The sequence below is a fragment of the Bacillus sp. NEAU-Y102 genome (assembly GCF_054788175.1).
Window position 1 is genome coordinate 1 of record NZ_JBTWFK010000004.1, and the last position, 56,859, is coordinate 56,859.

Genomic DNA, 56,859 nt, shown 5'->3' on the forward strand with positions numbered 1-56,859 from the left:
GAAAATGTAGAGCACTTTAAAATAGAATTAGAAAAATATATAGATTATTATAATACGAAACGGATTAAGGCAAAATTAAAAATGAGCCCGGTACAATACCGGACTCACTTTTATCAAGCTGCCTAATCAAATAACCGTGTCTAACTTTTAGGGGTCACTTCAGATTCACTCTTTTTTATTTGGATTTTTAAGGAAATAAATTGATATAATGATGAATAACAAGGGGGAGAAATGATGGAAATACATATTAGAAGAGCTATAAAAGATGATATACGAGGTATAGCAAAGGTGCATGTTGATAGCTGGAAAACAACGTATAAAGGTATATTTGCTGACGAATTTTTAGAAAATATAACATATGAGCAACGAGAAAAACAATGGGAAAACATTTTTCAACAAGAAGATACATGCCAATATAGATTTGTAGCAGAGACGTTAAATGGAACGATAGTCGGATTTATTGATGGGGGAGTTGAAAGAAGCGGTGCATATAATTGTGATGGGGAATTATATGCAATCTCTTTTAGTTTGGGTCGTTACGAATAATCCTTCTAAAAAGTTTTATGAAAAATTCAACCCTGAAAAAATTGATACGAAATTTTTAGAGAGAGTAAAGGTAGAAGAAACAGCGTATTGTTGGAGAGATTTGAATTTGTTACAAAAACAAACAGCTATATAGATTGATGCATATAATAGTATTATGTAAACATATCATAGGGAAAGGTATACCTCATTTGGTGTACCTTTTTATTAATCCATCAAAAAATGGATTAATAAAAGTAGGTAATTAGTTTGAAAACAAGAATTTTTCTAGTGTACTTTTAACTAGATTAAAGAAAAGAAAGAAAAAAAGAAAAATTTTATTTGATAAAAAAATTCTGAAATATACTCTTGAATTGAATATCATTATCAATTAGAATCATAATTGATAACGACATTCAATTATCGTTTATTATATAAAATTTCGATAGCTTTAATATAAAGAGGAGGACCAACATGCAGCATGCGAAACAAATCGCAGAACATGCAACATTACAAAGCTTTTTAAACTGTTATTTAAGAGAAACAGGGAGTGGAGAATGGATTACAGAGGATGAAAGAATGAAGAGTATCTTCAGTAATACGTTGAATAGAGATACAGTCCCCACATATTTATGTTGTCGGCTATCGGCACAGAACGTTACTTTGTATGGAGAAGTTATATATAAATCATCAACAGATCGCCATTTGTTTGGAGAAAAATTTTATTATCAAATTGGAGATAGTAATTCTGTTATTAAAGCAGATTACGTTACAGTTATTACATTTTTAATAAAAGAGATGTCTATCAACTACGGAGAAGGAACGAATCCTGCGGAACTTATGCTTCGAGTCATTCGTAGTTGTCAAAATATTGAGGAATTTATAAAAGAGAGAATAGAAGATACATCCGCATTATACGGTTTCAATACAACTTTTATAGAAGCGGAGCAGTCTTTATTATTTGGGCATTTAACTCATCCTACACCAAAGAGTAGACAGGGGATATTGGATTGGAAAAGTGAAATGTATTCTCCAGAATTAAAAGGAGAATGTCAGCTTCATTATTTTCGGGCACATAAAAGTATAGTAAATGAAAAATCATTATTATCAGCTTCTACAACAACGATTATAAAAGAAGAATTAAGTAATGATGAGATGGTTAGTAAGGAATTTATAGCGAAGTACTGTAAGGAAGATCAATATGCATTAATTCCAATTCATCCGCTTCAGGCAGAATGGCTCTTGCATCAAGCTTACGTACAGGATTGGATAGTTCAAGAATTGCTTGAGTATATTGGACCTGTAGGTAAGTATTTTATGGCAACATCATCACTAAGGACGCTGTATCATCCCGATTCGAAGTATATGCTTAAGTTTTCATTTCCGGTGAAAGTAACGAATTCAATGCGTATTAATAAACTGAAAGAACTTGAGAGTGGTCTTGAAGGGAAGGAAATGTTAAATACGGCTATTGGTGAAGTACGAGAAAGATTTCCAGGCTTTGATTTTATTTGTGATCCAGCTTATATTACATTAAATTATGGAACACAAGAATCTGGATTTGAAGTCATTATTCGCGAGAACCCTTTTTATAGTGAACATGCAAACGACGCAACATTAATTGCTGGGCTAGTTCAAGATGCTATACCTGGGGAGCGTACGCGGTTATCGAATATTATTCATCGCCTAGCAGATTTAGAAAGTAAAAGCTGTGAAGAAGTAAGCTTAGAGTGGTTTAGAAGATATATGAATATTTCTTTAAAGCCAATGGTATGGATGTATTTACAGTATGGTGTTGCATTAGAAGCTCATCAGCAAAATAGCGTTGTTCAGCTAAAAGATGGTTATCCGGTCAAATATTATTTCCGTGATAATCAAGGATTTTATTTCTGTAATTCAATGAAAGAGATGCTTAATAATGAATTAGCTGGTATTGGAGAACGTACTGGAAATTTATATGACGACTATATTGTGGATGAGAGATTTCGTTACTACTTAATTTTCAATCATATGTTTGGCCTCATTAATGGTTTTGGCACAGCAGGATTAATTAAGGAGGAAATTCTTCTCTCGGAATTAAGGTCTGTACTTGAATCATTCCTTCCGTATAACCGGGAACCTTCAACATTTTTAAGAGAATTATTGGACGAAGATAAGTTAGCGTGTAAAGCAAATTTACTAACGAGATTTTTCGATGTCGATGAGTTAAGTAATCCATTAGAGCAAGCAATTTATGTGCAAGTACATAATCCGCTCGTTAGAGAAGTGGCTGTTCGTTCATAAATAGCGTTAAAATTTCACGTAATACAAATAATGGTATTTTGTCATGAGGTGGAGGGTTTTATGAGAGTGGACATGTATCATACGAAAGTATTGAAGGCGCTCGAATCAGAAGATTACATTTCAGTACGAAGAAGAGTGCTACGTCAATTAGTAGAATCGTTAATTTATGAGGGGATTATTACACCGGTTCGCATAGAAAAAGAAGAACAAATTCTTTTTATAATACAAGGACTTGATGAAGAAGACAAAAGTGTCACGTACAAATGCTATGGCAGGGAACGGATGACATTTGGACGTATTTCTTTAGACACATTAATAGTAAGAGTCCAAGATGAACAGCAAGAAATACAATCTGTCTCGCAATTTCTAGAAGAAGTTTTTCGAGTTGCTAGTGTAGAACAAGCCAAATTAGATTCTTTTATGCACGAATTAGAACAAACAATATTTAAAGACACGATTGCACAATATGAAAGAAATAATAAGAAAGAATACAATCAAAAATCTTACGATGAGTTTGAAAGCCATTTAATAGACGGCCATCCATATCACCCTAGTTATAAAGCTCGTATTGGATTTCAATATCGTGACAATTTTCAATATGGATATGAATTTATGCAGCCAATAAAACTCATATGGATTGCAGCGCATAAAAAATACTCCAGTGTAGGGTATGAGAATGAAGTAATTTATGACGAAATTTTAATAGAGGAGATTGGTGAGCGTAAATTAGAAGAGTTTATGGAGCGAATTTGTAATCGGGGATGTAATCCAAAACAGTACGTGTTTATACCTGTTCATCCTTGGCAGTGGGAGAATTTCATCATTTCAAATTATGCGGATCATATACAGGGTAAATTTATTATTTATTTAGGAACATCAGAGGATGAGTATTGCGCACAACAGTCAATGAGAACGGTAAGAAATATTACGAATCCAAAGAAACCGTACGTTAAATTATCGATGAATTTACTCAACACTTCAACACTCCGTACGTTGAAACCGTATTCTGTTGTGAGTGCACCAGCAATATCAAATTGGTTAAGTGATGTTGTAAGTAATGACGCCTATTTAAGCGATGAAGCACGTTTAATCTTGTTAAAGGAGTTTTCCAGTGTAACGTATGACACGAATAAGAAAGCTATATATGGTTCATTAGGATGTATTTGGCGCGAAAGCGTTCACAAGTATTTAGATGCACAAGAGGACGCAATTCCTTTTAATGGTTTATACGCTAAAGAGAAAGATGGTACACCAATTATTGATGCATGGTTGAACAAATATGGAATGAAGGATTGGCTACAATTACTTATTCAAAAAGCGATAATACCAGTTATACATCTTGTTGTAGAGCATGGCATCGCACTGGAATCACATGGACAAAATATGATTCTAGTCCATAAAGAAGGGGTGCCTGTTCGTATTGCGTTAAAGGATTTTCATGAAGGGCTTGAGTTTTATCGTCCATATTTGAAAGAAGTTGATAAATGTCCCGACTTTACTAAAATGCATAGAACATATGCGAATGGAAAAATGAATGATTTCTTTGAAATGGATCGCATCGAATGTTTGCAAGAGATGGTATTAGATGCACTTTTCCTGTTTAATTTAGGAGAATTAGCGTTCGTACTTGCGGATGAATATGGATTGAAAGAAGAACGTTTTTGGATAATGGTTGTTGAAGAAATTGAAAATCATTTAAGAATATATCCACATTTGAAAGGTAGATTTGAAAATATTCAATTATATGCACCTACATTCTATGCTGAACAATTAACGAAACGTCGATTATATATGGATGTGGAATCGCTTGTTCATGAAGTTCCAAATCCATTGTATAGAGTAAGACAACTTATGAAACAAAAATCAGTTGTTACAGGGGGAAATTATGCTAATCGTTAATAAACAAGAGTATAGCAAAAGTGATTTTGAATTGAGATTACAAGTTTATGCGGAAATGGAACAATTTCAAAAAGCAGAAGGAAATAGATTTGCACTTTGTCTGAAAGATCCATTCGATATTATTACGCTTGTGTTTTTCTTAAAAGAAAAGAAATCATCAGTATTACTTATACATGAAGATACGCCAAAAGAAACAGCTATTGAAATGGCAAAGCGTGCAAATTGTGTAGGAATTTTATATGGAGAATATGGGGATTTTACAAAATTAGAAGTAGGGAACTTTTTACTAGAAGAGCCTTCTTTATTGCAATATAGTTCTGGAACTACAGGGGAACCGAAATTGATTCGTAGAGCATGGACAGAAGTTGATACGGAAATTACCGCTTATAATGAAGCTTTAAACTGTGGAGTAGATGAAGTGCCAATCGTTATGGCTCCTGTTTCACATTCATACGGACTAATATGTGGTACGTTATCAGCAATTAAGAGGGGGAGCAAGCCTGTAATCATTACGAACAAAAATCCTAAATTCGCATTAAATATAGTTCGTAATACAGAAAAACATATCATATATGCAGTGCCGCTTATGTTACACATTATGGGGAGTTTTCCATTAGGAACGTTTCGGTTTCATAAAATTATGACATCCGGATCGCCTTTGCCAGAAGCACTATTTTATAAACTAAAAGAAATGACAACATTTATGATGCAGCAATATGGTTGTTCTGAAGCAGGTTGTATTAGTATATGTCATGATATGACAAGCCATTTAGATTTAGGGAACCCTCTACCTCATGCGAGTATAAGCATAGGTTCAGATGAAAATGCACCGGAAGAAATCGTCGTGAAAATGAACGATAAGGAAATTTTCACGAAAGATTTAGGGTATAAATCTGAGCGTGGCATTCATTTTATGGGGCGTATGGATGATGTAATTAACGTTTCAGGATTAAAAGTCTTTCCTATAGAGGTAGAAGAAACAATGCTTCGATTGGAAGGTGTTCAAGAGGCAATTGTATATCGAGGGAAACATCCTGTGATGGGCGAAATAGTTAAAGCGAAAGTGATCTCTCATGTTGATCCAGTGCAAATAAGAGAATGGTGTATTCAGCACTTACCTTCTTATAAAGTTCCGCATGAAATTGAAAGTGTAAATGAAATTCCTAAAAATAAAACGGGAAAAGTAAGTAGAAAGTTACTAGAGATGGGAGAGGTTACAACATGAGACGGGAAGCGTTAAAGAATGCCGTGTTAAAAATTATGATAGAAAAAATGGAACTGAAAAATGTAACGCATTTAGAAGAAACGATGCGCTTAAATCAAGATTTATATATAGATTCGGTAATGATGTTACAGCTTATTGTATACATAGAAATGGATTTAAAGCTATGCGTTCCAGAGGATGAGGTAGATCCAAAAGCATTTCTTACTGTAGGATCTTTGCTTGATTTTATGGAGGAGTTACAGCCGTTACAGGAAGTAAATGTGAATAACTAACCTTTAGGAAAGTGGATGAGAGTATGACTTCAATTAAAGTGCACTGTTTAGTGAGTTGTTTTTGTGAAATTATAAAAAGGCGTAGCGACATTGATTTTCGTCCATTTTATTTTGGACTATGGGATGGAGATTTTGATATAACAGAAGGCGGAATTATTTCATATCACTCTGAAAACATTAACCATGATCATTATTTACTTTGGTTTGAAAAATTGTACGGTATTAAAGTAAACGAATGGTATGATCATGCAAAAGATAAAGATAGCAATGTAGAAATGTTTTTAGAATTAGTAGAAAACAAGCCGGAAAATCGTTATATCATTGTAATGGTTGATATGTCTTTATTGCCAGAGAGGGAAAATAAATTTCATCAAAAACCGTTTCCGCATTATTTAATGATATCAAAAACAGAGAAAGAAGAAGAGTGGTTCATGCTAGATCCTGATTTTCGTTGGGAAGGGAATATGGAAAGAGAAAAAGTACTTCACTCTGTTCAAGATAACCCATTTGGTGGAGGGTATTTCATTGATATAGAAAGAATTGGGGAGCCAACGCAAGAAACAGTAGCTAGTTATTTCACAGAAACATTCAAAAAGAACGACAATGAACTGACTATGGAACTAAAAAATGTAATTGTAAAAATGGCAAATGAGGAAGAAGGGTATACGCTTTCTGGACTTGTAGCAGCAGTAAAACAAATACCAGTACTTGCAATTCGTAAATATAGTTATGAGCATGCCTTTGCATACTTCCGTGAAACGTTGCAATATTCGGAGCAAGAATTTGATTATTGGTGTGATCGGGTAGAGGATATTGTACAAGGATTTACAAATGTACAGTATCGTGCAATTAAAATGGCAATGACGAATAATAAAGGTATGCTAGTATCGATTATTGAAAAACTGGATGAAATGAATGCAATTGAACTGCAAATTAAGAAGGAATTAGAGAGACAGTTTCTATCATGGAAAGGTATGAAAACAAATCAGTCTGTCGTAACTCTTTAATAAGCTAACTGAATTTAAGATAGGGGAGTTTAATGCTATGAAATATTCGCTATGTACCATTTCATTTCGTCATCAATTAATTTCATTTACTGACATTGTTCAATTTGCATATGAAAACGGTTTTGAAGGAATTGAATTATGGGGGACGCATGCACAAAATTTGTACATGCAAGAACGTGAAACGACAGAACGAGAATTGAATTTTCTAAAGGATAAAAACTTAGAAATTACGATGATAAGTGATTACTTAGATATATCATTATCAGCAGATTTTGAAAAAACGATAGAGAAAAGTGAACAACTTGTAGTACTAGCTAATTGGTTTAATACGAATAAAATTCGCACGTTTGCTGGGCAAAAAGGGAGCGAGGACTTCTCGGAACAAGAGAGAAAAGAGTATGTGAAGCGAATACATAAGATTTGTGATGTGTTTGCTCAGCACAATATGTATGTGCTGTTAGAAACACATCCCAATACACTAACGGACACATTGCCTGCTACTATAGAACTATTAGAAGAAGTAAATCATCCGAATTTAAAAATAAATCTTGATTTTCTTCATATATGGGAGTCTGGCGCAGATCCAATAGACAGTTTCCATCAATTAAAGCCGTGGACATTACATTACCATTTTAAGAATATATCTTCAGCGAATTATTTGCATGTGTTTGAACCTAATAATGTATATGCTGCAGCAGGAAGTCGTATTGGTATGGTTCCGTTATTTGAAGGTATTGTAAATTATGATGAGATTATTCAGGAAGTGAGGGATACGAATCTTTTTGCTTCCTTAGAATGGTTTGGACATAACTCAAAGGAGATATTAAAAGAAGAAATGAAAGTATTAATAAGTAGAAATTTAGAAGTAGTAACTTCATAATGTGAAATGATGTGAGAGTCTCGTTTAGAGGCTCTTTTTTTATCGTGAAATAATAACCAAAAATTTCCATGTATTTTAATTTGAATTTTACACAATTTATATATAAATAAGGAGGTGATTGGTAATGGCTAGAAATCGTAATTCTAATCAATTAGCATCACATGGAGCACAAGCGGCTTTAGATCAAATGAAGTATGAAATTGCACAAGAGTTCGGTGTACAACTGGGAGCTGATACTTCTTCACGTGCAAACGGTTCTGTAGGCGGTGAAATCACAAAACGCCTAGTAGCGATGGCAGAACAACAGCTTGGTGGCGGATATACTCGCTAAATGTAGAAGGTTATAGGAGAAAGGAAGGATTCTTCCTTTCTTTTTTTTTCAATTAATTGGTATGGATATATAGCGAACAGAATTCAAAGAATAGAAGTAATACTATATTTTACCCAATTTCTTTTGTTGTGAATGGGAAGTATTAAAGATGTAATAGCCCTGGTGGAATGAAAATTATGTTCCAGCAGGGCTATTATATGGTAAGAAATATATGATGAAAGGTTCCGAAATCAACATGTTAAAAAAAGAAAACTGTTGTTTAATTGCGCTTGCATCAGTTCCACTTGTCATGACATTAGGGAATTCAATGCTTATTCCAATCTTGCCGACAATTGAAAAGAAATTACATATTTCATCGTTTCAAGTATCCATGATTATTACAATTTACTCTATCGTAGCCATTTTACTTATACCGATTGCTGGTTATTTATCAGATAGATGGGGACGAAAGATGGTAATGGTTCCGAGTTTGCTGATTGCGGCTATAGGAGGAGCGATAACTGGTTGGGTATCTTGGAAAGTTGATAATCCCTACATTTGGATACTAATGGGTAGAGCGATTCAAGGTATTGGTGCTGCTGGTGCAATGCCGGTTGTTATACCGTGTGTTGGTGATTTATACAAAGATGAAAAACAAGTTAGTACAGGTTTGGGAATCATTGAGACATCCAATACATTTGGAAAAGTGCTGAGCCCTATTTTAGGATCTGCTCTTGCTGCCATTGTATGGTTCTTACCATTTTGGGCGATTCCAGTTTTATGTGTCGTATCAATTGTTTTATTGCTGGTATTAGTAAAGGCAAAAAAACAAGAAGGGGAAGTACCACCACTAAAAGAGTTTATTCAATCTATTATCTCTACGTTTCGAGAAAAGGGAAGATGGTTAATTGCCATTTTTGCATTAGGTGCAATTATTATGCTTATTTTATTCGGAATTCTCTTTTATTTGTCGACTATACTGGAATCAAAGTATGACATTCATGGTATATGGAAAGGGTGTGTGCTTGCTATCCCGTTACTTGTACTGTCACTTAGTTCATATATGGCCGGTAAAAAAATTGGAGATAATCAAAATGTTATGAAGAAGTGTATTTATATTGGTTTTTTAATGGCAGCTGCATCAGTCATCATTCCTTTATTTATAAAAGGGATTTATTTACTACTTCTTTGTCTTGTTATTATGGGGATAGGAATTGGTATGGCACTCCCATGTTTAGATGCCCTCATTACACAAGGAATTGAAAAGGAGCAAAGGGGAACGGTTACGTCATTTTATAGTTCAATGCGATTTATCGGTGTAGCAGCTGGACCACCTTTATATTCTTTTTTTATGAAAGGGGCGGACCATGAAGTGTTTTATTTGACAAGTATTTTTGCTGCCATTGGTGCTGTTATAGCAATCATTTGGATTAAACCAGCAAAAGATGAAAAGACGGTAAAACAGAAACCGGAACCTACTTCATAATTTATAAGAGAATTGCATGATGTTTTCAGTAACATGCAATTCTCTTACGTTCATTAAGAATAAATAACTTGTTTTAACATATAAAGCGCGACACCCCATATGATGAGACCAGAAAATTTATTTAATAATAAGATTGCCTTTCCGGTTGAGTCTAGTCTTTTTAGAAATTTCCCCGCTAAAGCTAAGCTTATAAACCAAATCCAAGAAACGATAATAGTTGCAAGTGTGAAAGCCCATTTTTCACTTCCTATGTATTGAATAGAATTTGTTCCAATTACACCGATTGTGTCTAAAATTGCATGTGGATTTAATAATGAGACTGATGCTGCGAAAAGGATTTGCTTTTTTAAGGGCATACTTTTTTCTTGTTTTACATCGTTGGAAGGGTTACTTCTCCAAATAACAAAGCCCATATATAGGAGAAAGAAAAATCCAATTATATATAACGAGTTAGTTAGCCAAGAAAAAGTAAGGAGTACAAGGGAGACACCTTGCACCGCAATCAATATGAGTAACGTATCACATATAGAGGCAGTTAATACTACAGGGGCTGCCCTCCAAATGTTTGGTTGGCTTGCACCTTGGTTAAAGACAAAAACATTTTGTACACCTAATGGAATGATAAGTCCAAATGCAAGAATGATACCATGAATAATTGCTTCACTCATCATATTACCTCCTATTTTAATTCATTATGATAGTGTATATTGTATAGAAGAAATGAAAATTTGTATCCATCCATATGGTTGGGGAGGTTACCAACCAAAAAGAATATAAGGTGATATGATGGAAAGATTCGTTTGGAAACCGAATATGTCTCTAGCGACGCCGCTGTATAAACAAATAGAAACGTATATAAAAGAAAGGATCGTTAATGGAGAATGGACCGTTGGAACAAAATTACCTTCACAAAGAGATTTGGCCCATACATTTGGTGTGAATCGAAGCACAATTGTAATGGCTTTCGATGAACTAGTTGCGAAGGGATATATTGAAGGGAATGGCAGGAAAGGAACAATTGTTGTAAATAATAATGAGAATGCTTCAACTTACGCACCCCCGCCTAATTGGCAGTCTTATGTAGAAACAGGAGTTCATTATCCGAATCTCCCAGCTATTCAAGAGATTAATCAAGCTGAATTTTATCCACATGTAATTCGGTTAGGAACAGGTGAGCTCGCGCCGAGTCTCTTACCTGAGACAAAGATGAAAGAAATTATGAATAAGCTTTTAAAGTCAAATGTGACGCTTGGGTATGAAGAGCCGAAAGGAAATCTTTATTTAAGGGAAAAGATTTCCGAATACTTAAAGGGGCATGGTGTATATGTATCTCCTGACTCTATATTAATTGTTTCGGGAGCAATTCAAGCGCTGCAACTTATTTCTATGGGGCTTCTTTCGAAAGGGGCATCAATCTTATTAGAGAAACCATCTTATTTATATTCACTTAATGTTTTTCAATCAGCAGGAATACGTTTAATTGGAATCCCAATGGATGAGAGTGGCTTACATCCATTATTTATTGAGAAATATAAGAAGCAATTTAATGCCTCTATTTTATATACAATTCCGTCTTTTCATAATCCGACGAATTTTAGTATGGATACTAAGAGGCGAAAAGAAATAATGGAAGTATGTAATGAAATTGGATTACCTATTATAGAGGACGCAGTGTATCAAGACTTATGGTTTGATGCACCTTGTTCAAAACCTTTAAAAGCCTATGATAAAAATGGAATCGTATTACATATTGGAAGCATGTCCAAAGTAATTAGTCCAGGTTTAAGAATTGGATGGATTGTTGGACCCGAGCCAGTAATTCAAAGATTGTCAGACATAAAAATGCAAACAGATTATGGTTCAAGCTCTATATCCCAGCAAATTGCAGCAGAGTGGTTTACAAATGGTCTATATGATGAGCATTTACGATTTGTAAGAAGTGAATTGAAAAAACGAAGAGATTTTATGTTACTAATGTTAGATAAATATCTTCGTGAAATAGCAACTTGGCATGAACCAACAGGTGGGTTTTATATATGGGTACATATAAAAGTACCCATTTCATATCGTAGTTTATTTGATAAAGCTCTGCGAGAAAAGGTTTTATTAAACCCAGGTACTTTGTATGATAGAAGTGCAAATCAATTTTTGCGCCTATCATATTCATATGCAACGTTAGAAGAAATTGAAATAGGTATAAAAAAACTTGCACAACTAATGAAAAAGTAAGAGGAGAAAGTCATGAAACAATATGTAATTTGCCAAATGATTGGTGGACATAAATACTTAGCTGCTTATGCGGAGACGAAGCAAGAGGCGATTGAAAAAGCAGAACTGTTAGGATTAAGAACGGGAAATCGTTACATAGTTATTACTGCAGAAGAAGCCGAAGGGTTAACGTATCCTTAAACAATGTACGAGATTATATAGGAAGTAAATAAGCCTAGTAATATAAGAAATTACTAGGCTTATTTACTATTAGGTTGTTAAACGTTCTCGTATTTATATGCAAAGTAATAATATTATGAGTCAAGTTGACGGAAAAATCGATTTGTCTTTCGGTCTTGATTCCCTTTTCTATATTCATCAATATATTGCCTAAAGTTCCAAGCTTGTAAAAATTTATTAGCAGAGTTATAACCAGAATTGTAAAGCCATTCTTTTTCTTCCTTTGTCAGTTCAAAATTAGTACTTGTAATCGTTCCTGTTGGAATTGTAATGGTTCTTGCTTTTGATTCCTTATCTAAATGACGTAAATCATGGGCTTGCATCATTGTTTTAAATAGTCCTTTGAACATGGAAATAGGCTCGTTATAGCGAGCAGGGTCAGCTTGAATTTCATCCTTTACAAAATGAAATCCGAAAGTCGGCCAGCGAGGAGCGGTAGGTGAATCGAAGATCCAAATTGGATAATTACTTAGAATTCCTCCATCAACCATATAACAAGGCTGCTTCCATTTTGGAGTTCTCCATTTTACGGGTTCAAAGAAGAAGGGGATTGTACTACTCATTCTTACCGCTTTAGCAATAGAGAAGCGATAATTTAAAAATCCGTAGTTTGGTAAGTCGTCAGGAAAGACAACCATTTTACCATTACTAATATCAGAGGCGATGATTTTGAGTTTGTTTAGATCTGGTAAATCAGTAAATAAATGAACACCTTTTTTCCGAAGTAATTCTTCAATCCATTCTTCTATAAATACATTAGAGTATATACCTAGAGTAGTCCATGCACTTAGTCCCTTACCGATAAAAGGAATTCTATCAATAAAAGTTCTTTTCATAAATTTATTATAATCAATATCAGTTATAATCGTTTTTAACTCTGAACAAGAATATCCTGCCGCTAGGAGCGCTGCAATAATCGAACCAGCCGATGTACCAGCTACACGTTCCCATTCATAACCTTTTTCGGCTAACGCGCAAATTGCCCCAACATGCGCAATACCGCGCACACCGCCTCCTTCAAAAACACCATCAATCTTCATTAAACATACTTCCTTTCGAATAAAAGATTTGGAAATGGCAAAAAAGCACGTATTGTACGTGCTTTTTTTGCAATAGTTTTTAAGTTTACTAGCAGCCTACAAAGCCGCCCCAACAACTAGCTCCGATGATGATTAGAAGGATAAATAAAACGATTAATAAAGCGAAACCTCCGTAACCACAACCGCCGCCACCACCGTATCCGTAACCACAGCAACTATATCCGTAACCCATGTGGAATTCCTCCTTATATTTAAAAATGAACGAGGGGAAAATGTACTGGAAGAACTAAAGAATTATCGTGTTTGTAGGAACAATGTATAGTATGCTTATTTAAACTTGTTCGCGTACGAAGGATAAGCCCGTTTTTTGGAGGCTTGTTGATTTTGTAAAGAATGAAGTATAATCTTTGTACTAAGATACAAATAAGTATGTAAATGTAAGGAGAATTTATGAATAAAAAAATTGAAGTATTAATTGATAAATATGAACTAACACACTTGAAAGAGGAACTTATTAATACTATATTTCCTTGTATAAAAGTTGTGCCAAAGCAGCAGGAAACTGTTGCGATAGGTAGTTCGAAAATGGGGGGATTTCCAGATTTACCAGCTTTATTTGAATATCCAAAGCATAAAGGAAATCCACTACAATTTATCGCGCAATTTAACTTAAGTGATATACAAAATGTTGGTATGGATCACAATCTTCCTAAAACGGGGATGCTGTATTTCTTTTGCATTGAAAATTATTTTGAAGAAAATGTGAACCTAACAGAAGCTGGGCATGTACTTTATTATGATATTCCTGTAGAGCAATTACGAAGAGAAAATCAAATACAAGCGAAATATAACCAGTGTGCAATTACTTTTGAACTGACATACAAATTACCAGAACTTTTCATTGAAGATGAGGCTGATTCAGATCATTTCTTGCAATTACTTGAAGAGCTAATTCCGGATAACTACGATAACCATCAAATGTTTGGTGAGCCATTCTCTGTACAAGAAGAAGTGTTATATGAGACAGGAGAATATATGGGAGTAGACCCGCAGCAAATGACTCTTTTATTCCAAATTGATTCAGATCATAAAAATTGTAATATGGTTTGGGGAGAACTAGGAATGCTATATTTCTGCATTAGTAATGAAGATTTGAAAAATCGACGTTTTGAAAATACATGCTGCGTATTACAAACTTGCTAATGAAAAAAGGTTGTTCTTTTTAAAAGAACAACCTTTTTATGTGAATTAGTTAATATGCATAATCTCATATGACCTATACGAAAAAGTATTGTATACTCTGAAACTATACGATACTTTTTCGTATAGTTATAGAATATAAGGAGTGACAAGATGGGAAAGACAAGTAAGTATGTGACAGCTGCCGCACTTTGTTCAACTATAGTAATGGGAGGCTTACAAGCGTCATCTGTATCTTATGCAGCTACAAATCCGACTACAGTGACAGCACAATCAGATGTAAAGTTATTAGATGATTTCAGAAAAGAATTAAAAAAACAGATTGATAATCGAGAAGAAAATATTACAATCACATATAAAACAAAAGATAGAAATGCTAGAAATATTATGGATCAATTGTATGGTGAGTTTAATAAAATTGTAGATGCTGATGAGTATGTAAAATATAATGTAGCGTCTACTAGATATTCTATTAAAGGAATGCCAGGGGACTATACGTTTACACTGCAAGTAAAATACCGTGAATCAAAAGAACAAACTCAATATGTAAAAGCTCAGGCGAAAGCAATTGTTGGATCAATTGTAAAACCAGGGATGGATGAGCATGAGAAAGTAAAAGCTATTCACGATTACGTTGTTAAGCATGTGTCTTATGATACGTCTTATCAAGCGTATACGGCATATGAAGCATTAGCGAATCGTTCTGCCGTTTGCCAAGGATATACACTATTAACGTATGAGTTGTTAAAAGAGGCAGGTATTCAAAATCATATTGTAACAGGCACAGGAAACGGACAAGCTCACGCGTGGAATTTAGTAAACATTGAAAACAAATGGTATCACCTAGATACTACATTTGATGATCCAGTACCAGATAAAGCAGGGCGTGTAACTTACTCATATTTTAATATGTCTGACGAACAGTTAAGTAAAGATCACGACTGGGATCGTAGTAAATATCCAGCAGCAACTACAAGTTATTTTGGTGAATTAACAAATAAAATAAAAGCTGGTAGCTCAAAAACTGTCGTATATGAGCAAATGTTAAAAGAAACAAATTTACAATACTTATCTGCGGAATACGGAGCAGAAAATTATAATGAATTTAAGAAAAAGTTACAGCAACAGTTTGCAGCCAAACCAGAAAAAGTAGAAGTACGATATAAGCAGTCCATGGATGGAGCGATGCAAGATATAAAGAAAGTATTAAATGAAATAAATTGGCCAAAAGGTGCAAAGCGTGTGTCTTATCAAGTAGCACCATATAGTGCAATGGCCGGTTATTCATTAGCGACAATTACATTTACGTATTAAGTAATGAGAAAGAGCATCTGTAAAAGATGCTCTTTTTATATTTGTTGTTTAATTTAAAAAATTGTTAATTATGTGATAAAATAAAAAGGAGAAGATGTGAATGCTGAATGAACTTGTTCGAAAGTAATATATTTACATTGATATATACTTGTTTAGTAATCAGACTTATCGTTTTGTTTTTCATATCATTTACTTTGTTTATTAGAAGAGTATTACAAAGCAGCGCTGCAAAGAAACACTATGTAATTAATATGAACCAGAAGCTAGATCGAATTATTGAGTTGCTTGAAAAAGATAAGAAATAGTGATAGAAGTATGAAAAGGGGAAAGAGAATGGCCAACTATATAAAAGAATTACGTGAAAAAGTAGGGCATGATTATGTTTTCTTAAATTTTGCCGGTGGTTGTGTATTTAATAAAGAGGGAGAAGTATTATTGCAAAAAAGAGGAGACTTTAACGCTTGGGGATTTCCAGGTGGCGCAATGGAGATAGGAGAATCGGCTGCGGAAACTGCGATTCGAGAAATAAAAGAAGAAACCGGGTATGATGTAGAAATAAATGAGCTTATTGGAGTGTATACAAAATATTTTCAATCATATCCAAATGGAGATAAGGCACAGTCAATTGTGATGTGTTTTTCATGCTCAATAGTTGGAGGCGACAAAAAAGTAGATGGTGATGAAACGTTAGATTTGAAGTTTTTCCCGTTAGACGACATGCCACCGTTATTTTGTAAACAACATGAAGATTGCTTGCAAGATTTATTGGAGAAAAGAGTAGGGGTATATCGCTAACATAAAAAAAGAAGCTAAAAGATTAGCTTCTTTTTTTATGTTCTATTTCCACCAATCATCAAACATTGACGCTGGTACTTGTCTTTTATGCTCACTTACTGTGTAACGTTTTTCAATTTTCTCTGCAACGTCAGCTGGAACTGCTTTACCTTCTAAATAATCATCTAATTGATCATAAGTAATACCTAACTCTGTTTCATCAGCTTGACCCGGTTTTTCATCTAATAAATCAGCTGTTGGCATTTTTAAGTACAGTCGCTCGTCTGCACCTAACTCTTGTAATAATGCACGTCCCTGGCGCTTCGTTAATCCCGTTAATGGTAATAAATCTGCACCACCATCTCCGAATTTTGTAAAGAACCCTGTTACAGCTTCTGCAGCGTGATCTGTTCCGATAACAAGTAGCCCTTTTTGTCCACCAATTGCATATTGTGTAACCATACGGATACGAGCTTTCACGTTACCTTTATTGAAATCAGTTAATGATTCACCTAATAAGTTCTCGTATTGATTTGAAAAAGCATCAACGGTTGAAGCGATATCAAATGCAGTTGATTGATCAGCTTGAATAAATTGTAACGCTAATTGTGCGTCATCTTCATCCTTTTGTACTTTATAAGGAAGACGTACAGCGATAAACGTTGCGTTACCACCTTCGTTACGAATTTCTTCAACTGCAAGTTGTGCTAAGCGTCCTGCTAATGTAGAGTCTTGGCCGCCGCTAATCCCAAGTACAAATCCTTTTGCACCTGTTTTTTTTACATAATCTTTTAAGAAATCAACTCGTTTACGAATTTCAACTTTTGGATCAATTACAGGCTGAACATGTAATGCTTTCATAATCTGTTCTTGTAATGTCATTATATTTTCCTCCTATTCATATTAAAGCGGTAAAAAAAATTATGTATTATATTGGTACATACTTCTATCCTTTATTATTTCGCAAAACTAACGAATATACAATAGGATGTGTGTATGAATATGAATGTAGTCATTATAAATAAAGTACTACGCATAATCAATTTTTTTAAACCTTTCAAAAATGTAAGGTTTTTGTCATTTGAATCGATGGAAGGTATTTCCGTACTTTACTAATATAAAAACATAGTTAGTAGAAAGAAGGGCGGAGAAGTAATATGAACATTAGAGAACTCGCATATCGGAATGTAACGCGAAATAGACGGACATACTCAGCCTATTTTTTAAGTAGTGCATTTGCAATTATGGCCTTTTTTGTGTATTCATTTTTTGCGTTTCATCCGGCATTAAGTGCAGGAGAATTGGGGCAGTACGTATTCGTAAGTATGTCTTTTGCACAGTCTATTATTTACTTATTTACATTCTTCTTTATTTTATATTCGATGGGAATGTTTTTAAAAACGAGAAAGCGTGAGCTAGGAATTTTAATGATGCTAGGTATGACGAAATATCAATTAAAGCGTCTTATCTTTTTTGAAAATATTATGATTGGAATAGGGGCAATTATTTTTGGTATTCTTTCAGGTATGTTATTTTCAGGGGTATTAATATTTGCCGCCCCGATGATATTAAAACTAGATATCTCCTTATCCTATTACATACCGATGAAAGCAATTGTTGTAACGAGTATTATGTTTTTCATATTATTTATGATCATATCATTGTTTAGTGCAGGAATGATTCGTAAAAATAAAATTATGAAGTTGTTTAGAGGATCAGCAGAGGCAAAACCGGAACCGAAAGCATCAATCATTTCTTCAATATTAGCAGTAGTGTTGCTTAGTGCTGGCTATATAGGAGCTCTTCTATCGCATGGCGCAATGGTATTTATTATGATGATTCCTGTTACAACGGTAGTTACTATTGGGACGTATTTGTTGTACAAGCAGCTGAGTGTCTTTATTATTCGATTATGTAAAAAAAGTAAACGTTTCTATTGGACACAGACTAATATTATTACGTTATCAGATTTAGCGTATCGCATGAGAGATAACGCAAGAATGTTCTTTATTGTAACCATTATTTCTACTGTAGCATTTTCAGCAATAGGGACATTAGTTGGCTTCGCATCCATGACGAAAGGGATAATGGAGAGACCAATTGCGTTTCATTACCATTCTAAGCAAGGGAATAGTAACGAATCACAACATATACAAATGATTGACAAAGGATTAAAGAAACATAATATAGCAGCTTCAAAAACTAATATTTCGACAAAGAAAACGGAGGAACAGTCGTTAAGAAGCGCCACTTTTATAAAAGAATCAGACTATAAGGAATATGCAAAGTTAACAGGAGAACCATTTAATACTGTAGCAAATAAAGAGGTTGTATTTTTGTCAGCTAATATACCAGGGCCGGCGATGAAAGAAAGAAAAGAAATTACTTTACCCAATATGAATGAACATTTAAAGGTGAAAAAAGTTACTTCATCTTCATTGGGGAAAATATTAAGAGGAAATGTTTATGTAATCTCTAATAATCAATATGATTCATTACAAGATGGATTTATAGAGACAAAAGATTATATGTATAAAACTGAAAGAATGAAAGATGAGATTGAAATTGGTAAAGAGCTTACGCATCAAATTAAACCGCATCAAGAACATTCAACGTTTAGTGCGGAAGAGTACGAACAAAACCAAAGTTTACAAATTGCAGGACCGATTTTATTTGTAGGTTTCTTTATTGGTATAGTATTTTTCGTTTGCGCAGGAAGTTTCCTTTACTTCCGTTTATTCTCCGATTTGGAGGATGATGTTCGCTTGTTCGAAATGATTCGAAAAGTTGGATTGACGAGTGGGGAATTATCGAAGGTAGTTACAATTCGATTGGCGCTTTTATTCTTCGTTCCAATTGGTGTTGCAACATTACATGGGGCAGTAGCCTTAACGGCGTTAGGGCAAATGTTTGAGTACTCATTGTTTAAAGAAAATACAGTTGTATTAAGTATTTTCATAGGTATTCAAGTTGTATACTTCTTACTTATAAGATCCCGTTATGTAAAACAATTGAAAGAGAGATTACGTATGCATTAAATGTGTTTTTTTAACTCGAGTACAAAATTTTCTAAAAAGAGGCAAGTATTGTCAAAAAGTGATAAAATGGAAAAAGCGAGGTGGAAAAATTAATAGAGAGTAAGGGGGGAGAACTATGAAAGCAACAGGAGTTATTCGAAAAGTAGACGAATTAGGACGAATTGTTATCCCTAAAGAATTACGCGATGTATTGGGAATACAAATCAAATCACCGCTTGAAATTTTTGTAGAAGCAGATAAAATCATTTTGCAAAAATATCAACCTTACAATGCTTGCCAAATCACAGGTGATGTTTCAGAACAGAACATATCATTAGCAAATGGAAATATTACTGTTGGGATAGAGGGAGCGGAATATTTAGTAAAAGAAATAGAAAAGTTTTTAAACAAGAGTGAGGTTTAGTCTTAATTTATATTATTTTTCAAATTACATATCATTTTTTTAAAAGACTGTAAGAGGACCATTAATTGGTCCTCTTATTTTGGTTATTAGTTGAACGACACGGGCTGTTACTTCCTACAAATCATAGGGGAAATAAAAAAGTAGTATAGAGTTAGTTAATGATGTTGAGAAATATTTGAAAAGAAGGAAAACAAAAAGAATAAAACGAATTTTACATTTACAAGTATTCAAAAGTGGTCTGAAATGAAAATAATACATTTTCAGGAGGGATTACGATGAGTAGTACAGTGAATAAGCAAAAAGGTATACAATTGATTCCGTTTACCGTAAATAAGGTGGTAGAGCAAGTAAATGAAATTCCACCAGGTGTACAACTGATTCACGCTCCACAAGTATGGGAAAAGAGTGTGAAGGGGCAAGATGTAGTCGTTGCCGTATTAGATACAGGGTGTGATACCAATCATATAGATTTAAAGGATCGTATTATCGGCGGAAGAAATTTCACAAAAGATTATGAAGCTGATCCAAATGTGTATCTTGATAATAACGGACATGGTACTCATGTAGCGGGCACGATTGCCGCGACTGAAAATGGTGTCGGTGTATTGGGAGTTGCACCACTTGCTAAAATGTTAGTATTAAAAGTTTTAGCGGGAGATGGTTCTGGAAGTTATGAGCAAATTATTGAGGCAATTCATTATGCTGTAAATTGGAGAGGGCCGAATCAAGAGAAAGTGAGAATTATTTCAATGTCACTTGGTGGTCCGCAAGATGTTCCAGAATTACATGAAGCAATTCAAAATGCGGTAAATCAGGATGTTCTCGTTGTATGTGCTGCTGGAAATAATGGAGATTGCGATGATGAAACAGAGGAATTAGATTTCCCAGGTGCTTATTCTGAGGTAATTGAAGTTGGTGCTGTTAATTTAGAGCGGAAGATTACATGTTTTAGTAATTCAAATCAAGAAATTGATCTAGTAGCGCCAGGTGATGAAATATTATCTACGTATCCAGATGGGAAATATGCTGTGTTAAGTGGAACTTCCATGGCGACGCCGCATGTTGCTGGAGCGCTCGCCTTGCTCATTAAACAGTGTGAGAAAGAATATGGTCGAAAGTTATCGGAGCCGGAAATATATGCACAACTCATTAAAAGAACTGTACCTTTAGGGTACGAACGTACATCTGAAGGAAATGGATTAATAGATTTATTAAAAGAATAGCCATATTAAAAAACATCTCATATTCATATGAGATGTTTTTTAATATGGCTCTGTCGCATGTAATACAACTTGTAACAAACCTGGGAATCTAGCATTTAAATCTTCTTCACGAATTGAAATGAAACGTTGTGTTCCTTCAAGGCGCGTGTACATAACACCTGACTCACGTAAAACTTTGAAATGGTGAGATAAAGTTGATTTCGCAATAGGAATGTTTAAAGCGCCACAAGATTGTTCGTTTTTCTCTAGTAACATATTTACAATTTGTAAACGAATTTGATCGCTAAGTGCATATAAGACAGAAGAAAATTGAATTTCTTCTCGATTTGGATGATAGAGTGTACGCATATTTCACCTGCTTGTATAAGTTGAGATATTTGCACTATAACATATAAAGTGGTATATTTCTATTCTTCGAATATATTAGAACAATAGAAATATAGGGGGAGAAAAAATGAAGTATACAAAATTACAAAAGGCAGGATTAAATATTTCAAAGTTGGGTTTAGGTACAAATGCAGTAGGGGGACATAATTTATATGCTGATGTGAATGAAGAAGAAGGAAAGCAATTAGTAGAAGAAGCTATTCAGCAAGGGATTACATTTTTTGATACAGCAGATTCATATGGTGTCGGTAGATCTGAGGAAATGGTAGGAGAAGTATTAAAGGGAAAACGCCATAAGCTTATACTTGCTACAAAAGGTGGAATTCAACCGTTATTAAATGGAGAAACTTATATTAACAATGAACCAAGTTATTTAAGAAATGCTGTGGAGAATAGCTTAAGAAGGTTACAGACTGATTATATTGATTTATATTATTTGCATTTTACAAATTCTGAAACAAGTTACATAGATTCAATCGGAGAGCTTACTCGTTTAAAAGAAGAAGGGAAAATTCGTTCAATTGGAATATCGAACGTAAACATAGAACAATTAAAAGAAGCGAACCAACATGGTCATATAGATGTTGTACAATCTCCGTACAATATGTTAGAACGTACGGCTGAGGAAGAACTGTTGCCGCATTGTATAGAAGCGGGTATTTCATTTATTCCATATGGGCCTCTTGCTTTTGGAATATTAGGCGGAAAATATACAGAAGATTTTAAATTGAACGAAGTCGATTGGCGCCAAAATGTAAATCTATTTGAAGAAAATACATATAAGAGTAATTTTAAGAAAGTGGAAAAGTTAAAAGGGCTAGCTAAAGAAAATGATATTGAAGTGTCTCATTTAGCGTTAGCATGGTTATTAAATAAAGAAGGAATTGATACAGTTATACCTGGTGGAAAGCGGGCAGAGCAAATAAGAGAAAGTGTGAAAGCGGTAGACGTTTCATTGAATAAAAGAGTCATGAAAGAAATCCAATCTATTTTAGAAGATTAGTGAAACAGAGGGATAGTACCCTCTGTTTATATAAGTGGAAATAAAAAATCTATCTTAAAGCGTTATAAACAATTACTTACAGATTCAAAGGTTTCACTTTCCTATTTTGCCTACTTTATTTTTCAAACCGGAAATTTTGCTGCATTTTCATTCTTTGGTGTATGGCTTTTCGTTCAATTTGGGTTACAGGTTCATGAAGTAGGTACGGCTATGCTTGTACTAGGATTAGGAAATTTAGCTGGTAATATTTTGGGCCCTAGACTCGTAAATAAAATTGGTTACAATTTTTCTTTCTATGGTGGAATTGTATTTACAGCAGTGTTATATGTAATACTCCCTTATTTAAAGAGTATTATATTTGTTGAATTATTTTTCTTTGTTTTATTTTTTGTGACAGGAATTTTGTTTGTATTAATGATGGGACACTTACAAAACATGTCTACTATAGCAAGAGGAACAGGTGCTGCTCTTGCAAATGCCTCGATGTACATTGGCCAAATGATTGGTGCGGCAATAGCAGGAATGTTATTTGCAACATCTCATAATTTTATATTAGTAGGTAGCTTTACTGCGTTATTATATGTTTTAGCTTTATTTCTGTTTAGAAAAAGTGAAAACATTAATAAAGATAATGAAAAAGGAATTGCATCATAAAGTTTTAGTAAATCAAAAAGCACTTTTTTGGTTAAGTCTAAAAGGTACTTTTCTTTTTGATTGCATAGTTGCTGCATTTTCATTATGTATACCTGCATCTTTAATAATTCGTTGTTCAGCTATATTATTGAAAAAGAATTGTAATAAAATTATGGAAAAAATAAAAAATCCCTATGGTGATAGGGATTTATATATCGGCATATAGCTCCTCGGAAAAGGATATACCTAGTTTAACATATAGAAGTACTTATATTTGTGAAATAGATGTGAAAGTAATGTGAAAAATATTGTAACAAAAAGCACTGTTTTAGCTAATGTAACTAAAACAGTGCTTTTCTTTTTGATTGAACAGTTGCTGCATTTTCATCATGTATACCTGCATCTTTAATAATTCGTTGTTTTGCTTTATTTAATAGATGGTTCACTGCTTCACCAAAATAGTTAGCTTCGCTTTTTGTGCGGGCTTCTCGTAAACATTTATAGTTTTCTAGCAGTTCCTCTTTTTCGGAGTTTGTTAAGAAATCTTCTATTTTCTTTTTTGTCATACGAAACACCCTTTCTCCTGACAAACGACGCAATAGAAAATATTTATTTCTCATTATAACAATAATTTTAAAAGAAAGTATACACTAACGTCGCAATAATTTGTCAATTTCTTGAATCTTCTCATCAGCTTTCCCAATTTGCGTATTTTTAGCCTGTTCGCCACCAAGAGCTTGATGTAGTAAGAAAGTTTGACCGGAAATAGCAGTTACAATGGATACTTTTATAATTTCTTTTATTGCGGTGACATCGAATAAAACGAGTCCGAGAAGTGCGGCTAGGCTACCCGTAAAAATATCAGTTAAAAATCCAAAATGAAAAAATGTTTTCAAACGGCGTGGAAGCAATAACTTACCTTGGTTATTGATTAGATGGGAAACGAAGCCAGTAATGCCACCAACGAGAACAGCGGTTAGCCATTGATACATTTCCATCGAATCCACTCCTTTTAGTGAATAAGATTCGATTATTTTATATTGATTCCTTTTAATATTTCATATAAGCATATTGAGAAAGTTTGTTTGGGTATATTTTGTATTCAATTTAATTATAACGGAAAATTCAGATATATTTCAGTCTATTATATGAATCATTTTTACAATAATATGAATGCAGAAAGGGGTGCGTGATATGAATATAGATTATCGAATAAGAAGTGTAGATGGTTATACAAAAAAAATAGGGGAATTAGTAAGCATGCTTGAGCATACGAGAGCTGTAACATTAGGCGAAGTAAGAAATTTATCAGTTGAGCAATTAGATTTAATTATGCAGAGTAGCGGGAATTCAATTGGTGCCTTATTAAAACATATAGCAGCTATTGAAAAAGTTCATCAGCTTATTTCATTTCAAGATCGTGACTTTACAAAAGAAGAATTAGAAATATGGGAAGATGCACTGTATTTAGGGGAAGCGGATAGAGCGATCCGTGGTCATGAAATACAGTATTATGTACAACTTCTACAAAGTGTTCGAGAAGAATCTCTGAAGTATTTAAGTGAACAAGGTGATAAGTGGCTCATGTCAGAAAGAAAGTGGCCTAACGGTGTAGTATATAACCAGCACTATCTTTGGTTTCATGTGCTAGAAGATGAAATTAGTCACCGAGGACAAATTAGAATGCTCAAAAACAAGTTATTTGAAAATTACGTTAAATGATGTAGCTTTTTATAGGAGAATTCCATATAATGAGAGTAATTAAAATAAGAACGGGGTGATGTGTTATGGCGAAAATAACTTATATGAATAATAAACCAAATACAAAGGTGGATGGAAAGGGCGAAACGATATAAGTGAGCGCACTATCCTTCCACTTAGCTAAAACTAGGGAGGATATCAATTTGAATCAAAATATTTTAGAATCGTATGGCTGGGATTCTTTTTTTGAGGAACAAGCTGTAGAGAAATTTGAAGTAGGTCGTATTTTACTTGAGCATAAGCATATATATTGCATTATTTGTAACGATGGTGAATATATGGCAGAACTGTCTGGGAAGTTTCGGCATGAAGCAGTAACGAAGGGAGATTATCCAGCTGTTGGTGATTGGGTGTATATAAAGAAAATAGAGAATGAAAAGAAAGCTATCATTCATAGTATTTTTCCGAGAAGAAGCTCTTTTTCTAGACAAGAGGCTGGTACTCGAACGGAAGAACAAGTAATAGCAGCGAATGTAGATTATCTATTTTTAGTGAATGCACTTAACCATGATTTTAATGTAAGAAGAATGGAACGTTATTTACTTTTAGCGTATGAAAGCGGTGCAATGCCTGTAATTGTTTTAACAAAGAGTAGTTTATGTGAGGACATGGAACAGAAAATTGTTGAAACGGAAGCTGTGGCAATTGGTGTTCCAATCTTCGTCGTTGATAGTTTAGAGCATACTGGTATTGAATCGTTGCAGCAATTTGTTTCTTCAGGGAAAACAATTGCTTTAGTCGGATCATCCGGTGTTGGGAAATCCACTTTGTTAAATGCACTTATAGGAATTGAAGTAGCAAAAACGGGAGATATTCGTGAGGAAGATAGTAAAGGAAGACATACGACAACTCATCGTGAATTGTTCCGATTACCGAGTGGTAGTTTAGTTATTGATACTCCCGGCATGAGGGAATTGCAACTTTGGGAAGGAAGCGAAGCGATTCAAACAACATTCTCTGATATTGAAAAACTCGCGACAACATGCCGTTTTCGTGATTGTAAGCATGAGAATGAACCAGGATGCGCGGTGCATAGTGCAATTGATAACGGACTTATTACGATAGATCGTTTGAAAAGCTATAAAAAATTACAAAGAGAACTGGCGTATTTTATGAGAAAACAAGATGCAATCCTTGCCAGAGCAGAGCGTGATAAGTGGAAAAAGCTTTCTAAACAACATAAAAAAATGTAAAAACCAAAGGGTGCCCTTTGGTTTTTTCTATTTGTAAATTTTATAATAATATTATTTATATATATAGACAAAGAGAAATTAATTGTTTAAACTTTACAAAGTATTCATCATAATAGGTTATGAAAATAATAATTAGGGATTGGGAAATATTAATAATTAACTCAATTTAACTTTTAAATTTGAAAATTAGGAGGTTCATAATGGGTAAACTATTAAATTTGTTTCGTGATATGAAAGTAGCAAAAAAGCTATTAATTTCATTCTTTGTAATTTTAATTGCGGCTGTGTCTATTATCGGAGGCATGTCTTATCAAACAGCCAAAAAGAATTTTGAATCACAAATTAAGAGTAGTGCCAACGACAATATAAAAATACTGGATAATTTAATCAATCAAATGATTGATGCAAAATTTAATGATGTGAATAATTTTGCACGGGTGATTCAGGGGAATATGTATCAAGGAGATAATCAGGATGAATTAAGAAAAATATTATCTCAATATATAAATTTAAATAAAGATGTTGAACAAGTATATGTTGCCGGAAATGATAAAAAATTTGTGCAAGAACCAAATATACAAATGGCAGCAGATTATGATCCAACAGCACGACCTTGGTATAAAGATGCAGTGGCAAAACAAGGTGGTATTGTTGTTACTGAGCCGTATAAGGCAAAAGGAAATGGACATATTGTCGTAACAATCGCAAAACAAACAGAAGATAAAAATGGGGTTGTTGCGCTAGATTTAAGTTTAGATAATTTATTAAAAACATCAAAGTTAATTAATATTGGTAAAAAAGGATATGCCTTCATTTTAGATGGAAAGCAAAAAATAATTGCTCATCCACAAGAAAAATCAGGAGAAAAAGCGGCTGATTCTTGGGCAAAGAAAATTTATGAAGATAATCACGGTGCTTTTTCATATTCTTATGGCGGTAGTGAAAAGAATATGGTATTTGCTACAAATGTAAAAACAGGTTGGAAAATTGGTGGGACTATGTACTCAAGTGAAGTAATTGAAGCTGCTCAACCTGTATTTTATAATATGTTAATTGTTATGCTTATCTCATTAGTAATAGGTGGAGCACTTATTTATTTTGTAACACTTTCAATTACGAAGCCTTTAAAGAGATTAGTTGTTACCTCTAAAGAAATAAGTGAAGGGGATTTAACGCAAACAATTGAAATTCATTCTAATGATGAAATCGGCCAACTTGCTAAAGGCTTTAATGAGATGACGAATTCGTTACGGACGTTAATCGGAAGAATTAACGATTCAGCTGGGCATGTTGCAGCGGCATCAGAAGAGCTAACTGCAAGTGTAAGGCAAGCAAGTGAAGCGACTGAGCAAATCACAATCGCAATGGATGAAATATCAAGTGGGGCAACGACGCAAACAACAAGCGTAGAAAATGGTGCTATGTTGCTATTTGATGTAACGGAAGGAATTCAGCATGTAGCAAATAGTTCATCATCTATTAATACGGCTTCCGCACATACTCGTGAAAAAGCAGAAGATGGTGGGAAACTAGTAGGAAGAACAGTAAACCAGATGCAGTCTATTGCAGAATCTGTGTCACAATCAGATGCAGTTATACAATTACTAAATAATAAATCAAAACAAATTGGTGATATTTTAGAAGTAATTCAAAATATTGCAGATCAAACAAACCTTCTAGCTCTAAATGCGGCGATTGAAGCTGCAAGAGCCGGTGAGCATGGAAGAGGTTTTGCGATTGTTGCAGATGAAGTACGTAAATTGGCAGAGCAGTCTAGCGTATCTTCTAGTGAAATTAGTAAATTAATATGTGAAATACAAGATGATATGGGTAAGACAGTCAAATCTATGAATCATGTAAATGAGGAAGTTCAATCTGGACTTGTTATCGCAAATGAAACGAAGCAAAACTTTGCTGAAATTTTACAATCTACAAATGAAATAGCTAATCAAATTAAGACGATGGTTGAAACGGCTAATGGAATGTCAAAAGGGGCAAATGAAGTATCTATTTCGGTAGGACAAATTGCAATGACAGCACAAAATAATGCAACAAGCACACAAAATGTTGCGGCTTCAGCTGAAGAACAGCTAGCTTCGATGGAGGAAATTGGATCCGCAGCGGGCACGTTATCTCAAATGGCTGAAGAGTTACAAGGACTAATTGACAGATTTAAAGTTTAACAGAGAACAGGCTGTCCCTAAAATAGAAGTATGTATTGGGAGAGTCTGTTTTATTATGTAAATTTAAATGTGGGATGTAGAGTCCTCTTATGACGTTTAAAATGGTATTTTGCATAATATTTGTCGAAAAATAGAGGTATTTGTTAGCTTTGTGTATAATTGTTAATCTATAGAATACAAATAAAAGGAGAGTATTATGGGAGTGTACTGGGGGACAAAAAGACATTCTTGGCTTAGTTACGTTTCATTTTGGCTAAGTATTTCATTTTTTATTGTTTTTCTAATTGAAGTGTTTATATTAAAAACACTTTCGAATAGCTCGGTGCAAATTGTTAAATATTTTTATTTTATACTTGTACCAGTAAATATTTTTCTTAGTTTAAAGTTACTATTTAAGAAGAATGAAAAGAAAGCGTTACCTATTTTTAGTTTCATTGTCTCATTATTATTCGCAATTTTAATAATCGTATTAGTTTTAGCAGCTATAGGGAAGTTCTTTTAAGGGGAGTGGTATAAGTCACTCTCCTTTTTTATTTGTGTTAGTCTTACTATATGTAAAAGTGTGAATGCTGTAAGCTAATAAAAGCGGACAGTAGAGAATATTTGCATTGATTAAAGTCTGATGTTATTTGAACTTGTAAGAGAGTATGGAGTAATGAGGTAATATACATAATAATGGAGATAGAATTAGTTGTTTTATAAGTATGTATGAAGCAAATGAATACGGTAAGAACGGTGATATATGGTACAATAGCTATGGATAGTGATAGAGATAAAGGGTATATAAAATACTCATCGTTTTTAGTAAGAGAGGGGTTATCTTATGCTATACGAGGATTTGGAGACATTATTTCAAACAGCTCCGAAAGAAGATAGAGGCGGATGGAAATATATAATCCAAGAACAAAATGATACATATAAAATTGTTGATGAAATTCTGAAAAATCAAATGAGTGTCGAATTGTATTTTAATGAATACGATGAGGTGAAAATCACTTTATATAAAGATGGAATTCCCATTACGACTATGCAAAGAATTGCGATTTCAAAAGTTGAATTAGACGAAGATGAAGAGGGTATTCAATTTGTTTTAGAGCGCATGCCTAGTCGAATGATTCGGTTGCAATTAAAGCCATATTTAGCATTAGAAATGGGGCCGTACTGGGAAGTATGTGATGATTGTGAATGAACATAAAAAAGCATCCAATAACATGGATGCTTTTTTATGTTTTTTGAAGTTGTTTAAATGCAATGATTGGAAGTATAACAATACTTACCCATCCGATGATAGGATATAGAATGTGAAGTAAGTCACTGTAACCGATGTAACTAAAGCAATAACTAATTAGTAAAATAAAGAAAATAATATTGTTATTTTTCCACCCAGTAATAGATTGCATCTGTTTTGTCATTCCGAACACATTACCAACTAAAGTTGTGAAAACTTCACCGAAAATAATGAGAACGAAGAAGAAGTGAAAAGTTGCATTAAATCTTCTTATGACTTCAGCCATTGGGATGTTATATTGATAAAATTGATCGACTGATAAGATTGCTAAATGGCTGCATAATAAAATTAAAGAAAGTCCAGCACCCCCTAAAATCCCACCCCAAAAAATGGCTTTTCGATCCTTAACTTCACTGGCTAATGGGACGAGAACACTTTGGGCGAGAGAAAGATTTAAGGCGACATATGTAATAGGGCTAGTAATCCATTTCATATTCCAACTCTCTGCAGGAATAGTGTTATTAATGGAAGGTGTACCGTGAAAAAAGGTTGTAATAGCAAGTCCGATAATAAAAATCATCATAATAGGTACGACAAGTGTATTTACTTCAAAAACACCTTGTAATCCGCGGCTACTTATAATGAGACAAGCGATAACTGTAATGAGAATACCGAGTTGTCTTGGTAAGCGAAGTTGCTCTTCAAATACTGCACCAGCCCCTGATAACATAACGCTCGTTACGCCGAATAAAACGAGTAATAATAATGTGTTTACAACATTCCCAAATACACCCCCAAATAAATATTTGTTAAATTCTTGCGCTGAAAATGCCCCAATTTGCGATGAAAGTAACATCATCTTTGTGCCGAGCCAAATAAAAAAAAATCCACTTACACATATGCCAATTGTCCCATATAATCCATTCACTGTGAAAAATTCAACAATTTCTCGTCCAGTAGCAAATCCAGCTCCAACGACAGTTCCGATATAAGTAGCAGCTACTTTCTTTGCTACTTGCCATTGTTGATTGTCCATGTTATCCCTCTTTCTACTATGATGAGCTTGATGTACTATTATGCATATGTATGAGCTTGGACAATTAGACGTATGAAGTGTTTGAAAAAATACATGAATTAAATGATATTAGGGAAGTATTAAAGGTGTTAAAACTTTGTTACATATAAGCCGATTGTTCGAAAGGAAAGGGAATGTATGGTAAAATGTAATTAGGTTATTAAAAGATAAACATTACAAAATGATAAGAGGAGTGGGTTGTATGAGTACGAAAACAAATGTTGTTGAAGTATTAAACAAGCAGGTAGCAAACTGGAATGTGTTATATGTGAAACTACATAATTATCACTGGTATGTGACAGGGCCACACTTCTTTACATTACATGAGAAATTTGAAGAGTTTTATAATGAAGCTGGAACGTATATTGATGAGTTAGCAGAACGTATTTTAGCTTTAGAAGGTAAACCATTAGCGACAATGAAAGAATATCTCGCAACATCTAGTGTCAGCGAAGGGACAAGCAAAGAATCTGCAGAAGAAATGGTGCAAACATTAGTGAATGATTATTCTGCACTTATTCAAGAATTAAAAGAAGGTATGGAAGTTGCGGGCGAAGCTGGCGATGAAACATCAGCTGACATGTTGTTAGCAATTCATACAACATTAGAACAACATGTATGGATGCTAAGTGCATTCTTAAAATAACGATAAATATATAGAAACCCATTGAAAAATTATTTCAATGGGTTTTTTTATGATTTTTCAGTTTTCTTTTATGCTATAATATAGTAAAAAGGAGGCGATGCGATGTTTCGCTTTTTCAGAACTGGAAAAGAAGAGCGGGAAATTACGAAAGATGAATTAGAACAAGCGATGGCTCAGTTTTTAGAAACGAATGCTAATATTGTTTATACAGTATTAGTAAATGACGATTATACAGTGAATTATGATTTGTTAAAACCGTATTTACCTGCATTTCCAACAAATGATTTTCTCATAACGAAGGAAACGCTTGAGGTATTTGAACATACAGCAGAAAATTTAAACCTAGTGAAAGAAATTGATGTCGTACAAAAAGCAGTAGATCAATACGTAACAGAAAAAGAAATGTTCCCAATTGTTGAAGGTAGCGAAGATCGCCTCATATGCGGAATGAAACTAGGACCTTACTTAAATCGTAGCTTAAAAAGAGACTTATATATTTCAGAAAAACATTATTTAGTTTCAAGTAAACCAGATAGAAAAAAACAAAAGAGCGGGTAGATGTAATGAAAACAACAATACATATATTGTTGTCTTTTTTTGTTTGTTAAAATATTGATTTTTCAGTCTATTTTCATTTATACTAAATGCATTGGACAGGGAAGAGTAACTATTAAGCATCATTCTGAGAATAAGATATTGTTAGCGTAGGTTATACAAAGTGGTATAAAGATTCGCAAAAAAATATTATAAAAGGTTTCGGGGGAATTGGTACATGAAAAATAGTATGACTTACATTCAATTATTAAATGAAACGTTACGTTGTTATGCAAATAAAGGAAGTTTTGAAGCGTACAATTATATAATGGAAAATGCTACAGGTGTAATAGGGAATGAGGCGCAAATATATAATTTTAAGTATGCGCTCGCAAGTGCATCGGGACTTGAAAAAGAAGCATTACATTTAATGAGAGAGGCCATTATAGAAAAGGGATTCTGGTATGGAAATGAGTATTTAATTTCGGACGATGATTTAAAATCACTACATAAATTTGAAGAATTTCATACAATGGTTCAATTATGTAAAGAAAGAGAAGGATTAGCACATAAAACGGAAAGACCAGACGTGAAATATATATACAGCAAGAAAGAGGGAAATCTACTACTTACATTACATGGTGACCAAGAAAATATTCAAATAGTAGAGCCATATTGGAAATCAGTTTTGACACAAGATTACACGTTAGCTTTACCACAGTCTTCACAAATTCAGTTTTCAGGTGGATTTGTTTGGGATGATCTAGAGAGAGGGAAAGGGGAATTAAAAGAGCATTACAATAAGTTTATAGAAAATCATACAGTAGAAAATGTAATAATTGGTGGTTTTTCTGCAGGGGCAAGAGTAGCTTTATATACGATTTTACAAAAAGATATAGATGTAGATGGTTTTGTTTTTATGGCACCCTGGCTTCCCAAGATTGAAGAATGGGATGAGTTGTTGAGTGTGCTGCAGGATAAACATATAAAAGGATATATAGTATGCGGGGATCAAGATGAAGATTGTTTCGAATCCGTGCAGCAATTTGTACAACTATTAAGAGATAAGAATATAGAACATAAGTATAAAGTTGTGCCTGACTTAGATCATAATTATCCTATTAACTTTGATGAGCTATTAAAAGAAGCTATTGAATATATAGGAAATGAAAACAATAAGTAGTAAGAAAAAGAGATGCATCATATGTGATGCATCTCTTTTTAGAATTATAAATTAAAAGCATTTGCTAGTAAGCGATAAGACTTTAATTTATGTTCGAATTGATGAGTAATCGTGACAATCATAAATTCGTCAGTATTGTATGCTTTGCTTAAGTTTATTATTTTTTCTTTTACAGAAGACGGATCACCAACAATCATACGTTGACGATTTTCTTTTATACGGAATAAATCATAAGCGCTGTATGAATAATTTTGAGCAGTTTCAATAGAAGGTGTACCAGTAGTTGGTTTTCCTTGCTCTAATAATAAGATTGATAAATCTAAACTAGAAGCAATTTTTTCTGCTTCTTCATTTGTTTCTCCGCAAATAACAAAAATAGCAACGATTGACTTTGGTTTATCTCCTAAAAATGAGGGCTGATATTGTTCTTGGTAAGCCCTCATAACTTCAGGGCCTCCAAAGCCATTAATAAATTGTGCAAATGCGAAAGAAGCTCCGTTGTTTGCAGCAATTTTAGCGCTCTCTCCACTAGAACCGAGCATCCACATTTCAGGAGATGTTGGGATAACTGGAGTGGCTTTTAAGTTTGCATAGTGATGGTTTTCTGGTACTTGATCATGTATGTACATTGCAACGTCTGCAATTTGTTCTGGATATTGATCAAGTGAGACCATTTTCCCTTCTTGAAGTGCGCGAGTTGCTATTGGCATACCACCAGGGGCTCTACCAACACCGAGATCGATACGATTTGGATACAGTGCTTCTAAAACACGGAAATTCTCAGCGACTTTATATGGGCTATAATGCGGTAACATAACACCACCTGAACCGACTCTAATATGGTCCGTTTTTGCGGCAATATGAGAAATAAGTATTTCTGGACTTGAACCAGCTAAGCCTACGGAATTATGATGTTCGGATACCCAAAAACGTGTGAATCCGAGTTTTTCAACTTCTTGTGCAAGCGTAACTGTATGTGAAAAAGCTTGGGCTGCTGTGCTACCATCTGAAATAGGTGATTGGTCTAATACACTTAACTTGATCATAGAATATACCTCTCAATCTTAATGTACATCCTATTATATATTTACTTATGAAAAATGCGTAGTGAAATGCTCAAAATGAAAAGCGGATAATCTTATTTCCGCTTTTAATGAGAAAATCCGCGTTCATAATGATTCATTTCGACTAGATTTAAAATATATTCATAGTTGTCAATTTCACGTTTTAGCTGTTCACGTTCTTTTGCAGATAGTGTCATATTGCTAAGTTTTTTACATAAGTTTTGTTTCTTTAATTCTAAATGTTTTTTTGTAGCATGGTAGTCATAAGTATGTTTCATTTTTAACCACTCCTTCTTTGCAGTTGCTATATTATACGAAGCATAAAGAAATATGAAATCTGTCTCTTATGTATTTTTAGTGAATATTCAAATTGCAATGGTGTTATGTTTATGGAGATCTATGAATAAAATGCACTAAACCACTAACGTCCATTTGATGAAATAAGGGGTGGAATTGTGCAGAAAGATATAATGTATAACACTGAAATGGATGAAGCGTTAAAAGTTATAGATAAAGGATTGAAGAAGACGATAAGTCCAAAACAAATTATTGTAGTGGGAGCTGGTATGGCTGGATTAGTTTCAGCATCTTTATTAAAGGCTGCAGGACATGATGTGAAAATTTTTGAAGCAAACAACCGGGTAGGTGGCCGTATAGAGACAGTTAGAATGGAAGATACCGGATTATATTTAGATGTGGGAGCAATGAGAATTCCGTATACACATAGGTTAACGATAGCATATATAAGAAAATTTGGGCTACAGGTGAGTCCTTTTATTAATAGGAATGAGACGGATATTATTTATGTAAATGGACGGAAAACGACGTTGAAACAATATGAAAAGGATCCGAGTATTTTAAGGTATCCTGTGGAAATGAACGAAGTGGGAAAAACGTCTGAAGAACTATTGTTATTAGCAGTACAGCCGATAATAAATTTTATTAAAAGAAATCCAGAGAAAAATTGGGATGTTGTAGTGAAGGATTTTGGGAGATATTCCACAGGACAATTTTTAAAGTATCATCCTTATCAGTATAATACTTACTTTTCGCCAGTAACAATTGAGATGATCGGTGTTCTATTAGATTTAGAAGGTTTTTTAGAGCGGTCGTTTGTAGAGACTTTACGATTTCTATACATTATGCAAGAGGAGAGCGGATTTTGTGAAATTATGGGCGGGAATGATAGATTACCAAAGTCATTTTTACCGCAATTAGAAGAAAATATTATATATAATCAAAAATTAATGAAGTTACATCAACACGATAATGGTGTGACAGCTTTCTATCGGAACGAGGAAACTTTTGAATATAGTAGTATTACAGGAGATTTAGTTATTGTTACTATCCCGTTTTCGACAATGCGTTTTGTAGAAGTAGATCCGTTTGATTCTATATCTCATGAAAAATGGAAAGCAATTCGTGAATTGCATTACATGCCTGCGACGAAAATAGGAATTCAATTTAAAAGCAGATTTTGGGAAGAACAAGGGCAATTAGGTGGCAGAATTATAACAGATTTGCCAATTCGTTATGCCTATTATCCAAGTCATGGAATTGGAGAAAAAGGACCTGCTATGATGTTAGGTAGCTATACATGGTCTTACGATGCATTGTTATGGGATGGTTTATCAAAAGGCGATCGTATTTATTACGCCTTACACAACTTAGCAACAATATTAGGAGGTCAAGTGTATGATGAGTTCATATCTGGAATATCAAAAAGCTGGACATTGGATCCGTATGCGCTTGGAGGATTTGCGCTTTTTCAAGCAGGTCAAGAATCTGAGCTACAACCAGCGATTGTCAAACCAGAGGGGAGAATATTCTTCGCTGGAGATCATACAACGCTATATCACGGATGGATTCAAGGTGCGATTGAATCTGGAATTTTTGTAGCGATGGAAGTGAATGAGTAAAATGTGTTTAATTCAGAAAATTCTTTACTATATAAATTGAGATGGATATTATTATATATAAAAGAATTATAGGGAGTGTTTACAGTGAATCCGTTATTATTCGATTTTCCTTCTGAATTTTATACTGACAGGCTTTTTATTCGAATGCCGAAACCAGGAGATGGTAAAGTTGTATATGATGCAATTCAAGCTTCAATACAAGAACTAAAACCTTGGATGGCTTTTGCACAAAAAGAGCAAACAGAGGAAGAAATAGAAGAAAGTATTAGAAAATCACATATTCAATTTTTGCAACGTGAAGATTTAAGATTACTAGTATTTTCGAAAGAAACAGGTGAATTTATTGCTTCAGCCGGATTACATCGTATTAATTGGGATATACCTCAATTTGAAATCGGATATTGGATTGATACAAGGTTTAGTGGAAAAGGCTATATGGTAGAGGCTGCGAAAGGTATAACGGATTACGCTTTTTCTGAATTGAAAGCAAACCGTGTAGAAATTCGTTGTGATTCTTTCAATAAGAAGAGTAGAGCGATACCTGAGAAATTAGGCTTTAAGTTAGAAGGTACGTTAGAAAGTGCGAGCGTTGCAGTAGATGGAAATGGATTAAGGGATATGTGTGTATTTGCAATGACGAGAAATACATATAAAAAAGAAGAGCTGTAAAGAAACAGCTCTTCTTTTTGTGTATTATGGTACAGGATGTCCATTAGAGCTTTCGAAAATTGTAAACCATTGTTGACGATCTAATTTAACGTTTGTAGCAAGAGCGGCCGTTTTTACACGATCTAATTTACCAGATCCAACGATTGGCATCATGTTAGCTGGATGCGCAAGTAACCAAGCATACATAACCGTATCGATACTAGTAACACCTAGCTCAGTAGCAACTTTTTGCACAGTTTCACGTACACGTACGGCGCGTTCTGATTGACCAGTAAAGATTTCCCCACCAGCAAGAGGTGACCAAATCATTGGATTGATTCGTTTTTCTTGGCATAAATCAATTGTCCCTTTTTCAAAGTGCTCAAGCTGCAATGCAGAAACTTCAATTTGGTTCGTAATAAGCGGGAAATCTAAGTAAGAACTTAACATATTAAATTGTGAAGGTAAGAAGTTAGATACACCGAAGTGACGAACTTTTCCTTCTTGTTTTAATTGTGAAAATGCCTTTGCCACTTCATTTGGATCCATAAAAGGGTCGGGACGATGAATAAGTAATACGTCAATATAATCTGTATGTAAATTTTTTAGTGATGCTTCTGCACTTTGAATAATGTGCTCTGCACTAGTATTGTAGTGAGCAACATATCGCTCTGGAAATTTTGGTGATGGGGGAGCGATTCCACACTTTGTAATAATTTGCATGTTTTCTCGTAAGGAAGGCTTTAATTGTAAAGCTTCGCCAAATAATCCTTCACACGTATATCCGCCGTAAATGTCAGCGTGATCAAAAGTAGTAATTCCCATATCCATACAATCTTCAATGAAAGAAAGTAATTCTTGTTTCGTCATATTCCATTCTGCTAAACGCCAAAATCCTTGAATAATACGAGAGAATTCTAGCGTTTCATTCATTTGAACTCGTTCCATTATAAGTACCCCCTTGATGAATGATTATTATTTTGAAAAGGCTTTCTTACTACGTGTTATTATATAGTTTGGGGGGCGTACATACAATAAATATGTTTTGCTAAAAAAATGATTTTCTCTATATGCTATAATGTAGAAACATATAGCTATAAGGAGATGTAAGGAATGATTCCAGTAACAATATTAACTGGTTTTCTTGGATCAGGGAAAACGACTTTATTAAATCGTATTTTATCAGAAAATCACGGTAAGAAATTAGCGGTGATTGTAAATGAAATAGGGCAAATTGGCATTGATAATCAGTTGATTATGAATGTAGAAGAAGAAATTATGGAAATGACAAATGGCTGTTTATGCTGTACTGTACGTGAAGATTTACTTGTTGCTTTAAAACAGTTACTGGACGTAAAAGCAGAAGGGAAAATGGATTTTGATGGTTTAGTAATTGAAACGACTGGACTTGCAAATCCAGGGCCGATTATTCAAACATTCTTTTTAGATCCAGTCATTCAATCTGCATACCAAATTAACGGTGTTGTAACGGTGGTAGATAGTTATCATATACATAAACATTTTGAAAAAGGATTAGAGGCAAAAGAGCAAATTGCGTTTGCGGATGTCGTTTTAGTAAATAAATTAGATTTAATTGAAGAGAGTGAGAAAGAAAATCTCTTGCATGAAATTCAAGGAATTAACCCGACTGCAAAGTTAATTGAGGCGACTAACTGTGAGGTAGATATACCATCTTTATTACAAATCCAAACGTTTAAAACGAAAGATACGTTGCAAATTTACCCTCATAAAGAACATAATCACTTAGAAGGTGTGAAATCATTTGTATTACGTGAAGAACGTCCGCTGGATTTACAAAAGCTTAATGAGTGGATGTCAGCTGTCGTTCAAGAGCTAGGGGAATATTTATATCGTTACAAAGGAATTTTATCGATAGATGGAGTAGATAAACGTATCGTTTTCCAAGGTGTACATACTTTATTTGCCGCTTCGTACGATAGAGAGTGGCAAGAGGGTGAAGAGCGAGTAAGTGAAGTAGTTTTCATCGGAAGAGATATTAATAAAGAGTGGTTCCAAGAACATTTTCAGGAGTGTGTGAAATAAGTCTGCGTAAATTGCAGGCTTATTTTTTATGAACATTCTATTAGATTGCAAAACAGAATTAAATAAGGGAAAGAAATTAAAAATTGATAAATGTATAATAAAAAGCCTGTTTTCACAGGCTTGTATTTTCGTCTATTAGTAACTCCATTACAACACCTACAACTGGACCTTCATCATCAATATCACCATTTAAGCGGAAACCAAATGATTCATACAGTCCCATTGCAAGTTTGTTGTCTGGATGTAAACTTAAGTAAATTATTTTGCATTCAAATTTTTCTTGTAAGAATTGAATGAGTAAGCGAAGGAAACGTTTTGCGTATCCTTTTCCTTGATATTGTTGGTCAATCATAAAGCGATCGAGCCATACACTTTTATGTTTTACTGAATACCATCCATACATTGCATAACCTACAAGTGTTTCTCCATCATATAAACCTACTGACGTTCCGTTTCCTTCATATAATGATTCTGCTAAAGAAAACGCGTTACTTTCAATAAATTGTTGCTGATCTTTTGTGACGTTTAAAGCAACTACTGAACGCCAATTTTTTGCTGTTACTTCACAAATGTGAAGATTCATAATTCCAACTCACCTTCTAAATTAATATAGCTTTAAAGCTAATATGGATAATTTTACTTGTTATTTTGGTCAAGTCAAGGATAAATACATAAAAAGGCAGCTGAATACCAGATTCAGCTGCCTAGAAAATATAATGGATTAGTTTGTTGCTTCTTTCAATGTGTTTACGTTTTCTTCCATTAAAGTGAAGTAATCTTTATTATTTTTCGCATCATCTTCAGAAATAGTAGCTAAGTGATTTAAGCGTAAAACTTTTGTACCAGTTTCTTTTTGAATTACGGATGCTACTTTTGGAGTAGAGAACGTTTCGAATAAAATATATTTTAGACTATGTTCTTTTACTGTTTTTGTAATGTCAGCAAGCTGCTTTTGAGATGGTTCATCAGAAGCTGAAATTCCAGCGATAGGAATTTGTTTTAGGCCGTATCGTTGTTCCCAGTAACCATAGGCAGCATGAGAAACTAAAATTTCTTTCGTTTTTGCGTTCGCTACAGCTGCCTTAAATTGATCGTCTAAATCAGTAAATTTAGTTTGAAGTGCGGCGAAGTTTTTTTCGAATTCTTGTTTATGTTCAGGTTGTAATTCTACAAGTGCATTTTTAATTTTTTCCGCCTGTTTCATTGCTAGAGTAGGATCTAACCAAACATGCGGGTCTTTATCGTGATGATGTTCATCTTCTTTATGGCCATCTCCATGATCATGATGCTCTTCTTCAGTAGAAGCACGAAGCTCAATACCTTTAGATGCATTTACAATTTTAACATTTTCTTTTTGTAATGTTTTTTCCATTTTTTCAGCAAATGGTTCTAATTCAGCGCCGTTATAAACGAATAAATTAGCTTTTGCAACTTGTACTGTTTGTTTTTGACTTGGTTCAAATGTATGTGAATCTGCACCAGGTGGGTAAATTGCTTCAACATTTACATAGTCGCCACCGATTTTCTTTGCGAAATCAGCAAGTGGGAAAATCGTTGTATAAACTGTTAGCTTTCCATCTTTCTTGGCATTACTTTCTTTTTTATTTGAGCAGCCAGCGAAAATTAAGGTGAAAATAAGTAAGAATGAAAATATAGTCAATCTTTTAGGCATGAAGTTCTCCTCTTTTCTTTTTTACGGATATATTTTCCCCAATTATAGAAGAAAAATATCATTTTAATACAAAACGGAATAATTACGTTTTAGTTTGCGAACTTAGTATAATACATCTTTAATAAAGTTGCAATAAATAATAATCATTCCGATTTGTTTTTGTTATAAAGTTGTCAAATATAAGTGTATTATTTTTGCAAATGCATGCATATGTGACAACGCTGTTTTCATATATTGAAAAGGAGGTTAAAGAGGGGGGTGAGCGTTTGGGTTACTTAATGGAAGCTATTTTATTAATATTAGCGGTAGTATTGCCATTATCTTTTGTATTAATTTTTTTAAGAAGATTAATAAGTAATTTAGGGGACGCTACAACAATAACGAAATTACAAGAGAGAGATGAGAAAAAAGAGTAAGTAAAACACTATGCGTACGCATAGTGTTTTACTTGTGGTAAAATAAGATCAGGAAACTCCTAAAGGTTGTATTTTACTGAAGGAGAGAAAAGTAAAATAAGAGGTATATGCATATATGAATAAGCGAACAGCGTTAATACTTGGTGCAAGTGGTTTAGTTGGACAAGAGATAACGCGTCTATTACTTGAATCAGATTACTATGATTCGGTTACTATTTTTGTAAGAGATCCAATGCAATGGCAACATGAAAAGTTACAGCAGAAACAAGTTGATTTTTCGGTATTAGAGGAATATAAAGAGTTCTTTGCTGTGGATGATGTTTTTAGTTGCTTAGGAACAACAATAAAAAAAGCAAAAACAAAAGCAAATTTTAAAAAAGTAGATTATGAATATACGTTACGAGCTGCTTGTTTAGCTGAAAAACAAGGGGTACAAAATTTCCTTGTTGTGTCTTCTATGGGAGCGAATCCTAAATCATTTTTCTTTTATTCACAAGTGAAAGGAAGAATGGAAGAAGAATTGCAAAAGTTAGTGATCGGTGGTATTCACATTTTTAGACCATCATTATTAGTAGGAAATCGACAAGAATTTCGTTTCGGCGAACGAATGGCTGAAAAGTTATCTCGTATTATTCCTTTTATCTTTAAAGGGGCTTTCAAAAAGTATAAACCAATTTCAGCTAAAGATGTGGCGAAAGGGATGTATATAACCGCGCTGCGCGAAGAATCGGGTATCCATACTTATAATTCAAATGAAATTCCAACGATAGAATAAATAAAACCGAGAAGAATGACTTCTCGGTTTTATTTATTCGTATGAATTTTTCCTGGTGCTCGCTTATATTGGTGAGGTTCTTGCAATTCAAAGCCAAGTTCATTGGCTGCTATTCTCGGGAAGTACGGGTTGCGAAGTAACTCACGTCCGATGAAAATTAAATCTGCTTCGTTATCATTTAAAATTTGCTCTGCTTGAGATCCAGTCGTAATCAATCCAACTGCACCAGTTGCAATGTTAGCATGCTCTTTAATATGTTTAGCATATTGTACTTGATACCCAGGATAAACATCGATGCGTGCAGGGACAACAGCCCCAGAGCTACAATCAATTAAATCTACTCCTTGTTCTTTCATCCATTTTGTATACTGAACATAATCTTGAACTGTTAACCCGTCAGGATGATAATCATTTGCTGAAATACGAACGAATATTGGTCCGTCCCAAACTTTATTTACAGAGTCGATGATTTCGCGTAAGAAGCGATAGCGGTTTTCAGGTGAGCCGCCGTATTCATCCGTTCGTTTATTAGTAAGTGGTGATAGGAATTCATTGATAAGGTAACCGTGAGCGCCATGTAGTTCGATAACATCAAATCCGGCTTGTTTTGAACGTAACGCGGCCCTCTGAAAAGCTAATATAGTCTCTTTGATTTGCTGTATATTCATTTCTACTGGTATTTTCATCGTATCATTAAAAGGAATTGCAGAAGGAGCGAAAGCATTCATATCTAATTCAGCTTTTCTTCCGGCGTGAGCGAGTTGAATGGCAGCTTTTGCACCGTTATCATGTATAAAAGTAGTCGTTTTATGTAAGCCTTCAATTAGGTTGTCATCCCAAATGCCTAAGTCTTTATTAGAAATTCGTCCTTCAGCTAAAACGGCTGTTGCTTCAATCATAACTAAACCAACTTGACCGGCAGCTCTTGTTCCATAATGAATGAGATGGAAATTCGTTACTTGGCCATCCCCGTTTTCCGATGAATACATGCACATAGGTGACATAACAATCCGGTTTTTTAATGTAACGTCCTTAATTGTATAAGGTGAAAAAAGTTCGGAATTCATCCAATAGCCTCCTAGATTGAATTTTCTTACATTGTATCATTCTCTTTTTTGTTTCTCTAATAAAACGCTTATACGAAAAATTTTGTATATTCGTGTTACAATGACTAATATGAACTGAATTGGAGGATGGCATATGTACCAGGCTTATTATGAAAGCGAAGTAGGTTTGCTTGAAATTACAGCGAATCAAGAAGGAATTACGTCTGTTATATTTGTTGATGAACGACAAGAAGAAAATAAAAATGAAATGATAGAACAATGTATAAATGAGTTAGATGAATATTTTAAAGGGAAAAGAAAAGAGTTTACGGTCCCGCTGTCTGCGGAGGGAACAGCATTTCAAAAAAATGTATGGGATGCACTTTATACTATTCCATACGGCGTAAGTGCTTCATATTTAGATATTGCAGAGAAAGTTGGAAATACAAAAGCTGTACGGGCAATAGGAGGGGCAAATAGTCGGAATCCAATTTCAATAATTGTTCCATGTCACCGTGTAATAGGAAAGAGTGGAAAGCTTGTTGGATATGCTGGTGGTTTATGGAGGAAAGAGTGGTTATTAAAACACGAAGGTATTTTGAAATGACGTATGGATGGGAAGAGGGATTGTTTTGAAATGTATAAATTGTGGGCAATCTTGCGAGGAGGAACAGTTAAATTGTGCAAGTTGTCAGCGAAACTTGGATAATGAACAAGAGGAAGGTAGCTCGTTAATAGATAAAGAACTAGAAGTATATGTAGGGAGACAATATCCGTATTACAAAAGGAAATGGGAACTTGAGAATAAGCGGATTGCTAGGTGGAGTTGGAATGGTTGGGCTGCTATTTTCAATATAGGCTGGCTAGGATATCGTAAGTATTATGTACCAGCTGCTTTATTTATGTTGTTATTAGTAGCGTGTGATGCATTTTCGTATTATATGGGATTTAATGTAGCGTTGCCAATCATTAATATGGTACCTCTTACGTTTTTATTACTCATTTTTATTCTGTTTGGAATGGGGATTTTTGCAAATGGATTATACTATCAATTTGCGGAAAGACGTATATACCGAATAAAAGCAAGAGAAATAAAAGATAAATCAGTTGAAAACTATCTAATCAATGATAGCGGCGGAACGAGCAAAATGGGAGCGACAATTGTTACTATTTTAGCAGTTGCTAGCATATTTTTTAGTCATTTCTTTTTTCCGACTGATCGAGACGTTATTCAAAAGGTTCGTACAAGCTCGCTTTATGAATATCCTTTCTTTTCAATAGGTGAATCTTTCGAAAATTATTTTCAAAATTCAGGTTGGATATATTATCGTGGAACGGAAGGGTTAGAATTAGTAGAATTCCAAGGATATAACACCGGAACGCCAAGACAAAAGGTGAAGATTCAATTTGTTGTCGATTATAAATTAGGTGAAGTGGAACCATACTCACTTATGGTTAATGGTGAATCTAAAACTGAAGAAGAGTTTTTGAAGCTGATGGAAGAAATATTTAAAGTTCAAAATCCATTTGATATAGAGGATGGATTACAAGTAAATGCTATTCAAGGAAGCGGCTGGAAAGAAATTTCCGATCGCTTTTTTCTATGTTTGTTAAAATAAATATTTAAAATAATCAGAATCTTTTGTATAATAAAATATATTATATAGGATTTAACTTATACATATAGATTGGGGGAAGGAAGAATGAAGAGAAAGACAACAACAATTGCTGCACTTGCGTTAACGACGAGTGTATTGGTTGCAGGATGTGGGAATGGTGAGAAGGCTTCGACAACGAAGAAAGAATCGAATAAGGGAATGGCCGATAAACAAGTTTTAAATTTGCTAGAAACAGCTGAAATTCCTTCAATGGATACATCTAAATCAACGGATTCTGTATCTTTCCGTGTATTTGTAAATGCAATGGAAGGTTTATATCGTCTAGATAAAGATAATAAACCAACACCAGGCATGGCAAAAGATGTGAAGATTAGTGAAGATAAAAAGACATATACATTTGAATTACGTGATGCGAAATGGTCAAATGGTGATCCAGTTCGAGCACAAGATTTTGTATATGCATGGCAACGTACATTAGATAAAGCAATAGCGGCAGAATATGCATTCATTTTATTTGATGTGAAAAATGCACAGAAAGTAAATAAAGGTGAATTACCAGCAGATCAATTGGGTGTTAAAGCGAAGGATGATAAAACGTTGGTAGTAGAATTAGAGCAACCAGCACCTTATTTTCTTGAGCTTACGTCGTTCCCTACATTTTTCCCATTAAATGAAAAATATGTGAAAGAGCAAGGAGATAAATACGGATTAGAAGCAGATAAATTAGTATATAATGGACCATTTACAATGAGTCAATGGAAACATGAACAAAATTATCAGTTAAAGAAAAATCCTAATTATTGGGATAAAGATACTGTAAAGTTAGACGAAATTAATGTAAGTATTGTGAAGGAAACAAGCACGGGAGTAAATTTATATGATAGTGATCAAGCAGATCGAGTTATTTTAACTTCTGAATTTGTTGATAAATATAAAAAGAATAAACCAGATGAATTTAAAACGAAGTTAGATCCACGCATATATTTCTTACGTTTTAACCAAAAAAATGCAACATTTAAAAACCAAAAAGTACGTGAAGCGATTGATTTAGCATACGATAAAAAAGGAATTGCTGATGTCATTTTAAATGACGGTTCATTGCCAGCATATTTCTTAGTACCTGAAAAATTCACGACAGGTCCGGATGGAAAAGACTTCCGCTCTGTAAATAAAAACTTCCGTGATAGTAAAGATAACGCAGAGAAAGCAAAAAAATTATGGGAAGAAGCGAAGAAAGAGCTTGGTCAAGATACAATTACGGTTGAATTACTAAACGATGATAACGGTAGCCGTAAAAAAGTAGGCGACTTTATTAAGGAAGAACTAGAGAAAAACTTGCCTGGTATTAAAGTGAATTTGAAACAGCAACCATACAAGCAGAAGCTAGATTTAGAAAAGAAATTCCAATATGAATTCTCATTATCTGCATGGAGCCCTGATTATCCGGATCCAATGACTTATATTGATATGTTTGTTACTGGAAGCTCATTTAATGAAATGGATTATTCTAATCCGAAGTATGATGATTTAGTAGCGAAATCAAAAGGAGAGCTATTAAAAGATGATAAAGCACGCTGGAATGCACTTGCGGAAGCTGAAAAAATCTTAATTGGTCAAGACGCAGCAATTTCTCCTACGTACCAACAAAGTACAGCTTATTTAGAGAAGCCATTTGTAAAAGGCATTGCTAACCATACGTTTGGCGGGGACTTCAGTTATAAATGGGCATATATTACAAAAAAATAGTATAATAAAAGATGAGTGAATTTTCGCTCATCTTTTATTTGTATAAGGAGGAATTATAGTTGTTAAGGGGAATCAATCACATTTGTTTTTCGGTATCTAATTTAGAAAACTCTATTATGTTTTATGAAAAAGTATTAGAAGGAGAATTACTAGTTAAAGGAAGAAAATTAGCTTATTTTAACATATGTGGAGTATGGATAGCGCTTAATGAAGAGACGCATATTCCGAGAAATGAGATTCATCAATCTTATACGCACATTGCATTTTCTGTTGAACAAGAAGACTTTAAATGTCTAATACAGCGATTAGAAGAAAATGATGTTCATATTTTACAAGGAAGAGAACGTGATGTAAGAGATTGCGAATCTATATACTTTGTTGATCCTGACGGTCATAAATTTGAGTTTCACTCAGGGACACTGCAAGACCGTTTAAATTATTATAGAGATGAGAAACCTCATATGACATTTTATTAGGGAGGGATAGCATTTGCATGCACTTGTAATTGGTGGAACAGGAATGCTAAAGAAAGTTTCTATGTGGCTTTGTGAGAAAGGATTTTATGTTTCTATTATCGGGCGAGATGAAGTGAAATTAGAAAATGTTAAGCGAATGAGTTCTGCACCAGAAAATATTACATGCCTTTCGTTAGATTATCATAATGATGAAGATGTAAAGCTAGCTATTAAAAGTACAATTAAGAAAAATGGCCCGATCACATTAGTTGTTGCATGGGTACACACAAGTGCAAAGCATGCACTATCAAATATTTGTAAAGAACTAGATTTGTCGTCTAAAACATATAGTTTATTTCATATTTTAGGTAGTAAAGCATCACGTATGCCTGCACAAAAAATAGGGAGTACGCGATGTATTTATCATAGAATTATTTTAGGTTTTATTTTAGAAGATACATATGGAAGATGGCTTACTCATGAAGAGATAGCTGATGGAGTTATAAAAGGGATTGAAAGTAAACGAGCGGAGTGGATTGTAGGGAGAGTTGAACCGTGGGAATTACGACCAACATGGTGAGGGGGAGTAAGAAATGAAAACAACTATATATGTAACAAGGCATGGTGAAACAGAGTGGAATGTAGCGAAGCGAATGCAGGGACGGAAAAATTCTGCTTTAACTGAAAATGGTATAGTTCAGGCGAAACAATTAGGGAATCGAATGAAAGATTTACCAATCCATGCGATCTATAGTAGTCTGAGCGAAAGAACACTTCATACGGCAGAGTTAATAAAGGGGGAACGTGATATACCTATTATAGCGGATGAGCATTTCTATGAAATCAACATGGGTATATGGGAAGGACAAACAATCGCGGATATAGAAAAGCAATTTCCAGAAGAAGTACATCTGTTTTGGAATGAGCCACATCTTTTTCAGTCAACATCAGGCGAAAATTTTGAGGCCGTTTATGAAAGAGTAATTGAAGGGATGCAGCTTCTTTTAGAGAAGCATAAGGGACAAAGCATATTGATTGTTTCTCATGCGGCAGCAGCAAAATTACTTGTAGGGCATTTCGCGGGAATTGAAATAGAAAATGTGTGGGATGATCCATTTATGCATAGTGCTAGTTTGAGCATAATAGAATTTGAAGAGGGTATTGGTAAAGTGAAACAATTTGCAGATATAAGTCACTTTCAATAAATGTAAAAAAGGCCGCAAAACGGCCTTTTTTTGGTGGTATAAAAACTAGCAGTTACGTTTTTTATACCAGAAGTGATCAAATTTCTTATTTTTGCAAGATGGGAATTTATGTCCGCCTTTGCAATCATTCCATTTGTGCCCATCATCGTGACAGTCTTTACCATGATCACATGAATCATCGCAAGAGCCGCCGTGTCCGTGAGGGAAGAATTCGCATTTTTTACAGTAACATCGTTTAGTCCAGTAAAATTTCTTTTCAAAACGTACACATTTTGTAACGAAAGTACAATGTTTTCTACGCGTACGTTTTGTAACTAAAACGCATTCTTTTCTACGTGTTACTTTCGTAACGAACGTCCATTTTTGAACGCGTACACGAGTACATTTCGTAACAAATGTCCACTTTTTAACGTGAGTACATTTTGTAACAAATGTACAATGTTTCACACGAGTACATCTTGTTCTTGGGCATTTACAATCGTCGCTACACTCAATTTTTGAAGAGCAATCGTCATCACATTCGAATGTGCTTGGATCTTGGTGTAAGAAATCCTCCATCCCAGCACTTTTGATTTCTTCAACAGCTTTTCTAATATCACGTTTCATAGAAATCCTCCTTATCATGTATTAAGTTGAAAAGGTATTCTTTTTCCTTAACATGATATGAGAGATGACGTCTTTCTGAACAGGACAAGAGTGTAATTTTCTATAAATAGATGATAGCGGATGTATGGACAAGACAAGGCGCATACATTGAATGAAGAGAACTGAGAAGGGATGAGAAAATATGTTACCTTCATATGATTTTTTTGTTCATCCAATGTACTTAGTGGAATTGAAAAAAGACATTTGGTCAGATAGTCCAGTGCCAGCAAAATTAACTTATGGAAAAAAGAAATATGACATTGATATCGTATACCGAGGAGCTCATATTCGTGAGTTTGAGAAAAAATCTTATCATGTTATGTTTTATAAACCAAAAAAATTTCAAGGTGCGAAAGAGTTTCATTTGAATTCTGAGTTTATGGATCCGTCTCTCATACGAAATAAACTATCGCTAGACTTTTTTCATAACATTGGTGTACTTTCGCCAAAATCACAACATGTATTTATAAAAATTAATGGTCAAATTCAAGGTGTGTATTTACAGTTAGAATCAGTTGATGAAAACTTTTTGAAAAATAGAGGATTACCGAGTGGTTCTATTTATTATGCGATAGATGATGATGCGAATTTTTCATTAATGAGTGAACGAGATAAAGATGTTAAGACGAAGCTCTTTGCGGGTTATGAATTTAAATATTCGAATGAAAATAGTGAAGAACAACTGAGTGAATTTGTATTTCAAGCGAATACTTTGACGAGGGAAGCCTATGAAAAAGAGATTGGGAAGTTTCTACATGTAGATAAATATTTACGATGGTTAGCAGGAGTTATTTTTACGCAAAACTTTGATGGTTTTGTCCATAACTATGCACTATATCATAACGATGAAACAAATTTATTTGAAGTTATACCGTGGGATTATGATGCGACTTGGGGGCGAGATGTACAAGGGAGACCGCTTAATCATGAATATATCCGCATTCAAGGGTATAACACGCTAAGTGCAAGATTGTTAGACATACCTGTGTTTAGAAAGCAGTATCGAAGTATTTTAGAAGAAATATTAGAAGACCAATTTACAGTTTCGTTTATGAGGCCGAAAGTAGAAGGATTGTGTGAATTGATTCGTCCATATTTACTACAAGATCCATATATGAAAGAAAAATTAGAAACATTTGATCAAGAGGCTGATATGATTTATGAATATATAAATAAAAGAAGAAAGTATATACAAGACCACTTATATGAATTGGATTAATTTTGAAAGAGATTGAAACGTTATCAATCTCTTTTTTTTTGTATAATAAAGATGTATCAATAAAAGTGAAGTAATATATTTGAAAGAGAATGGGGATGCGGATATATGACGATTAAATGGATTGATTGGGTAAAACAAATACAATCTATAACCCAAGCAGGTTTAACGTATTCTAAGGATGTGTACGATATAGAACGCTTCCAACAATTACGAGACATTTCGATTTCGATGATGTCACATTACACAAAAACTGATTGGGAAGTTGTAGAGAAATTATTTGCAAGTGAGACAGGCTATCAAACACCTAAAGTTGATATAAGAGCAGTTGTTTTTCAAAATGAAAAGTTATTATTTGTGAAAGAAAAAAGCGATGGGAAATGGGCATTGCCAGGTGGATGGGCTGATGTCGGTTATACGCCAACCGAAGTTGCAGCAAAAGAGGTTGTCGAAGAGACGGGTTATGAGGTAGATCATTTTAAGTTACTAGCTATATTTGATAAAGAAAAACATCAACCATCTCCATCGGCGACGCATGTATATAAGATTTTCATTGGATGCGAGATTATTGGTGGAGAAAAGAAAACTAGCATTGAAACAGAAGAGGTGGAGTTTTTTGGTGAAAATGAATTGCCTAATTTATCAATTGCTAGAAATACAGAAGACCAAATTAAAGAGATGTTTGCCTACATGAAAGACCCGCAGAAAGAGAAATTAATAGATTAATCCTGCTTGAATTGTACATATTGTTAAAATGAAGATATTGGCAGATTGCAGCCTTTATGTAATAATGGGATGGTATGTGAAGAAAAAAGGAGATAAAAAAGAACATGTTAGCAAACATAATAGATCAGTTATTGCAATTTTTTGCAAGCTTAGGTTACTTTGGAGTAGCTCTTGCTTTAATGATTGAAGTAATCCCAAGTGAAATTGTACTTTCGTATGCTGGCTTTTTAGTAGCGGATGGTAAAATTAGTTTTGTGGGTGCAGTTATCGCCGGAACTATTGGTGGTACTTTAGCCCAAATCTTTTTATACTGGCTTGGATACTACGGAGGGCGTCCGGTTGTAGAGAAATATGGGAAATATCTGCTTATTAATAAACACCATTTAGACATAGCGGAAGGTTGGTTTAAGCGTTATGGAGCTGGCGTAATATTTTCTGCGCGCTTTATCCCAGTAGTACGTCATGCAATCTCTATTCCAGCAGGACTAGCTAAGATGCCATTAAAACTATTTACGCTTTATACGGTTGTAGCGATCATTCCATGGTCAATTCTATTTATATACTTAGGTGAAAAACTTGGTGGGAATTGGCGACAAATTAAAGAGTATGCATCTGATTACACACATTACATAATTATAGGAGCTGTTCTTTTTATTGCTCTATACTTCGGTTTAAAATATTTGAAAAAGAAAAAAACAACACGCTAAAGTCAATGATAATTCATTGGCTTTTTTTATTTGTTTCGGTTCGGTTCTAAAAAAAAAGAGTTGTCCATAATGTATAATAATAAAGCGTAGCGGAGGAATGTGATGAAAGGGTCACCGTTTATACGTGGAACGATATTTTTAACGATGGCAACGATGATATCAAAAATGTTAGGGTTTATATATGTTATACCATTTACAGCAATGGTCGGTACGAGTGGGTACGTTTTATATACGTATGCATATCGCCCCTATACAATTATGCTCAGCATTGCGACAATGGGATTACCACTTGCAGTTTCAAAAATGGTATCAAAATATGATCAACTGAATGATTATCATACGGTTAAGAGAGTGTTGAAAAGTGGAATCGTGTTTATGTTTATAATGGGAGTCATTTCGTGTTTTACGTTATATATGCTAGCTCCGCATTTAGCTAAGCTTGTCATCGATGGGAATGATCAAACGGGGAATAGTGTAGGAGCGGTTACTACTAATATTCGAATTGTAAGTTTTGCGTTAATACTTGTGCCAGTAATGAGTTTATTAAGGGGCTTCTTTCAAGGATTCCAATCGATGGGGCCTTCTGCATTAAGTGTAGTTGTAGAGCAATTTTTTCGGGTTTTAACCATTTTAATAGGAAGCTTTGTCGTTTTATATGTTTTAAAAGCGTCTGTTTCATTAGCGGTTGGTATTTCAACGTTCGGTGCATTTATGGGAGCTGTAGGTGGATTAACTGTTTTAAGTGCATATTATATAAGAAGGAGAAGGCACTTAAAGAAAAAAGAGATGGCAAGTATACCACAAACAACAAAATCCTTTTTCTCATTGTATAAGGAGCTCTTTACATATTCTATTCCTTTTGTTGTGGTGGGCTTAGCAATTCCGTTGTATCAGACTATTGATACATTTACAATTAATAAACTACTTATACAAATAGGGTATATGCAAGGAGAAGCGGAAAAAATTAATGCGATAATTGGTCTTGTTCAAATGGTTGTGCTCATCCCGGTATCCGTTGCGACAGCTTTTAGTATGTCTCTCGTACCAGAGATGACGAAAGCTTACACAGCAGGAAATACGAAGCTATTGTACAAACATTTTACGAGAACAAATGTATTAGTAGTAGCGATTACGGTGCCGGCTGCAATTGGAATGATTGTGTTAGCCAAGCCTGTATATACTCTTTTATTCGGTGCTGGAAATGATCCAGAGATGGGGAGAATCATTTTACAGTATTATGCTCCTGCTTGCATACTATTTTCTCTTTTTACAGTAACGGCTGCTATGCTACAAGGAATCAATCAACAGCAGAAGACGGTGCTAGGACTAGTGATTGGAATTATTGTGAAAATAGTTTTAAATATTGTATTGCTTCCGTATTTCGATTATGTAAGTTTTATTATTTCAACATACGCGGGCTATACGATTTCAGTTGGGTTTAACTTGTGGATGCTTTCTAAATATGTTATAAAGGCAACATAAGCTTTTAAGGCAGAGAGCACTCTGTCTTTTTCTATGTTTATAATATTTTTCTTATAAAAACGTTTTCAAAATAATTTTTCTATTGAAATTTAAACGTATGTTTCATATGCTGAGAATGGCGGTTTAAAAACTGTGATTTAAGAGAGGTAGATTCCTACATGTAAAAAGAATCGGGGTGATAGTATGTTAAATATATATTTAACAGACCGAAACGGAAAACTACAAGAGATTGAGGAAATGCAAAAGGGGTGCTGGATTAATGTACTTCATCCAACAGAAGAAGAAATTCAATATCTAGTACAAACTTTAAATGTAGACTTAGATTTCATTAAAGACCCTTTGGATGATGAAGAACGCTCTCGTATTGAAAAGGAAGACAATAATACTTTAATTATCGTGGATATTCCGACAGTTAGACATGACGAAGAAGGAAATTCGATTTATGACACGATTCCAATAGGTATGATTGTGATGCCAGATTGCTTTGTGACAATTTGTTTAGAAGAAAACCCAATTTTTGAACGTTTTATTAATCAACGTATTAAAGAATTTTATACGTTTAAGAAGACGCGCTTTGCACTTCAGCTCTTATATACGATTTCTACTTATTATTTAAGATACTTAAAGCAAATAAATCGAAAAACAATTGATTTAGAGCATCAATTAAATCAGTCAATGAAAAATAAAGAGATTTTCACATTATTAGGCCTTGAGAAAAGTTTAGTATACTTTACAACGTCATTAAAGGCTAATAAAATTGTGATTCAAAAGTTAATGCGTAATAGTACATTTTTAAAAATGTATGAAGACGATCAAGATTTATTAGAAGATGTATTAATTGAAAATAAACAGGCTATTGAAATGGCGGAAATATATAGTCACATTTTAAGTGGAATGATGAATACTTTTAGCTCCGTTATATCAAATAATTTAAATAGTGTTATGAAACTGTTAACGTCAATTACGATCATTTTATCTTTACCGACGATGGTTTCTAGTTTCTTTGGAATGAACGTAAAGGTTCCGTTTGAAGGGGAAGCCCACGGTTTTGTAATTGTACTCATCATATGTGTAACACTATCTTTCACGTTAGCTTTTGTTTTTTGGAAGAAACGTTACTTTTAACGATAAAAAAGCTGCTCTAGCATAGTTATATAACTACGCTAGAGCAGCTTTTTTGCTATGAAATCTCAAATTTTGAATAGAATATAACTTGTACAATGTAATGTATATAAAGGGTATGTATTCCATATAAACCTTGTCCAATTAATGAAATGGGGTTAAAATTACATATTGTTAATGAAAAGTTGGAGGAAATACATCATGGAATTGTTTCAATTACCGAAAGCATTCCTGCAAATGAATACAATTTTTATCTCCATATTGATCGAAGCACTTCCTTTCGTGCTCATTGGTGTATTTATTTCAGGATTCATTCAAATGTTCGTGACAGAAGATATGGTAGCAAAATGGATGCCGAAAAACCGATTTCTGTCTGTTTTAGTAGCTACTTTTTTAGGGATGTTGTTTCCAGGTTGTGAATGTGGAATTGTTCCGATTGTAAGACGATTAATCGGAAAAGGGGTTCCGCCATATGCGGGGATTGCATTTATGTTAACTGGGCCAATTATTAATCCAGTTGTTTTATTTGCAACATACGTTGCCTTTGGAAGTAGTATGCACATGGTATGGTATCGTTCTATTGTAGCGATTATCGTAGCAATTATCGTTGGAATTATATTATCATTTATGTTTAGAGAACATCAATTAAGAGATGATCACTTCCCAGAAGTGAATCATAAGCGTCCATTACGTAAAAAAATGTGGGATGTATGTACGCATGCTGTTGAGGAATTTTTCTCGATGGGAAAATATTTAGTATTAGGTGCGTTAATTGCAGCTGCAGTTCAAACGTTCGTACAAACTTCAACACTTCTTGCTATAGGACAAGGGCCGTTCTCTTCACCAGCTGTTATGATGGGACTTGCTTACATATTATCACTTTGTTCAGAAGCGGATGCGTTTATTGCTTCATCATTCCAAAGTACATTTTCAACAGCATCACTTGTCGCGTTCCTTGTTTACGGACCGATGGTGGATATTAAAAATATGTTTATGATGCTTGCGACATTTAAAACGAAATTTGTAATTGTCGTTACAGTTACAGTTACACTTGTTGTTTATGCAAGCTCACTACTCATTTATGCGATGGGGTGGTAGGTTATGTTTCGAGCGTATATATTATTAGGTTTTACAATATTAATTGCGCAGCTTCATATTTCGGGTAACATTACGAAGTATATCAATATGAAGTATGCTTATTTATCAACAACAGCAGCAATTATTTTAGGTTTCTTAACGATTGTACAAATTATCGTCGTTTTCCAAAAAGAGCACCAAAAGGAAAAAGAGAAAAATGATTGCAGTTGTGACCATAGCCATTGCGGGCATGATCATTCAAAAGATGAGAATACATGGTGGAAAAAAGCATTTTCGTACTCATTGTTTTGTTTTCCAATTATCTCAGGCTTATTTTTCCCGATTGCAACGTTAGATTCAGATATTGTTAAGGCGAAAGGATTTCATTTTCCTGTTGCACAAGCAGAAAGTAAGGATCCATTTATGACAAGACAATTTCTAAGACCTGATACGAGCATTTATTACGGGAAAGAAGGATACCGCGGTGTAATGGAAAAAGGGAAGAAAGAGTTTGTTACGAAAGACAATATTAATTTGAAAGATGAAGACTTCCTAAAGGGTATGGAAACAATTTATAATTATCCTGGCGAGTTTACTGGGAAAAAATTATCTTTTAAAGGGTTTGTTTTTAGAGATGATTCTTCTAAAAAAGAACAATACTTCTTATTCCGTTTCGGTATTATACATTGTGTAGCAGATTCTGGTGTGTATGGTATGTTAGTGAAAAAACCAGAAGGTGTAGAATGGAAAAATGATGATTGGATTCAAATAGAGGGAGAAATTTCTACTGAATTTTATCAGCCGTTTCATGCGAATATTCCTGTATTAGAAGTAACGAAATGGAATAAAGTTGAACAGCCGAAAGAACAATATGTATTTAGAGGGGCCGATTGATAAGATCGGTTCTTTTTTGTGGACTAAAAGTTCTGAATGTTGTTAATATTAAACGTGTAGTTCATTTCGTATAGTGATTATTGAAATATTAGGGATAAATCATTAAAGGGGTGATAACAATGACAGAAGTAAAGGGGAAAACAGCCAATGAGTCAAGGGTGTTCAAAACGAGCCGAGTATTCCCAACAGATTTAAATGATCATAACACGCTATTTGGTGGGAAGATATTAGCGGAGATGGATATGGTTGCTTCTATTTCAGCATCCAGACATTCGAGAAAGGAATGTGTCACAGCATCTATGGACTGGGTCGATTTCTTACATCCTGTTCGTTCTTCAGATTGTGTTAGTTATGAATCTTTCGTAATTTGGACGGGAAGAACTTCAATGGAAGTGTTTGTGAAGGTAGTGGCTGAAGATTTAATCTCAGGTGAGAAGCGTATAGCGGCAACGTCATTCGTTACTTTTGTGGCACTTAGTAAGGAAAATAATCCAGTTCCTGTACCGCGTGTTATCCCTGAAACAGAAGAAGAGAAAGAATTACATCGTATTGCTGTGTTACGTGCAGAACAGCGTCATATACGTAAGGCAGAGAGTAAGAAAGTAGCCACATTGTTAACCTTTTGAGATGAATATTTAGCCATTTAATTTACTATAGTAGGCGGAAATGGTTTTAAAATGAAAAGCGGACACCTAAAAATAGGTGTCCGCTTTTATAGTTTTTTCATCCACATATCATATGACAGTAGCTACTTAGCAGAAGCAAGCAGCACCGACGATGATTAAGAGGATAAATAATACGACTAGTAGCGCAAATCCATTACCATGTGCGAAGCCCATTGTTATTTCCTCCTTTTATTTTAAGATACAACATACAATATGCAAATGAGCTATTGTTTGATATGGACATATATCATGCAATGACATATTTTCTTGAATGATAATGTAATAAAAAAGGGAAGATATAGAAATAACAGTAAGTGGAGAAAGGAATTTATCCATGAAGCACTTTTTCGCTATAATTCTTTGTTTAATAGGTGTATTCATTTGGATGAACATCGATGTGGAAATGGGGAAGGAAATGGCTAGTGAATATGAATTAGGACAAGTTCGATTAGGTGAATTTCAACTATATACGAACGGTGAAGAGTTATATAGAAAATTATTTGACGATATAAACGATGCAGAAAAGTATATATATATCCATTTTTA

63 protein-coding genes and 2 pseudogenes (1 of these 65 only partly in view) are annotated in these 56,859 nt (G+C 34.2%); 49 read left to right on the plus strand and 16 right to left on the minus strand.

Going from position 1 to position 56,859, the window contains the following annotated elements; translation table 11 throughout:
- From ACYFX0_RS11785 to ACYFX0_RS11830, 10 genes and pseudogenes are all read left to right on the plus strand, one after another.
- On the plus strand, positions 1–126 hold a 126-nt coding region (locus ACYFX0_RS11785; protein ID WP_016100144.1), incomplete at its 5' end, for an IS3 family transposase.
- A gap of 108 nt (positions 127–234) precedes the next feature.
- A pseudogene (locus ACYFX0_RS11790) lies at positions 235–679 on the plus strand (GNAT family N-acetyltransferase).
- A gap of 317 nt (positions 680–996) precedes the next feature.
- On the plus strand, positions 997–2,805 hold the full coding sequence (locus ACYFX0_RS11795) for an IucA/IucC family protein (RefSeq protein ID WP_074789653.1): 1,809 nt from the start codon (positions 997–999) through the stop codon (positions 2,803–2,805).
- A 60-nt stretch (positions 2,806–2,865) separates the two neighbouring features.
- Entirely contained in the window at positions 2,866–4,704 is a 1,839-nt protein-coding gene (locus ACYFX0_RS11800; protein WP_460270552.1) for an IucA/IucC family protein, read from the plus strand.
- A complete protein-coding gene (locus ACYFX0_RS11805; protein ID WP_000909565.1) occupies positions 4,691–5,929 on the plus strand; it encodes an AMP-binding protein in 1,239 nt (412 codons plus the stop codon). The genes ACYFX0_RS11800 and ACYFX0_RS11805 overlap by 14 nt, the downstream gene beginning before the upstream one ends.
- Positions 5,926–6,201, plus strand: coding sequence for a petrobactin biosynthesis protein AsbD (asbD, locus tag ACYFX0_RS11810; RefSeq protein WP_001250559.1), 276 nt, complete (start codon positions 5,926–5,928; stop codon positions 6,199–6,201). Before ACYFX0_RS11805 ends, asbD begins: the two co-directional genes overlap by 4 nt.
- Before the next feature lie 23 nt (positions 6,202–6,224).
- Positions 6,225–7,208 (plus strand): DUF6005 family protein, encoded by a 984-nt coding sequence (locus ACYFX0_RS11815; protein ID WP_000200700.1) that lies wholly within the window; start codon positions 6,225–6,227, stop codon positions 7,206–7,208.
- Between the two features lie 37 nt (positions 7,209–7,245).
- The gene (locus ACYFX0_RS11820) at positions 7,246–8,088 is read left to right on the plus strand and encodes a sugar phosphate isomerase/epimerase family protein (RefSeq protein ID WP_000877678.1); all 843 of its coding nucleotides are present in this window, start codon (positions 7,246–7,248) and stop codon (positions 8,086–8,088) included.
- A 124-nt stretch (positions 8,089–8,212) separates the two neighbouring features.
- Positions 8,213–8,419 (plus strand): alpha/beta-type small acid-soluble spore protein, encoded by a 207-nt coding sequence (locus tag ACYFX0_RS11825; RefSeq protein WP_000113545.1) that lies wholly within the window; start codon positions 8,213–8,215, stop codon positions 8,417–8,419.
- Positions 8,420–8,654: 235 nt separating this feature from the next.
- The gene (locus ACYFX0_RS11830) at positions 8,655–9,884 is read left to right on the plus strand and encodes an MFS transporter (RefSeq protein ID WP_002083274.1); all 1,230 of its coding nucleotides are present in this window, start codon (positions 8,655–8,657) and stop codon (positions 9,882–9,884) included.
- Between the two features lie 53 nt (positions 9,885–9,937).
- Here ACYFX0_RS11830 and ACYFX0_RS11835 read toward each other — a convergent pair whose 3' ends face one another.
- The gene (locus ACYFX0_RS11835; protein WP_001287302.1) at positions 9,938–10,552 is read right to left on the minus strand and encodes a LysE/ArgO family amino acid transporter; all 615 of its coding nucleotides are present in this window, start codon (positions 10,550–10,552) and stop codon (positions 9,938–9,940) included.
- Positions 10,553–10,670: 118 nt separating this feature from the next.
- Between ACYFX0_RS11835 and ACYFX0_RS11840 the strand changes: the two genes are divergently transcribed.
- Positions 10,671–12,113, plus strand: a complete 1,443-nt coding sequence (locus ACYFX0_RS11840; protein WP_002083275.1) for an aminotransferase-like domain-containing protein — start codon at positions 10,671–10,673, stop codon at positions 12,111–12,113.
- Between the two features lie 12 nt (positions 12,114–12,125).
- Entirely contained in the window at positions 12,126–12,293 is a 168-nt protein-coding gene (locus ACYFX0_RS11845) for a DUF3933 family protein (protein WP_000816388.1), read from the plus strand.
- Positions 12,294–12,406: 113 nt separating this feature from the next.
- Here ACYFX0_RS11845 and ACYFX0_RS11850 read toward each other — a convergent pair whose 3' ends face one another.
- Together ACYFX0_RS11850 and ACYFX0_RS11855 are read right to left on the minus strand one after the other, a co-directional pair.
- Positions 12,407–13,372 carry a patatin-like phospholipase family protein gene (locus ACYFX0_RS11850; protein WP_000686798.1) on the minus strand — a complete coding sequence of 322 codons (966 nt, stop codon included), beginning with the start codon at positions 13,370–13,372 and terminating at the stop codon, positions 12,407–12,409.
- 88 nt (positions 13,373–13,460) lie between these two features.
- Positions 13,461–13,604, minus strand: a complete 144-nt coding sequence (locus ACYFX0_RS11855) for a YjcZ family sporulation protein (RefSeq protein WP_000540420.1) — start codon at positions 13,602–13,604, stop codon at positions 13,461–13,463.
- A 218-nt stretch (positions 13,605–13,822) separates the two neighbouring features.
- On the opposite strand from ACYFX0_RS11855, the gene ACYFX0_RS11860 reads away from it, so the two are divergent.
- From ACYFX0_RS11860 to ACYFX0_RS11875, 4 genes are all read left to right on the plus strand, one after another.
- Positions 13,823–14,575 (plus strand): YwqG family protein, encoded by a 753-nt coding sequence (locus ACYFX0_RS11860; protein ID WP_001034828.1) that lies wholly within the window; start codon positions 13,823–13,825, stop codon positions 14,573–14,575.
- Between the two features lie 150 nt (positions 14,576–14,725).
- Entirely contained in the window at positions 14,726–15,886 is a 1,161-nt protein-coding gene (locus ACYFX0_RS11865) for a transglutaminase domain-containing protein (RefSeq protein ID WP_000520849.1), read from the plus strand.
- 107 nt (positions 15,887–15,993) lie between these two features.
- Positions 15,994–16,191: a DUF4083 domain-containing protein gene (locus tag ACYFX0_RS11870; protein WP_014894789.1), complete on the plus strand. Its 198-nt coding sequence runs from the start codon at positions 15,994–15,996 to the stop codon at positions 16,189–16,191.
- A gap of 28 nt (positions 16,192–16,219) precedes the next feature.
- Positions 16,220–16,681, plus strand: coding sequence for an NUDIX hydrolase (locus ACYFX0_RS11875; protein ID WP_000024996.1), 462 nt, complete (start codon positions 16,220–16,222; stop codon positions 16,679–16,681).
- 42 nt (positions 16,682–16,723) lie between these two features.
- Here ACYFX0_RS11875 and nadE read toward each other — a convergent pair whose 3' ends face one another.
- Positions 16,724–17,542, minus strand: coding sequence for an ammonia-dependent NAD(+) synthetase (nadE, locus tag ACYFX0_RS11880; RefSeq protein ID WP_000174897.1), 819 nt, complete (start codon positions 17,540–17,542; stop codon positions 16,724–16,726).
- A gap of 275 nt (positions 17,543–17,817) precedes the next feature.
- Between nadE and ACYFX0_RS11885 the strand changes: the two genes are divergently transcribed.
- From ACYFX0_RS11885 to ACYFX0_RS11895, 3 genes are all read left to right on the plus strand, one after another.
- Positions 17,818–19,698: an ABC transporter permease gene (locus tag ACYFX0_RS11885; protein WP_063675241.1), complete on the plus strand. Its 1,881-nt coding sequence runs from the start codon at positions 17,818–17,820 to the stop codon at positions 19,696–19,698.
- Between the two features lie 115 nt (positions 19,699–19,813).
- A complete protein-coding gene (locus ACYFX0_RS11890) occupies positions 19,814–20,101 on the plus strand; it encodes an AbrB/MazE/SpoVT family DNA-binding domain-containing protein (RefSeq protein ID WP_000648324.1) in 288 nt (95 codons plus the stop codon).
- Between the two features lie 275 nt (positions 20,102–20,376).
- A complete protein-coding gene (locus ACYFX0_RS11895) occupies positions 20,377–21,324 on the plus strand; it encodes a serine protease (protein ID WP_000099758.1) in 948 nt (315 codons plus the stop codon).
- Between the two features lie 39 nt (positions 21,325–21,363).
- Here the strand turns inward: ACYFX0_RS11895 and ACYFX0_RS11900 are convergent, their stop codons facing one another.
- Complete coding sequence (locus ACYFX0_RS11900) at positions 21,364–21,672, minus strand: ArsR/SmtB family transcription factor (RefSeq protein ID WP_001259903.1); 309 nt, start codon at positions 21,670–21,672, stop codon at positions 21,364–21,366.
- A gap of 106 nt (positions 21,673–21,778) precedes the next feature.
- Between ACYFX0_RS11900 and ACYFX0_RS11905 the strand changes: the two genes are divergently transcribed.
- Positions 21,779–22,714 (plus strand): aldo/keto reductase, encoded by a 936-nt coding sequence (locus ACYFX0_RS11905; protein ID WP_098577923.1) that lies wholly within the window; start codon positions 21,779–21,781, stop codon positions 22,712–22,714.
- 15 nt (positions 22,715–22,729) lie between these two features.
- Positions 22,730–23,368: pseudogene (locus ACYFX0_RS11910) on the plus strand (MFS transporter); the annotation flags it as partial.
- Positions 23,369–23,688: 320 nt separating this feature from the next.
- Here ACYFX0_RS11910 and ACYFX0_RS11915 read toward each other — a convergent pair.
- The gene (locus tag ACYFX0_RS11915; RefSeq protein WP_000162602.1) at positions 23,689–23,913 is read right to left on the minus strand and encodes a hypothetical protein; all 225 of its coding nucleotides are present in this window, start codon (positions 23,911–23,913) and stop codon (positions 23,689–23,691) included.
- 84 nt (positions 23,914–23,997) lie between these two features.
- Positions 23,998–24,345: a DUF4257 domain-containing protein gene (locus ACYFX0_RS11920; protein WP_000426317.1), complete on the minus strand. Its 348-nt coding sequence runs from the start codon at positions 24,343–24,345 to the stop codon at positions 23,998–24,000.
- 196 nt (positions 24,346–24,541) lie between these two features.
- Here ACYFX0_RS11920 and ACYFX0_RS11925 point away from each other — a divergent pair, with 196 nt between their 5' ends.
- The 5 genes from ACYFX0_RS11925 to ACYFX0_RS11945 all read left to right on the plus strand — a co-directional run bounded on the left by ACYFX0_RS11925 (position 24,542) and on the right by ACYFX0_RS11945 (position 29,673).
- Positions 24,542–25,069, plus strand: a complete 528-nt coding sequence (locus ACYFX0_RS11925; protein ID WP_016077838.1) for a DinB family protein — start codon at positions 24,542–24,544, stop codon at positions 25,067–25,069.
- Positions 25,070–25,251: 182 nt separating this feature from the next.
- Entirely contained in the window at positions 25,252–26,301 is a 1,050-nt protein-coding gene (gene rsgA / locus ACYFX0_RS11930) for a ribosome small subunit-dependent GTPase A (protein WP_460270561.1), read from the plus strand.
- Positions 26,302–26,501: 200 nt separating this feature from the next.
- Entirely contained in the window at positions 26,502–28,484 is a 1,983-nt protein-coding gene (locus ACYFX0_RS11935; protein WP_000517283.1) for a HAMP domain-containing methyl-accepting chemotaxis protein, read from the plus strand.
- 196 nt (positions 28,485–28,680) lie between these two features.
- A complete protein-coding gene (locus ACYFX0_RS11940; protein WP_000539571.1) occupies positions 28,681–28,986 on the plus strand; it encodes a hypothetical protein in 306 nt (101 codons plus the stop codon).
- 321 nt (positions 28,987–29,307) lie between these two features.
- Positions 29,308–29,673, plus strand: coding sequence for a DUF3979 family protein (locus tag ACYFX0_RS11945; protein ID WP_000965064.1), 366 nt, complete (start codon positions 29,308–29,310; stop codon positions 29,671–29,673).
- Between the two features lie 34 nt (positions 29,674–29,707).
- Here the strand turns inward: ACYFX0_RS11945 and ACYFX0_RS11950 are convergent, their stop codons facing one another.
- A complete protein-coding gene (locus ACYFX0_RS11950) occupies positions 29,708–30,748 on the minus strand; it encodes a YkvI family membrane protein (protein WP_460270563.1) in 1,041 nt (346 codons plus the stop codon).
- A 241-nt stretch (positions 30,749–30,989) separates the two neighbouring features.
- Here ACYFX0_RS11950 and ACYFX0_RS11955 point away from each other — a divergent pair, with 241 nt between their 5' ends.
- The 3 genes from ACYFX0_RS11955 to ACYFX0_RS11965 all read left to right on the plus strand — a co-directional run bounded on the left by ACYFX0_RS11955 (position 30,990) and on the right by ACYFX0_RS11965 (position 33,150).
- The gene (locus ACYFX0_RS11955; RefSeq protein ID WP_000105199.1) at positions 30,990–31,433 is read left to right on the plus strand and encodes a Dps family protein; all 444 of its coding nucleotides are present in this window, start codon (positions 30,990–30,992) and stop codon (positions 31,431–31,433) included.
- A gap of 102 nt (positions 31,434–31,535) precedes the next feature.
- Positions 31,536–31,991: a DUF3939 domain-containing protein gene (locus ACYFX0_RS11960; protein ID WP_000488205.1), complete on the plus strand. Its 456-nt coding sequence runs from the start codon at positions 31,536–31,538 to the stop codon at positions 31,989–31,991.
- 214 nt (positions 31,992–32,205) lie between these two features.
- Positions 32,206–33,150: an alpha/beta hydrolase gene (locus ACYFX0_RS11965; RefSeq protein WP_000798312.1), complete on the plus strand. Its 945-nt coding sequence runs from the start codon at positions 32,206–32,208 to the stop codon at positions 33,148–33,150.
- Positions 33,151–33,194: 44 nt separating this feature from the next.
- Here the strand turns inward: ACYFX0_RS11965 and ACYFX0_RS11970 are convergent, their stop codons facing one another.
- Both ACYFX0_RS11970 and ACYFX0_RS11975 read right to left on the minus strand, forming a co-directional pair.
- Positions 33,195–34,196: an LLM class flavin-dependent oxidoreductase gene (locus ACYFX0_RS11970; RefSeq protein WP_000594035.1), complete on the minus strand. Its 1,002-nt coding sequence runs from the start codon at positions 34,194–34,196 to the stop codon at positions 33,195–33,197.
- Between the two features lie 104 nt (positions 34,197–34,300).
- Positions 34,301–34,492 (minus strand): DUF3896 domain-containing protein, encoded by a 192-nt coding sequence (locus ACYFX0_RS11975; protein WP_000683363.1) that lies wholly within the window; start codon positions 34,490–34,492, stop codon positions 34,301–34,303.
- 177 nt (positions 34,493–34,669) lie between these two features.
- On the opposite strand from ACYFX0_RS11975, the gene ACYFX0_RS11980 reads away from it, so the two are divergent.
- Both ACYFX0_RS11980 and ACYFX0_RS11985 read left to right on the plus strand, forming a co-directional pair.
- Positions 34,670–36,133 carry a flavin monoamine oxidase family protein gene (locus tag ACYFX0_RS11980; protein ID WP_142398779.1) on the plus strand — a complete coding sequence of 488 codons (1,464 nt, stop codon included), beginning with the start codon at positions 34,670–34,672 and terminating at the stop codon, positions 36,131–36,133.
- 84 nt (positions 36,134–36,217) lie between these two features.
- The gene (locus ACYFX0_RS11985; RefSeq protein WP_460270567.1) at positions 36,218–36,802 is read left to right on the plus strand and encodes a GNAT family N-acetyltransferase; all 585 of its coding nucleotides are present in this window, start codon (positions 36,218–36,220) and stop codon (positions 36,800–36,802) included.
- 24 nt (positions 36,803–36,826) lie between these two features.
- Here ACYFX0_RS11985 and ACYFX0_RS11990 read toward each other — a convergent pair whose 3' ends face one another.
- Positions 36,827–37,729, minus strand: a complete 903-nt coding sequence (locus tag ACYFX0_RS11990; protein WP_000442822.1) for an aldo/keto reductase — start codon at positions 37,727–37,729, stop codon at positions 36,827–36,829.
- 165 nt (positions 37,730–37,894) lie between these two features.
- On the opposite strand from ACYFX0_RS11990, the gene ACYFX0_RS11995 reads away from it, so the two are divergent.
- Complete coding sequence (locus ACYFX0_RS11995; RefSeq protein WP_000613427.1) at positions 37,895–38,845, plus strand: CobW family GTP-binding protein; 951 nt, start codon at positions 37,895–37,897, stop codon at positions 38,843–38,845.
- A 112-nt stretch (positions 38,846–38,957) separates the two neighbouring features.
- Here the strand turns inward: ACYFX0_RS11995 and ACYFX0_RS12000 are convergent, their stop codons facing one another.
- Positions 38,958–39,428 (minus strand): GNAT family N-acetyltransferase, encoded by a 471-nt coding sequence (locus ACYFX0_RS12000; RefSeq protein WP_001048684.1) that lies wholly within the window; start codon positions 39,426–39,428, stop codon positions 38,958–38,960.
- A 138-nt stretch (positions 39,429–39,566) separates the two neighbouring features.
- The gene (locus tag ACYFX0_RS12005) at positions 39,567–40,517 is read right to left on the minus strand and encodes a metal ABC transporter substrate-binding protein (protein WP_001126157.1); all 951 of its coding nucleotides are present in this window, start codon (positions 40,515–40,517) and stop codon (positions 39,567–39,569) included.
- Between the two features lie 266 nt (positions 40,518–40,783).
- Here ACYFX0_RS12005 and ACYFX0_RS12010 point away from each other — a divergent pair, with 266 nt between their 5' ends.
- On the plus strand, positions 40,784–40,933 hold the full coding sequence (locus ACYFX0_RS12010) for a hypothetical protein (protein ID WP_000540932.1): 150 nt from the start codon (positions 40,784–40,786) through the stop codon (positions 40,931–40,933).
- A gap of 115 nt (positions 40,934–41,048) precedes the next feature.
- Positions 41,049–41,708 (plus strand): oxidoreductase, encoded by a 660-nt coding sequence (locus ACYFX0_RS12015; RefSeq protein WP_001042731.1) that lies wholly within the window; start codon positions 41,049–41,051, stop codon positions 41,706–41,708.
- Between the two features lie 29 nt (positions 41,709–41,737).
- On the opposite strand, the gene namA is transcribed toward ACYFX0_RS12015, so the two are convergent.
- The gene (gene namA / locus ACYFX0_RS12020; protein ID WP_001083641.1) at positions 41,738–42,775 is read right to left on the minus strand and encodes an NADPH dehydrogenase NamA; all 1,038 of its coding nucleotides are present in this window, start codon (positions 42,773–42,775) and stop codon (positions 41,738–41,740) included.
- A gap of 133 nt (positions 42,776–42,908) precedes the next feature.
- On the opposite strand from namA, the gene ACYFX0_RS12025 reads away from it, so the two are divergent.
- The 6 genes from ACYFX0_RS12025 (at position 42,909) to ACYFX0_RS12050 (ending at position 47,779) form a co-directional block, all read left to right on the plus strand.
- A complete protein-coding gene (locus ACYFX0_RS12025; protein ID WP_000283913.1) occupies positions 42,909–43,361 on the plus strand; it encodes a methylated-DNA--[protein]-cysteine S-methyltransferase in 453 nt (150 codons plus the stop codon).
- Between the two features lie 7 nt (positions 43,362–43,368).
- A complete protein-coding gene (locus ACYFX0_RS12030) occupies positions 43,369–44,373 on the plus strand; it encodes a DUF2628 domain-containing protein (RefSeq protein WP_080117667.1) in 1,005 nt (334 codons plus the stop codon).
- An 84-nt stretch (positions 44,374–44,457) separates the two neighbouring features.
- Positions 44,458–46,119: a peptide ABC transporter substrate-binding protein gene (locus tag ACYFX0_RS12035; protein ID WP_000824273.1), complete on the plus strand. Its 1,662-nt coding sequence runs from the start codon at positions 44,458–44,460 to the stop codon at positions 46,117–46,119.
- Between the two features lie 59 nt (positions 46,120–46,178).
- Entirely contained in the window at positions 46,179–46,595 is a 417-nt protein-coding gene (fosB, locus tag ACYFX0_RS12040; RefSeq protein WP_000943769.1) for a FosBx1 family fosfomycin resistance bacillithiol transferase, read from the plus strand.
- Between the two features lie 13 nt (positions 46,596–46,608).
- Entirely contained in the window at positions 46,609–47,154 is a 546-nt protein-coding gene (locus tag ACYFX0_RS12045) for a short-chain dehydrogenase (RefSeq protein WP_000543118.1), read from the plus strand.
- 13 nt (positions 47,155–47,167) lie between these two features.
- Complete coding sequence (locus ACYFX0_RS12050; protein ID WP_460270574.1) at positions 47,168–47,779, plus strand: phosphoserine phosphatase 1; 612 nt, start codon at positions 47,168–47,170, stop codon at positions 47,777–47,779.
- 45 nt (positions 47,780–47,824) lie between these two features.
- On the opposite strand, the gene exsB is transcribed toward ACYFX0_RS12050, so the two are convergent.
- Positions 47,825–48,385 carry an exosporium protein ExsB gene (gene exsB / locus ACYFX0_RS12055; protein ID WP_000817480.1) on the minus strand — a complete coding sequence of 187 codons (561 nt, stop codon included), beginning with the start codon at positions 48,383–48,385 and terminating at the stop codon, positions 47,825–47,827.
- A gap of 181 nt (positions 48,386–48,566) precedes the next feature.
- Here exsB and cotH point away from each other — a divergent pair, with 181 nt between their 5' ends.
- The 8 genes from cotH (at position 48,567) to ACYFX0_RS12095 (ending at position 56,274) form a co-directional block, all read left to right on the plus strand.
- Positions 48,567–49,643 (plus strand): spore coat protein CotH, encoded by a 1,077-nt coding sequence (cotH, locus tag ACYFX0_RS12060; RefSeq protein WP_306692069.1) that lies wholly within the window; start codon positions 48,567–48,569, stop codon positions 49,641–49,643.
- A 105-nt stretch (positions 49,644–49,748) separates the two neighbouring features.
- Positions 49,749–50,366 carry an NUDIX hydrolase N-terminal domain-containing protein gene (locus ACYFX0_RS12065; RefSeq protein ID WP_000153595.1) on the plus strand — a complete coding sequence of 206 codons (618 nt, stop codon included), beginning with the start codon at positions 49,749–49,751 and terminating at the stop codon, positions 50,364–50,366.
- A gap of 104 nt (positions 50,367–50,470) precedes the next feature.
- Complete coding sequence (gene uptA, locus ACYFX0_RS12070; protein WP_000880690.1) at positions 50,471–51,073, plus strand: undecaprenyl phosphate transporter UptA; 603 nt, start codon at positions 50,471–50,473, stop codon at positions 51,071–51,073.
- 102 nt (positions 51,074–51,175) lie between these two features.
- Positions 51,176–52,555 carry a putative polysaccharide biosynthesis protein gene (locus ACYFX0_RS12075; RefSeq protein WP_000678844.1) on the plus strand — a complete coding sequence of 460 codons (1,380 nt, stop codon included), beginning with the start codon at positions 51,176–51,178 and terminating at the stop codon, positions 52,553–52,555.
- Positions 52,556–52,738: 183 nt separating this feature from the next.
- Complete coding sequence (locus ACYFX0_RS12080) at positions 52,739–53,680, plus strand: magnesium transporter CorA family protein (protein WP_000932389.1); 942 nt, start codon at positions 52,739–52,741, stop codon at positions 53,678–53,680.
- 198 nt (positions 53,681–53,878) lie between these two features.
- A complete protein-coding gene (locus ACYFX0_RS12085; protein WP_000418726.1) occupies positions 53,879–54,775 on the plus strand; it encodes a permease in 897 nt (298 codons plus the stop codon).
- A 3-nt stretch (positions 54,776–54,778) separates the two neighbouring features.
- Positions 54,779–55,648, plus strand: coding sequence for a TIGR03943 family putative permease subunit (locus ACYFX0_RS12090; protein WP_000488058.1), 870 nt, complete (start codon positions 54,779–54,781; stop codon positions 55,646–55,648).
- 119 nt (positions 55,649–55,767) lie between these two features.
- Positions 55,768–56,274: an acyl-CoA thioesterase gene (locus ACYFX0_RS12095; protein WP_000141164.1), complete on the plus strand. Its 507-nt coding sequence runs from the start codon at positions 55,768–55,770 to the stop codon at positions 56,272–56,274.
- Between the two features lie 126 nt (positions 56,275–56,400).
- Here ACYFX0_RS12095 and ACYFX0_RS12100 read toward each other — a convergent pair whose 3' ends face one another.
- Positions 56,401–56,487 carry a YjcZ family sporulation protein gene (locus tag ACYFX0_RS12100; protein ID WP_000505094.1) on the minus strand — a complete coding sequence of 29 codons (87 nt, stop codon included), beginning with the start codon at positions 56,485–56,487 and terminating at the stop codon, positions 56,401–56,403.
- A 160-nt stretch (positions 56,488–56,647) separates the two neighbouring features.
- Between ACYFX0_RS12100 and cls the strand changes: the two genes are divergently transcribed.
- A protein-coding gene (gene cls, locus ACYFX0_RS12105) for a cardiolipin synthase (RefSeq protein ID WP_002083284.1) crosses the window boundary here: on the plus strand, positions 56,648–56,859 show its start. 973 nt of this gene lie beyond the right edge of the window; the window shows 212 of its 1,185 coding nt (coding positions 1–212); it begins with the start codon at positions 56,648–56,650; its stop codon lies beyond the right edge, outside the window.

Excerpts from the sequence above, each read along its gene's own strand:
- ACYFX0_RS11990 (WP_000442822.1), bottom strand. The coding sequence starts at position 37,729 with ATGGAACGAGTTCAAATGAATGAAACGCTAGAATTCTCTCGTATTATT.
- ACYFX0_RS11940 (WP_000539571.1), top strand. The coding sequence starts at position 28,681 with ATGGGAGTGTACTGGGGGACAAAAAGACATTCTTGGCTTAGTTACGTT.
- ACYFX0_RS12080 (WP_000932389.1), top strand. The coding sequence starts at position 52,739 with ATGTTAAATATATATTTAACAGACCGAAACGGAAAACTACAAGAGATT.
- ACYFX0_RS12095 (WP_000141164.1), top strand. The coding sequence starts at position 55,768 with ATGACAGAAGTAAAGGGGAAAACAGCCAATGAGTCAAGGGTGTTCAAA.
- ACYFX0_RS11955 (WP_000105199.1), top strand. The coding sequence starts at position 30,990 with ATGAGTACGAAAACAAATGTTGTTGAAGTATTAAACAAGCAGGTAGCA.
- ACYFX0_RS12090 (WP_000488058.1), top strand. The coding sequence starts at position 54,779 with ATGTTTCGAGCGTATATATTATTAGGTTTTACAATATTAATTGCGCAG.
- ACYFX0_RS11935 (WP_000517283.1), top strand. The coding sequence starts at position 26,502 with ATGGGTAAACTATTAAATTTGTTTCGTGATATGAAAGTAGCAAAAAAG.
- ACYFX0_RS11915 (WP_000162602.1), bottom strand. The coding sequence starts at position 23,913 with ATGACAAAAAAGAAAATAGAAGATTTCTTAACAAACTCCGAAAAAGAG.
- ACYFX0_RS12005 (WP_001126157.1), bottom strand. The coding sequence starts at position 40,517 with ATGCCTAAAAGATTGACTATATTTTCATTCTTACTTATTTTCACCTTA.
- ACYFX0_RS11925 (WP_016077838.1), top strand. The coding sequence starts at position 24,542 with ATGAATATAGATTATCGAATAAGAAGTGTAGATGGTTATACAAAAAAA.
- ACYFX0_RS11920 (WP_000426317.1), bottom strand. The coding sequence starts at position 24,345 with ATGGAAATGTATCAATGGCTAACCGCTGTTCTCGTTGGTGGCATTACT.
- ACYFX0_RS11830 (WP_002083274.1), top strand. The coding sequence starts at position 8,655 with ATGTTAAAAAAAGAAAACTGTTGTTTAATTGCGCTTGCATCAGTTCCA.
- namA (WP_001083641.1), bottom strand. The coding sequence starts at position 42,775 with ATGAATTCCGAACTTTTTTCACCTTATACAATTAAGGACGTTACATTA.
- ACYFX0_RS12000 (WP_001048684.1), bottom strand. The coding sequence starts at position 39,428 with ATGAATCTTCACATTTGTGAAGTAACAGCAAAAAATTGGCGTTCAGTA.
- ACYFX0_RS11800 (WP_460270552.1), top strand. The coding sequence starts at position 2,866 with ATGAGAGTGGACATGTATCATACGAAAGTATTGAAGGCGCTCGAATCA.
- ACYFX0_RS11825 (WP_000113545.1), top strand. The coding sequence starts at position 8,213 with ATGGCTAGAAATCGTAATTCTAATCAATTAGCATCACATGGAGCACAA.
- ACYFX0_RS11850 (WP_000686798.1), bottom strand. The coding sequence starts at position 13,372 with ATGAAGATTGATGGTGTTTTTGAAGGAGGCGGTGTGCGCGGTATTGCG.
- ACYFX0_RS11995 (WP_000613427.1), top strand. The coding sequence starts at position 37,895 with ATGATTCCAGTAACAATATTAACTGGTTTTCTTGGATCAGGGAAAACG.
- ACYFX0_RS11795 (WP_074789653.1), top strand. The coding sequence starts at position 997 with ATGCAGCATGCGAAACAAATCGCAGAACATGCAACATTACAAAGCTTT.
- ACYFX0_RS11965 (WP_000798312.1), top strand. The coding sequence starts at position 32,206 with ATGAAAAATAGTATGACTTACATTCAATTATTAAATGAAACGTTACGT.
- ACYFX0_RS11885 (WP_063675241.1), top strand. The coding sequence starts at position 17,818 with ATGAACATTAGAGAACTCGCATATCGGAATGTAACGCGAAATAGACGG.
- ACYFX0_RS11805 (WP_000909565.1), top strand. The coding sequence starts at position 4,691 with ATGCTAATCGTTAATAAACAAGAGTATAGCAAAAGTGATTTTGAATTG.
- ACYFX0_RS11960 (WP_000488205.1), top strand. The coding sequence starts at position 31,536 with ATGTTTCGCTTTTTCAGAACTGGAAAAGAAGAGCGGGAAATTACGAAA.
- ACYFX0_RS12050 (WP_460270574.1), top strand. The coding sequence starts at position 47,168 with ATGAAAACAACTATATATGTAACAAGGCATGGTGAAACAGAGTGGAAT.
- uptA (WP_000880690.1), top strand. The coding sequence starts at position 50,471 with ATGTTAGCAAACATAATAGATCAGTTATTGCAATTTTTTGCAAGCTTA.
- ACYFX0_RS11820 (WP_000877678.1), top strand. The coding sequence starts at position 7,246 with ATGAAATATTCGCTATGTACCATTTCATTTCGTCATCAATTAATTTCA.
- ACYFX0_RS11835 (WP_001287302.1), bottom strand. The coding sequence starts at position 10,552 with ATGAGTGAAGCAATTATTCATGGTATCATTCTTGCATTTGGACTTATC.
- ACYFX0_RS12100 (WP_000505094.1), bottom strand. The coding sequence starts at position 56,487 with ATGGGCTTCGCACATGGTAATGGATTTGCGCTACTAGTCGTATTATTT.
- ACYFX0_RS11905 (WP_098577923.1), top strand. The coding sequence starts at position 21,779 with ATGAAGTATACAAAATTACAAAAGGCAGGATTAAATATTTCAAAGTTG.
- ACYFX0_RS11970 (WP_000594035.1), bottom strand. The coding sequence starts at position 34,196 with ATGATCAAGTTAAGTGTATTAGACCAATCACCTATTTCAGATGGTAGC.
- exsB (WP_000817480.1), bottom strand. The coding sequence starts at position 48,385 with ATGAAACGTGATATTAGAAAAGCTGTTGAAGAAATCAAAAGTGCTGGG.
- ACYFX0_RS11865 (WP_000520849.1), top strand. The coding sequence starts at position 14,726 with ATGGGAAAGACAAGTAAGTATGTGACAGCTGCCGCACTTTGTTCAACT.
- ACYFX0_RS12065 (WP_000153595.1), top strand. The coding sequence starts at position 49,749 with ATGACGATTAAATGGATTGATTGGGTAAAACAAATACAATCTATAACC.
- ACYFX0_RS11950 (WP_460270563.1), bottom strand. The coding sequence starts at position 30,748 with ATGGACAATCAACAATGGCAAGTAGCAAAGAAAGTAGCTGCTACTTAT.
- ACYFX0_RS11875 (WP_000024996.1), top strand. The coding sequence starts at position 16,220 with ATGGCCAACTATATAAAAGAATTACGTGAAAAAGTAGGGCATGATTAT.
- ACYFX0_RS12035 (WP_000824273.1), top strand. The coding sequence starts at position 44,458 with ATGAAGAGAAAGACAACAACAATTGCTGCACTTGCGTTAACGACGAGT.
- ACYFX0_RS12075 (WP_000678844.1), top strand. The coding sequence starts at position 51,176 with ATGAAAGGGTCACCGTTTATACGTGGAACGATATTTTTAACGATGGCA.
- ACYFX0_RS11890 (WP_000648324.1), top strand. The coding sequence starts at position 19,814 with ATGAAAGCAACAGGAGTTATTCGAAAAGTAGACGAATTAGGACGAATT.
- nadE (WP_000174897.1), bottom strand. The coding sequence starts at position 17,542 with ATGACATTACAAGAACAGATTATGAAAGCATTACATGTTCAGCCTGTA.
- asbD (WP_001250559.1), top strand. The coding sequence starts at position 5,926 with ATGAGACGGGAAGCGTTAAAGAATGCCGTGTTAAAAATTATGATAGAA.
- ACYFX0_RS11840 (WP_002083275.1), top strand. The coding sequence starts at position 10,671 with ATGGAAAGATTCGTTTGGAAACCGAATATGTCTCTAGCGACGCCGCTG.
- ACYFX0_RS11855 (WP_000540420.1), bottom strand. The coding sequence starts at position 13,604 with ATGGGTTACGGATATAGTTGCTGTGGTTACGGATACGGTGGTGGCGGC.
- ACYFX0_RS11975 (WP_000683363.1), bottom strand. The coding sequence starts at position 34,492 with ATGAAACATACTTATGACTACCATGCTACAAAAAAACATTTAGAATTA.
- ACYFX0_RS11815 (WP_000200700.1), top strand. The coding sequence starts at position 6,225 with ATGACTTCAATTAAAGTGCACTGTTTAGTGAGTTGTTTTTGTGAAATT.
- ACYFX0_RS12085 (WP_000418726.1), top strand. The coding sequence starts at position 53,879 with ATGGAATTGTTTCAATTACCGAAAGCATTCCTGCAAATGAATACAATT.
- ACYFX0_RS11895 (WP_000099758.1), top strand. The coding sequence starts at position 20,377 with ATGAGTAGTACAGTGAATAAGCAAAAAGGTATACAATTGATTCCGTTT.
- ACYFX0_RS11945 (WP_000965064.1), top strand. The coding sequence starts at position 29,308 with ATGCTATACGAGGATTTGGAGACATTATTTCAAACAGCTCCGAAAGAA.
- ACYFX0_RS11860 (WP_001034828.1), top strand. The coding sequence starts at position 13,823 with ATGAATAAAAAAATTGAAGTATTAATTGATAAATATGAACTAACACAC.
- ACYFX0_RS12015 (WP_001042731.1), top strand. The coding sequence starts at position 41,049 with ATGAATAAGCGAACAGCGTTAATACTTGGTGCAAGTGGTTTAGTTGGA.
- ACYFX0_RS12025 (WP_000283913.1), top strand. The coding sequence starts at position 42,909 with ATGTACCAGGCTTATTATGAAAGCGAAGTAGGTTTGCTTGAAATTACA.
- ACYFX0_RS11900 (WP_001259903.1), bottom strand. The coding sequence starts at position 21,672 with ATGCGTACACTCTATCATCCAAATCGAGAAGAAATTCAATTTTCTTCT.
- ACYFX0_RS12030 (WP_080117667.1), top strand. The coding sequence starts at position 43,369 with ATGGGAAGAGGGATTGTTTTGAAATGTATAAATTGTGGGCAATCTTGC.
- ACYFX0_RS11870 (WP_014894789.1), top strand. The coding sequence starts at position 15,994 with ATGAACTTGTTCGAAAGTAATATATTTACATTGATATATACTTGTTTA.
- ACYFX0_RS11845 (WP_000816388.1), top strand. The coding sequence starts at position 12,126 with ATGAAACAATATGTAATTTGCCAAATGATTGGTGGACATAAATACTTA.
- cotH (WP_306692069.1), top strand. The coding sequence starts at position 48,567 with ATGTTACCTTCATATGATTTTTTTGTTCATCCAATGTACTTAGTGGAA.